Genomic DNA, 56,093 nt, shown 5'->3' with positions numbered 1-56,093 from the left:
CTCCTCGTGGTCGATGCGAGCCAGGGCGTCGAGGCGCAGACGCTGGCCAACGTCTATCACGCGCTCGACGTGAACCACGAAATCGTGCCGGTCCTCAACAAGATCGACCTGCCGGCGGCGGAGCCCGCCAAGACGCGCCAGCAGATCGAGGACGTGATCGGCCTCGACGCATCGGAGGCGGTGGAGATTTCCGCGAAGAGCGGTATCGGCATTCCCGAGGTGCTGGAAGCCATCGTCAACCGTTTACCCCCGCCGAGGGGCGACCTTTCCGCGCCGCTGAAGGCGATGCTGGTCGATAGCTGGTACGACGCTTATCTCGGCGTCGTCGTGCTCGTGCGCATCATCGATGGCGAGCTGAAAAAGGGCCAGCGCATCAAGATGATGGGCACCGGCGGTGTCTACACGATCGACAATGTCGGTATTTTCCGGCCGAAGAAGGAAGCCGTCGCCAGCCTGACGCCGGGCGAGATCGGCTTCTTCACGGCATCGATCAAGGAAGTGGCGGATACGCGCGTCGGCGACACGGTGACGGAAGAAAAGCGCCCCTGCGCCCAGGCGCTGCCGGGCTTCAAGCCGGCGCAGCCGGTCGTCTTCTGCGGGCTGTTCCCTGTCGACGCCGCCGAATTCGAGGATCTGCGTGCCGCGATGGGCAGGCTTCGTCTCAACGATGCGAGTTTCGAATTCGAAATGGAAACCTCGGCGGCGCTTGGCTTCGGCTTCCGCTGCGGTTTTCTCGGGCTGCTCCATCTCGAAATCGTGCGCGAACGGCTGGAACGCGAATTCAACATCGATCTCATAACGACGGCACCCTCCGTCATCTATCAACTGCATATGACCGACGGCTCGATCGTGGAGATGCACAATCCGGCCGACATGCCCGATGTGATGAAGATCGATCATATCGAAGAGCCGTGGATCCGCGCGACGATCCTCGTGCCGGACGAATATCTGGGCGCCGTGCTGAAGCTCTGCGAGGACCGGCGCGGCCACCAGGTCGACCTTACCTATGCAGGCTCGCGCGCAATGCTGGTCTATCGCCTGCCGCTGAACGAAGTCGTGCTCGATTTCTACGACCGGCTGAAATCGGTGAGCCGGGGCTATGCGAGCTTCGACTACCACATCGAGGGCTACGAGACGGGCGATCTGGTCAAGATGACCATCCTCGTCAATGATGAGCTTGTCGATGCGCTTTCGACCATCGTGCACCGGAGCCGTGCGGAGCAGCGCGGGCGCGTGATGTGCGAGAAGCTGAAGGAGCTGATCCCGAAGCACCTTTTCAAGATTCCGATCCAGGCGGCGATCGGCGGGCGCATCGTGGCACGCGAAACGATCTCGGCCATGCGCAAGGACGTGACGGCGAAGTGCTATGGCGGCGACGTGAGCCGCAAGCGCAAGCTGCTGGACAAGCAGAAAGAGGGAAAGAAGAAGATGCGCCAGTTCGGCCGCGTCGAAATCCCCCAGGACGCTTTCATCTCCGCGCTCAAGATGGACGCGAACTAGCAGCTCTCGCTTCTGCCCCGAACAAGAAAAGGCCGCCCGGTGAACCGGGCGGCCTTTTCCTTTGCCGGATGTCCGGTGTTCAGTCGCCGCGGCGCAGCAGGGCAAGAAGCCCCGCCAGCACGATGCCGATCACGCCGAGTACGGCCCATGCCGGATAAGTGAAGACGGTGTTGATCGGCCCGACAAGGCCTTCCGGTGCGCCGGAGCTGACCCAACCGGCGACTGCGTCATAGCTCGATTGGTTCACCAGCGCCCAAAGCTCGGCGAATGAACGCATCGTGACCTCGCTCTTTTCGAGCGAAAGCAGCGCGTCCGAACCCAGCGCCATCAGGGCAGCAATAATGAAAAGAAGTCCAATCAGCCTGAAAACGACCATGGCACACGAGCCCCCCAGCCCTACGCGGTGATTTATAGAAACTAACGTCCGGAACGGTAACCGGATCGGGTGTCCCAAACAAGCACACTCGTGGGAAGAAGTTTGCCGGATCAAAGGCATAAAGGCCGTGATCCCGGTTGATTCAGGGTTTTTGTCGCGTATAGTGCCGCGCGCTATCGCCCCTCAGACGGGCGAGTCCGGAGGGGTGGCCGAGTGGCTGAAGGCGCACGCTTGGAAAGCGTGTATACGGGAAACCGTATCGAGGGTTCGAATCCCTCTCCCTCCGCCAGCCCGAATGTTCCGTAAAATCAGATGTTTAGGCTCGGCCCGGGGATCCTCGTGCGGCGTGACTTCCGCCATCCGCCGCCATCTCCACGGTGGCCCTCAGGAAGAGGCCCACGGACCGGCGCTTCCGCTTGCGGCAGATTTGCTACAGCTCCGGGCGAAACATAGTTAATTGTCCGTCCGGCGGGGAAATCAGTTGGTCCGGGTGACCTGAACGGCGCGGCGCGGCTTCAGATAGGCGATATCGCTGAAGGTTATCGTCTCGGTGATGAGCTCGCTGATCGGCGAGGCATAGGCATAGGTCACTTCGGCCACGATGACGCTGGACCCTGCGGTCGTGAGACCCGCCGGCAGCGTCATGTTCGAACCGGCGGCGCGCGGCGCGATGTTGTGGCCGTCGCTCCAGGCCACTTTCGGCACATTGCTGGAGTTGGCCACCACGCTGGTAATCCGCACCGTGATCGGGGTCGTGCTGAAAGGCGCGAGGATCGCCGAACTTGCATTGAAGATATCGGTGATGTCGGCGTTGCTCACCGAGGCGGCCTGCGCGGTGATGTCGGCGGCCGTGTAGGCGACCGACGTCACGCGGCGGTTGGCCGTAAGCATGTTGGTGATCTCGATCGCGCCGAAATAGAAGGTCAGCATGAGCGGGAAGATGAGGGCGAATTCAACCGCCGCAATTCCCGCTGCTTCGCGCGCGAACCGCTTGAACCATCCGGCGGCCATCGCGCCGTTCAATGCTGGAAATAATCCGCGCATTCCCATCCCTCAACTGGTCGGAACGATGAACGGCTCGTTCCGAAACGCGACGCTGGCAGCGATCAGGCGCCCGCCGCCATCCACATTGGAGAGGCCGATAAGCGAGGGGCTCATGACGCCCCAAGTGTAATAGACGCGAACGAGAACGATGTCGCCGGCGCTGCCGGGCTGGAAAACCGTCGTGTCGACGACGTTGCCGTTCTCGTCGATCAGCGGCGGAAAGCTGACGCTGTTGAAGTTGGTGAAATTCCGCACGTCGACATGAAGATCGGCGCCGCAATTGCTGATAAGCATCATCTCGCCGCAGATATAATCCTTGAACTGGGCCTCCGACATTCCGCCCGTCTGAACCTGGCCGGTTCGCACGAGACGGCCGGCGTCGGCGACGACGCTTTCGAGATTGGACGCCGCGAAATAGACGATGCAGGTCTCGATCATCGCGAAGAGAAGCGCGAAGAAGGGAATAGCGAGCAGGCTGAATTCGACGGCGGCGCTGCCGCTCCTGGCGCGCAGGAACCCGCGCTGCCGGTCGCGTCGGGTATGCTCTCCCTGACGTGCATCTTCCATGGATTGCCCTCGCGCGCTGAAGACCCGTCTCCACGCGATATTCTTGATAGCGCCGCGCCGGTTACCAAAAGGTAAGCGTATTAAATATTGCCTGTTCGATTCATTCCTTCTTAACGCCACCCACCCTAAAACGACCGTGTACGCTTTCCCTGCCACGTCCGCCCCCGTGGAGCGGCGGATGCCGGCGGATTACAGAGGTCGGGCCATCCATGCGGCGTTTTCAAAACCTGTTTCGCAGATTGTGGAATGACCGGAGCGGCAACTTCGCCGCGATTTTGGCGATCTCGATGGTTCCCATCGTCGCCGCGGTGGGCGCGTCCGTCGACATTTCCCGCGCCTATATCGTCGAAAGCCGGCTCAAGGCTGCGCTCGATGCGTCGGCCCTCGCGATCGGCGGCTCCACAGGGCTGAGTGCCGCGCAGATGCAGACAATGGCCCAGAGCTACTTCAGCGCCAACTATCCGGCATCCAAGATCGGCGTTCCCGGCACGCTCAGCGTGACGCAGAACGGCAATGTCGTCTCCCTGTCGGTCAGCGCGGATATGCCGACGAGCCTCATGGGTGTAGTCGGCATCAATACGCTCAAGGTTGCGGCGACCACAGAAGTCACGCGAATGGGCAAGAAGCTTGAAGTGGTGCTTGTTCTGGACAACACGGGTTCGATGAACTCCGACGGTCGCATGACCGTGCTGAAATCCGCAGCCAAGGATCTTATCACGACCGTTTCTTCCGCGGCGGTCTCGGCCGGCGACGTGAGGATTGCAATCGTGCCTTTCACTACCGACGTCAATGTCGGCACCTCGTACAAGAACAGCAACTGGTTGAAGTGGTCGTGGGAACTGCCGACGGAGACCTGCGTCACCACGGGTAGCGGGAAGAACAAGACGACGACCTGTACACAGGACGTACGCACCGTCTCGAAATCGAGCTGGAAAGGCTGCGTGGTGGACCGCGATCAGAACTACGACGTTTCGATCGCCGATCCCGTTACTATCGACAACGCGACGCTTTTCCCGGCGAACGATAACAACCTGTACAACAACAATTGCACCCTGCGTCCGATCGTTCCTTTCTCAACCGACTGGACCATGCTGAAGAACGAGATCGACGCCATGGTTGCCGGCGGGGCCACGAACACCACCATCGGATTCGTCTGGGGCTGGCAAATGCTGATCAACGGCAAGGTCTTGTCGAACGCCGCAGCAAAGGATGCCGAAAAACTCGAAAAGGTGATGGTGTATCTGACCGACGGAGACAACACCTATTATCGCCAAGGTATCGGTTCATGTAATGGCAGCTCCTATTGCGCCGGCGTCGACGTAAGAACGGCGCTCGTCTGCAGCGCAATCAAAGGCGACGGTATAACCGTCTATACGGTTCGACTGATCAACGGCAACGCGACGCTGCTCCGCAACTGTGCCTCCTCTCCGAGCATGTATTATAGCGTCAACACAGCGAGCGAGCTGACCGACGTCTTCAAATCCATTGCTCAGTCGCTTTCGAATTTGCGTATCAGCAAATAGCCGGAAGAGTTTCCCTGAAATGAAAAAGGCTGCGCCTCGAAAGGCGCAGCCTTGGTGCTGAAATCCCCGCGGACAATCCTAATGGAGTCCGCCGCCGGACGAAGTCGAAGCTGCGTTTGCCGCCGCGCTGCCGGTACCGGCAGCGGTTGTGGTCTGCTTCATGAGTTCCTCGAAAGCGTCCGGGCTGTCGCCAACTGTCGGAACCCGTTCGCAGCGCGGCGTGCAATTGTAGGAATACTGGCCTGAGCCGCGCGTCAGCGTAACCGTGGATGCTTCCTGCGATACGACGCTCACATTGATGTCGAGGATCGTCGCCCCATCGCTGCCGAGCGCGACGATGTTGGTACGGCCGAAGCTGCGCCCCATGACGTAGACGAGTTTCGAGCCCTCGACCGTTACATCGGCGATTGCCGGATTGCCGACCATCACGGTAGCGGCCGGTTGTCCGAGATGAAGAGCTTTCGACTTGTTCACCTCGACCTGGAATTCGGCGGCCTGTGCGGCGCCGGCCAGCAGCGCGGCGCAGGCAGCGCCGAGCGCTGCCGCGTAGATGCGGCGGGAGGTGTTTTTGCCAATGCGGGATACGCGCATGTCCTTGCCACTCTCTTTTGAGACCTGTTCCCGCGACACTATCGGCAAGGAGTAAAGGATATGTTGACCGTAACGATCCGTTCGCATCTGCCGCTTTAACGGCGGATTAAAGGAGGAACCCTAGTCTCGCCGGAGTTGAATTGAGGAGAAGGCATGGCTGGCGGCGCGCGGAGTGGTCGAAACAGGGCCAGGGACAATGCTCACACGCTTGCCGGCATCGCCGTTCTCGCAGCATTGCCGCCACGCGAACTCGCGCTCCTCGCGGCCGAATGCGACTGGCGGAAAATATCGAGCAACGAGATTGTGCTGAACCTCGCCCAGGGCGACACGATGGAGGGCGTTATCTTCGTCGTCAGCGGCGGCGTGCGCCTGGCCCGCAACGTGGGAATTGCCGGTCGTATAGCGTATGTCGATGTCGATGCCGGCGGCCAGTTCGGAGAAATGGCCGTTTTCGGAGTTGCGGAAACTGATCTCACGGTCGTGGCGAGAGAAGACGGGATCATCGCCATCATGCCCGAAAACCGCTTTGTGGAGCTTCTGTCGCGCGAGGAATCCGTTTCGCGCGCGCTGCTTTGCCAATATGCGCGACTGCTGCGAGCAGGCGAGGCAGGTACTTTGCCGCACGTTGCCTCGACACGAGACGGTGAAGGTACGGGCGCCCAACGGGTCTATGGCGAACTCCTTGCGCTCGCGGAACCCCACCGAACTGCAGACGGCGAAGACTGCCTTCTCATCGCGCGGTTGCCCCGCCACCGCGAACTGGCGGCGCGGGTCGACACGACGGAGGAGGTCGTGGCCCGGGCCATTGCCGAAATCGTTCGCGCGGGCATTGCAACGCGCGCCTATCCCGGCCTCGTCGTCAGCGACGAAGCGGCACTGCGGGGCCTGTGTGAGCCGCGTTAGCTGATTCTTCGAAACTGGTTTCCGTTGTGGAAACACTCTCGAGGATATGGCGCGACACAGCCACAGTAATAGCAAGAAGACACTCGGCCACCAGCGGGGCTTGAGACCGTGCGTTTCCGGTGCTTGCTTCTGGCTTTAACCGACGATTAACGATGCTCGAAACTGCAATGCCGGAACCGTGTGCCCCATCAACCAATTAGTACTCAGAGAAGTCAAATCAATACAGTAATGGTTGAATATATACCAGTTAAATACTCTGACAGTCGTTAAAACTTACCTGAAATCCCGAATAATCATTAGTAATTGGGTAAGGGGAGGGGGGCTAAGCTTGCCACCAGTCCGAAAGGGCGCCCTGCGGATCGATTACCGCGATGCGCGTGGGCTGGTGCTGTCGACAGTCAAATATGCAAGGAGGCTTGTATGAGCCAGTTTCTGAAGTCTTTCGTGAAGAACGAGTCCGGTGCGACCGCCATCGAGTATGGTCTGATCGCTGCGGGCATTTCGGTCGTGATCATCACCGCGGTGGGTACCGTCGGTGACAACCTCATCGCCAAGTTCGAAGATATCGCCGAGAAGATCGCCGAATAATCGGTCTTGTTGCAGATCGAGGCTTCCGGCTCGTCCGGAGGTTTCGCCGAGAGATCAAACCGCCGGACAGGCACATGTCCGGCGGTTTTCTTTTGCCCCGGCCGGCCGTGGCGCCTGGCAAACAAGGCCGCTGTATCTCCGCCTGCCGCAGCCTCGATTCCGGCTCATTTTGGCCTGCCATTTACTCCAAATTTACGCTCCTCGCCCACTATCGGCTCGTGTGGAGAGGCATGGGGCCCTCTGCGCGGGGCGGTATCGCCCATGAGGAAAAGTCGGGCATCCTTCGTGACGAACATGCTTCTCCTCGCCGTCTTTCCGCTCGCCATGATCTTCGGCGCCCTGTGGGATTTGACGACGATGACCATTCCGAACCTGCTGACCGTCGCGCTCGCCGCGATGTTCGCAGTGCTCGTGCCTTTCACGGGGTTGCCCCTGCCGGAGATCGCGCTCCACGTCGCGGCCGGCGTTGCGATGCTGATCGTCGGGATGGGGATGTTCGCGTTCGGCTGGATCGGCGGTGGCGACGCGAAGTTCGTCGCGGCGACCGCGCTCTGGATCGGCTGGTACGATTTGCTCGGCTACCTGCTTATCGCCTCGATCATCGGCGGTGCATTGACGCTTCTGCTGCTCTGGTTTCGCACGATGCCGCTGCCGCTCTTCATGCAGCGCGAATGGATACTGCGCCTTCATGACCGGAATACCGGCATTCCCTACGGCGTTGCGCTCGCTGCTGCGGGTTTGTTGATGTTTCCGGAGACGGTATGGCTGAAAGTCGCGGCGCATGCTGCGTGATCGAAAGAAATTTGCGGCCTGTTCGGACCGCACCAGGAAAGGATTGAGCAAGTGAACGCCGCACGCATAGGAGTTCTGGTTCTGGCGATCGTCGCCGCGGGCCTCGCGGCTTTTCTCGCTCGCGGTCTCGTGACCAGCAACGACGAGCCCGTCGAGCCGAAACTCGTCGAGGCGCCGACAACGGAAGTGCTTGTCGCGGGCAGCAATCTTCAACTCGGGCAGCGAGTTGCCGGCGGCGACTTGCGCTGGCAGCGCTGGCCGGACACCTCGATGAACGGCGCCTATATCACGCGCAACCAGAATCCGGCCGCGGTCGAGGATTATATGGGCAGCGTCGCCCGCGCGAGCATTCTGAACGGCGAGCCGGTCACGGCCGACAAGCTCGTGACATTGACCGGTGCAGGCTTCATGTCGGCACTCATCGAACCTGGCATGCGCGCGGCGGCTATCAGCATCACGCCGGAGACGAGCGCCGGCGGCTTTATCCTTCCCAATGATCGGGTGGATGTTGTCGACGTGGCGCGTGGCCAAACCATCCTGCGCAATATCCGTGTGCTGGCTATCGATCAGCGCTTCGACGAGCGGGCCGGTGAACAGGTTGCGGTGGGCAAGACGGCGACGCTCGAGCTGACGCCGGTTCAGGTCGAGGTGATATCGGTCGCCCAAGCGGAAGGCAATCTCGGACTTTCGCTCCGCAGTATGGCGGAACAGGATCTCGCCGGAAACGAAACGACAGCGGCTGAAGGCGGATCGGTTGTGAAAATCGTGCGCTACGGCACGGCGCAGAACGTGCGCGTGAAGTAGGCAATGGGGTCGGGCATGAGCAGTATGTGGAACAAGTTGAAAGCGGGCTACGCCGGCGCAGGACTGCGCGCGATGCGGACAGCGGCCGTACTTCTTTGCGCCGCCGCGACGGCCCTGGGCTCCGCGGATGTCGCCATGGCAGGCGATGCTCGATTGGTCAAGATCGATCAAGGCGGCGTCGGTCAGGTATCGCGCAGCATCGTTCTCGGGCTTAACAAGGCAGCGATCGTGGAATTGCCCGTGGCCGCCCGGGATGTTCTCGTCTCGAATCCCGCTATCGTCGACGCGGTGGTGCGGACCAACAGACGCACTTATCTCATCGGTCTCGCCGTCGGTCAGACGAACGCGTTCTTCTTCAACGAATCCGGCCAGCAGATACTGAACCTCGAAATCCGCGTGGCGCGCGACCTGACGGGTCTGCGTGAATCGCTCCGTCAGTATTTCCCCAAAGCGCGCATCGACGTCGAGTCGATCAACGATCACGTCGTTCTCTCCGGCATGGTCGCGAGCGCCTCCGACGCCAGCAAGGCGCAGGACTTCGCGGCCCGCTATATCGGCGGCGACAAGGAACACGTCCTCAACATGCTTGGCATCGAGGGCAAGGAACAGGTGATGCTCAAGGTGACGGTTGCGGAAATGCAGCGCAACGTCATCAAGCAGCTTGGCGTCAATCTTTCGAGCGCATCGAGCTTCGGCGACTTCGCGCTTCAACTTGCGACGAGCAATTCCTTCAGCGTGCAAGGCACCTCGCTCGGCGGGCTGACGGCGCAACCATCATACAATGGCGACGGCCTGCAAGGCGCCATACGCGCTCTCGAACGAGATGGTATCCTTCGTACGCTCGCCGAGCCGAACCTGACCGCGATCTCCGGCGAGTCTGCGAAGTTTCTCGCCGGCGGCGAATTCCCCGTGCCGACGTCGCGCGACCGCGACGGCAACGTGCAGCTTGAGTTCAAACCTTTCGGTGTCGGTCTGAACTTCACCCCGGTGGTACTCAGCGAAGGCCGCATCAGCCTGAAGATTTCGACCGAGGTGAGCGAGCTTTCGTCCGAAGGAGCATACGTTCTCCAGGGCGCGGATGGCGATGGCGTAACCGTACCGGGCCTCAAGGTTCGCCGCGCGGAGACGACGCTCGAACTTCCCAGCGGCGGCTCTCTGGTCATGGCCGGACTGCTCTCCGACACGATGCGCCAGAACATCGACGGCGTGCCCGGTGTGAAAGACGTGCCGGTACTCGGCCAGCTGTTTCGCAGCCAGGACTATCAGAAGAATGAAACGGAACTTGTCGTGATCGTCACACCTTATCTGGTCGATCCGACGTCGCGAAAGAACCTCGCTCTGCCGACGGACGGATTTGCGCCGGCGAGTGACATGGATGCGATCCTGATGGGCCGCCTGAATGCCACCTATGGCGCACGCGGCGCCGCCCCCGGCGACAACTCGTTGCAGGGTCCGGTCGGCTTTGTTGTGGATTGAAGCGCGAAGGATGAATGACATGGCAAAGCTGAACGGAATGCATGCCGCCAGAGGAATTGCAGCCGCGCTCGCTCTGGGCCTCGCCGGTTGCAGCTTCAATGGCGTCGAACAGGCACAATATGGTGTCGCCTATACCCATCCGATTTCGATCGAGACCGATGTCGCGACGCTGAACGTCGATGTGGTTCCGGGCCAGCCGGGCCTGTCGCAGGCGGACCGCAACGCCATTGCGGGCTTCGCCGCCGGTTACCGGCAACGCGGCCACGGCCCCCTGACGATTTCCACGCCGTCCGGCTCTCCGAACGAGGGCGCTGCTGCCGTCGCCCTCAGCGATGTACGCGACGCTCTCGCCGAGCAGGGTGTCGGCGGCGACGCACTGGCCTATACGCCATACCGCGCCTCCGGTGCGGATACCTCCGCGCCGCTTATCCTTTCGTTCAAGCGCTATGTTGCCAAGCCCACTGCTTGCGGAGACTGGTCGCAGAGCTATTCGGCCGATCCCTCGAACGGCCTTCTGCCCAATCATGGCTGTTCGACGCAGAATAATCTGGCGGCGATGATCGCCGACCCGGCAGACCTGATCGGTCCGCGCAACATGACCCCGGCCGATGCGCAGCGCCGCGGCACAGTGCTCGAAAAGTATCGCGCAGGGGAGGCTACGGCCACGGTGCGAGGCGATCAGGACTCCGGCGCCGTGAGTGAGGTACAGTAATGAGCAATTTGGCCCACAAGGATATTCCGGTGGAAGCGCCGCCGATGCCCGAGCGTCAGTCGCCTCCTCACGCCTTTTCCGCCACCGTTCATGAGGCGGACGGGCTTGCCGTGGTGAAGCCCGTACCCCGGATCACGATTCACGCGTTTTGCGAGCAGCCGGCCACCGGCAGCGCCATCCAGCGCGCCGGCGAGGACCGCCGGCTTGCCAAGGCGCATCTTACCGTCCATATGGGCGGCATTCCCGCCGCGATAGCCCAGTACCAGCAGAGCGCAACGCCGAACCTCATCATGGTCGAATCGCGCGCAGCCGGGGACGAGCTCTTCTCGCAGCTCACTTCTCTTGCCGAAGTCTGCGACGCAGGCACCAAGGTTGTCGTCGTCGGCCATATGAACGATGTCTCGCTCTACCGCGAGATGATCCGCCAGGGCGTCAATGAATATCTGGTGGCACCGCTTCATCCGATGGGCGTCATCGAGGCGATCTCAAGGCTTTATGTCGATCCGGACGCGCCGCCGATCGGCCGCACCATTGCCTTTATCGGCGCCAAGGGCGGCACGGGCTCGAGTACCATCGCCCACAATATCGGCTGGTGCATTTCCACCGGCATGAACGAAGATGTCATCATAACCGATCTCGATCTGCCTTTCGGCACCGCGGGTCTCGACTTCAACCAGGATCCCGCGCAAGGCATCGCCGATGCATTGATGGCGCCTGAGCGTCTCGACGACGTACTCCTCGATCGCCTGCTGGTGAAGTGCACCGACCGGTTGAGCCTGTTTGCCGCGCCGGCGATTCTCGATCGCGACTTCGAAATGGATGGCGACAGCTGCGAAACGGTACTCGATATCGTGCGTGAGGGTGTGCCGTGCGTGGTTGTCGATCTGCCGCATGTCTGGGCGCCGTGGACAAAGAAAGTCCTGTTGACGGCTGATGAAATCGTCATCACGGCCACGCCGGATCTCGCGAGCCTTCGTAACGCCAAGAACATTCTGGATCTCGTGCGTCAGGCCCGCCCGAACGACAACGCCGCGCATATCGTACTGAACCAGGTAGGCATGCCGAAACGTCCGGAAATTCCAGTGAAGGATTTCACCGAAGCGGTCGGCGCAGAGGCTACCCTGGTGCTTCCCTTCAATCCGGGCCTCTTTGGTACGGCGGCGAATAATGGCCAGATGATCGAGGAGCTCGATCCGAAGGGAAAGACCACGGAAGGTTTCCGCTTCCTCGCGCAGCAGCTTTGCGGGCGCGACCTGCGCGCTCCGAAGCCCACCAAGTCGTCATTCTTCAGTTTTCTGTCCCGCAAGGGATAAACGGAGGTAGCTCGTCGTGTTTGGAAGGCGGACCGAAGGTCAGGCAGCAGCCCCGCGCAAGTCAGCAGCGGCGCCCGCGCCTGCCGTACCACGGCAGGAAGGGAGCGCCGCCGCTCCTGCGGCTACGGCCGCGGCCGCGCCTCCGAAACCGCTGCCGCCGAAGCAGACGGCGCCGAAGCCTGCCGTTCAGGCACGGGCCGGTGACCATCGCTCGGAAAATTACTACCAGATCAAGACGACGATCTTCAACGCGCTGATCGACACGATCGACCTCACGCAGCTTGCCCAGCTCGACGCGGAAAGCGCGCGCGAGGAAATCCGCGACATCGTCAACGAAATCCTGTCGATAAAAAATGTCGTCATGTCGATCTCCGAGCAGGAAGCTCTCCTGCAGGATATCTGCAACGACGTGCTCGGCTATGGACCGCTCGAACCGCTCCTCGCGCGCGACGACATTGCCGACATCATGGTGAACGGTTGCGAACGCACCTTCATCGAAGTGAATGGCAAGGTCGAGCTGACGAACGTCCGGTTCCGCGACAACAGCCAGCTGATGAATATCTGCCAGCGAATTGTGAGCCAGGTCGGCCGCCGCGTAGATGAATCGAGCCCGATATGCGACGCCCGCCTGCCCGACGGCAGCCGCGTTAACGTGATCGTGCCGCCGCTTGCCATCGACGGGCCCGCGCTGACTATCCGAAAATTCCGCCGCGACAAGCTGATGATGAACGATCTCGTTCAGTACAATTCGATCTCGCAGGAAGGTGCGGAGGTTCTCGGAATTATCGGAAAGGTCCGCTGCAACGTGCTGATCTCGGGCGGTACAGGTTCAGGCAAAACGACGCTTCTGAACTGTCTCACCGGCTTCATTGACACCGACGAGCGCGTCATCACCTGTGAGGACGCCGCCGAATTGCAGCTCCAGCAGCCTCATGTCGTCCGTCTCGAAACCCGCCCGCCGAACCTTGAAGGACAAGGTCAGGTGACGATGACGGAACTCGTCCGCAACTGTCTGCGCATGCGTCCCGAACGCATCATCGTCGGCGAAGTTCGCGGACCGGAAGCCTTCGATCTTCTCCAGGCCATGAACACCGGTCATGACGGCTCCATGGGCACGCTCCATGCGAACAGCCCGCGCGAAGCGCTCTCGCGCCTCGAAAGCATGATTACGATGGGCGGCTATGCGCTGCCCTCGAAGACGATCCGCGAAATGATCTGCGGGTCGATCGACGTCGTCATTCAGGCGGCTCGCCTGCGCGATGGCTCGCGTCGTATTACGCACATCACGGAAGTGCTGGGTACCGAAGGCGACGTCATCATCACGCAAGATCTCTTCGTCTATGAGATCGAGGGCGAGGATGAAACGGGGCGCATCATCGGAAAACACAAATCCACGGGCATCGCACGTCCTTCGTTCTGGGATCGCGCGCGCTACTACAATCAGCACCAGGCCTTGGCCGCCGCGCTCGACCGCGCCCAAGGCTGAGGGGGTTGCGAAAGAAAATATGGATCAGGCAACCCTGATTATATTCGGTATCGCCCTGCTCGCCGCTCTTTGCTTCGGCGCGCTAGGGTTCCTGTTTGTCGGCGGCGAATCTCGGTCGAAGAAACGAGTCGAGCGCGTCACGCGAGCGGGCAACGCGCGGCTTACCTCGGTTGACGGAGAGGTCGACAACAGCGAAAAGCGCCGCAAGCAGATGCAGGAAACGCTCAAAGGCCTCGAGGCGCAGCAGAAAGAGCAGAACAAGAGGATTTCGCTGAGCACGCGCATAGAACGGGCGGGGCTCGATATCGAGCCTCGTACCTTCTACATCGCGAGTATCGTAGCGGGTCTTGTCTGTGCGCTCCTCCTGAAAATCTCCGGTCTTTCGATGGTGATTGCGGCACTTGGGGGGTTCGCCGGCGGGTTCGGCCTGCCGCGATGGGTCCTTGCCTATCTCATCAAACGTCGTCAGAAGGCATTCACTGAAGAATTCGCGAATGCGATCGACGTCATCGTGCGCGGCGTGAAGTCCGGCCTTCCCGTCAATGATTGCCTGAAGCTCATTGCGACGGAATCGCCGGAGCCCATCCGCACGGAGTTCCAAGGCATCGTGGAGGGCCAGCGCGTCGGCGTGACGTTGGAGCAGGGTCTCGCGAAAATCTACGAACGTATGCCTCTCCCGGAGGTGAACTTCTTTCAGATCGTTCTGGCCATTCAACAGAAGACAGGCGGCAATCTTTCCGAAGCGCTTGGCAACCTTTCAAAGGTGCTCCGTGAACGCAAGAAGATGCGCGGAAAGATCCAGGCCATGTCACAGGAGGCGAAAGCTTCCGCCGGCATTATCGGAGCGCTGCCGCCGGGCGTCATGCTGCTCATCTATATCACTTCACCAGGCTATATGGATGTTCTCTTCACGACCACGGCCGGAAACATGATCATCGTCGGCGGTCTCATGTGGATGACTATTGGCGTTCTCATCATGAAAAAGATGATCGACTTCAAGTTTTAGGATCGGGAATGAGCGTGTTCGAGCTTGTGGAAAATATGTTCAACGTGGAAAACGTGGTGATGCTCCTCACTGGCGTGGCCGCCTTCGCGACCATTTTCACGCTGACCGCGCCGCTCATGAACACGGACAAGCTTTCCACACGTATGAAATACGTCTCGACCGAGCGCGAAGCGATGCGCGCTCGCGCTCGCGAGGCGCTCGCGCAGGAGAAGACGCGTCTCCGTCATACACCGAAAGGCTTCATGAAGCAGGTGGTCGAAAAGTTCGCGAGTGGCAATGTGCTTGAAAATGCCGCCGTGAAGGAGAAGTTGCGTCAGGCCGGCTTCCGCGGCCCCGGGCCGATGTACACCTTCGTCTTCTTTCGCTTTGTGATGCCGCCGCTGCTGTTCTTGGTCACATTGCTCTACCTTACGTTCCTCAATAGTTTCGGGCTGCAACCGGTGGGACGTCTTGCCGTCGCCTGCGCAGCCGCCTTTGTCGGCTTCTATCTGCCAAACCTCTTCGTCGAGAATGTGATCAGCCGCCGGCAGGATTCGATCCGCAAGGCCTTTCCGGATGCGCTCGATCTTCTGCTGATCTGTGTCGAGTCCGGCATGTCGATCGAGGCCGCATTCCAGAAAGTCGCTGCCGAAATCGGCGCGCAGTCGGTCGAACTGGCCGAGGAGCTCGGTCTCACCACGGCGGAGCTTTCCTATCTGCAGGAACGCCGCATGGCCTATGAGAACCTCGCCAGACGCACGGGGCTTCCCGGCGTGAAGGCGGTGGCGACGAGCCTTATTCAGGCCGAGCGCTACGGCACGCCGCTGGGTCAGGCGCTTCGCGTCATGGCGCAGGAGAACCGCGATATCCGAATGTCGGAAGCCGAAAAGAAGGCCGCAGGCCTGCCACCGAAGCTCACCGTGCCGATGATCGTATTTTTTCTGCCGGTGCTCTTCGGGGTCATTCTTGGCCCGGCCATCATCAAGACGCTGGCGAATACCTGACGAGGTACATAAAAGCGAGAAGGCGCCTGCCGAAAGTCCGGGAGGCGCCTTTTTGTGTCCGCTGATGAAATAGTAGTTCAGGTCCCGGGGCCGGCACGATTCTAGTAAATGGAAACGCGCGTCTCGGGCGGCAGCGACGACACCTGGTCTTCAGCTTCGGGGAAGGCATGGCTTTCTTTCGCAGCGGCCGGCTTCGCAGCCGGCGGGCTTGCCGGTGCCGTTCCCTCGGGCTGCCGGTCGAGCTCTTCCAGTTGCTTCCAAAGGGCTGGCTGCGACAGCATCGAACGCAGATAGGCCATGTTGCCGTCCGCGACATTGGCCGGCAGGTCGGCCCGTGCCAGCCGCTCGGCCTCGTCGAAATTGCCTTTAAGACCGAGAACGATGGCGAGGTTCTGCCGCGCGTAAGCATCGGCGCGGGTGTCCGCTACAGCCTTGCGGAGCGTCCGCTCGGCCATATCGAGATCGCCCGTCAAGGCGTAGGACAGGCCCAGATTGGTGAGCACGGAGGGGTTGTCGGGCGACAGCGCGAGGGATTCGTTGTAACGGCCCTTGGCTTCGTCGTAGCGCCCCATCTGGTCGAGAGCCACGCCGAGAGCGGACCGGATGCTCCAGTCCTTCGGTGATTGCAGTGCCGCGGCTTCAAGCATTGCGACGCCCTGGTCCGGCCGGCCACTTGCGGTCAACGCCTTTCCTGCTTCGGCAAGCACCTCCGCGTTCTCGGGGAATTTAATCCGGGCGCGCTGCATCACCGTGAGCGACTGCTCGATCGAGCCGATCTGCCGGAGCGCCTTCGAATAGTGGACAGCTGTGGTGGCGTCGCCCGGTGTGCGCTCGTAAAGCGCGCCCCAATAAGCCGCCGCCGCCACATAGTCCTGTGTCTTGGTGCTTTCGATGGCCGCATTGCGAAGCGCCGGCTCGTCGATCCGGGCTTGCGCCGCCTCTTTGGACGCTTGGGCGACGGGGGTTGTGCCGGTCGACGCGCAACCGGAAAGCGCGATGACGGAGCAGAGCGTAGCCAATGCAAGCCAGCCGCTGCGTGGAGCGCGAAGGGCGGATCGCTGGGTCTGATCTGCGAAAAGCTTCATGACGGTCGGTCCCGGCACATGGAATCGGGATGGCCCCGTGCGAACAGGACCATGTTCTGAAGCGATATTGAGACACAGCGGTCAAGAAAGGATTAATTATAGGAACCGAGAGGATTCGAGGATCATACAACCCGGGTCGCGCCGATCCGTTTGCTGCGTCTGGATAGTTCTTATGAAGCCGAAGCAATTTTGGGACACGGCCCTGCGATTGTACGAACCGGTAAAGGTGGCCGCTTCCCGCATCTCCGCGCGCGCCGCCATAACGGTTTTGGGTGCCGCAGCCGTCCTTGTGGCGGGGGTTCTTTTCTACCTCCGTCCACCGGCTAGCCTGGAGGAACCGCCGGAAGCGGTCATCTTCTTTCAGATCGGCACCGGCAGCGCGGGGGACGATTATTTCGCCGTCGGTGAGAGGCTGGCCGCTGCAATCAGCCGCCCGCCGGGAACGCCGCGGTGCGAGCGGGGCATGCCCTGCGGTGTTGCCGGGCTCGTTGCAGTCGCAAGGTCTTCCGCAGGACCGGTTGCCAATGTTCGGGCCGTGAGCGCGGGTCTTTTCGATTCCGCTCTCGTCGCCGCTCCCGTTCTCGAATTAGCAGCACAGGCCGAGACGCCATTCAAAGGCGAGAAGCCGATCCGGAACCTTCGCGCTATCGCCGGGGTTTATCGGGAGGCGCTTTATCTCGTCGCCAGCCGCAATGCCAACATCGGCTCCGTCGCAGACCTGAGGGATATGCGCGTCTCCGTCGGGCCCGCGGGGTCCGGCACACGGGAGGCGGCGCTCCCCGTTCTCGCCGTCCACAGCCTTGGTCGCCGTACGGTGCAGCTTTCGGAGTACGATACGGCGACCGCCATCGATCTGACGCTACGCGGTCAACTGGACGCTTTCTTTCTCGTCGACGCCTTGCCATCGGCGGAAATTGCCAGTCTCGCCGATCGCGGCTCCATCAACATCGTGCCTATCGATGGGGAAGAGGTTCAGCAGCTCACTCATCCCGGCGAGAGCTTTCAGCCCCTGGAAATCCCGGATGATCTCTACCGCTTTGTTCCCGCAACGCGGACCCTCGGTGTATCGATGGTATGGGTGGTGAATGAGCAGGCGGATCCCGATATCGTCTACAAAATCACCGAGGCGCTCTTTTTTCCGGGGAACCGGGTCCTGCTTTCAGGACCGGCCTTGCCGGGCCTCCTGCCGGGAGATGAGAAAGAGAGAGAGAAATTCGCTATCTCGTCCATTCCCGTCCCGCTCCACGAAGGAGCGGAGCGGTACTACAGGCAACAAGGGCTGATTGCCGACGGCGCGCCCTAGGCCGTCGCAGCCGCTTTTTCCTTCTCTTCCGCTTCAGCCCCGGCGATCCAGTCCCGCATGGAGGGTAGCGTCAATATGGCGTCCATATAGGCGCGTACCATGCCGTCATCGCCCAAGGCGCCGAGGTTGACGCCATAGGTTTCGAACCGTGTGACCACCGGTGCAAACATGGCGTCCGCCACGGTGAAATGGCCGAAAAGAAAACCTTGATCCTCGGTCGCCTGCCGGCCAAAGCGGCCGCGCAGCGCACGCCACAGCTCGATTACACGACGCGCGCTGGCGAGGGCTTCTTCTGTATGCCCTTCGCCATTATGACGCTCCAGAACCGCCATCGGCATGTCGCGGCGAATGGCCTGGAAACCCGAATGCATTTCGGAGCAGGCGCTGCGGGCGAGGGCGCGGGCGAGCGCGTCTTTAGGCCAGAGCTTCTTGCCCGGAAAGAGGTCGGCGATCGTTTCGCAAATCGCCAGCGAGTCGCCGATCACGACCCCGCGCCACTTCAGGGCAGGCACGAAGCCGGTCGGTGAATGAACGAGAATCTGCGATTTTGTATCCGGGCTGCGCAGGCGGATGGAGGTTTCCTGAAACGGAATGCCTGCCTGCCGCATCAAGAGCCAGGGGCGCAGGCTCCAACTCGACCAGTTCTTGTCGCCGATCACAAGCTCGAACTCGGGCGCCGCCATTCTGTCCCCCGGTGATAAAGTGTGGCCGTTGCGGGGCCACCGGCCTCTCTATAAGGTTTCGGACCGGCGAAATCACGTAAATCCTGACCCCGGAAGGCCCGCGTGCTCGACATCTTTATCACCAGAAAAGACGTGGCGGCGACGCCCGTCTGGCAAATTCGCTCCGGCGAGACTGAAACCTGGTGTGCAACACATGCCGGCCCCGGCGCCGCCTGGGTCGCCACGTCGGGCTTCAAGGGCGAGGCCGGCAAGGTGCTGTTGCTTCCCGACGGCTCCGGCGGCCTTGCCGGCGTACTCCTCGGGCTGGGCGATGGAGCCGATCCATTCGTTGCCGGCGCACTGGCCACCGCGTTGCCGATGGGCGACTACAGGTTTGCCGGCGAAAGGCATGGGGACGCCGCAAAAGCCGCACTCGGCTACGCGCTCGGCACCTACCGGTTCACGCGTTACGCCGGCGGACCGCGCGAGTGGCCGCGCCTCGTGCTTCCGGAAGGAGTGGACGGGGAAGAGGTGAGCCGCATCGCCGGGGCTATCTTCCTTGTCCGCGATCTTATAAATACCCCGGCCGCAGACATGAGCCCGGCCGATCTCGCCGCCGCCGCCGAAGAGGTTGCGCGCGGCCACGGTGCAACTTGCGAGGTGACGGAGGGCGAGGCGTTGCTTGCCGCGAACTACCCGATGATCCATGCCGTCGGTCGCGCAGCCGCCGTCGCGCCCCGCCTGATCGACATACGATGGGGCCGCGCGGGCGCACCGAAGGTGACGCTGGTCGGCAAGGGAGTGACCTTCGATACCGGTGGCCTCGATCTCAAACCCTCCAGCGCCATGCTTCTGATGAAAAAGGACATGGGCGGTGCGGCTTGCGTGCTGGCGCTCGCGCAGCTCATCATGAGTTCCAAGCTCGATGTGCAGTTGCGTGTACTGATCCCGGCGGTGGAAAACAGCGTCTCGGGCAATGCATTCCGGCCTGGCGACGTCCTGCGGAGCCGCAAGGGACTGACAGTCGAAATAGGCAATACGGACGCGGAAGGCCGCCTCGTCCTTGCCGACGCATTGGCGGAGGCCGACAGCGAGGCGCCTGACCTCGTCATCGATATGGCGACGCTTACCGGTGCGGCGCGCACGGCGCTTGGCCCCGATCTGCCGCCCTTCTACACGGACGATGAAGCGCTCGCGGGTGAGATTGCCGTCTCCGCTGAAGCCATGTCGGACCCGCTCTGGCGGATGCCGCTCTGGAAACCCTATGACGCATGGCTCGAAAGCAAGATCGCGGACGTGAACCACGTGTCGGACGGCCCCTTCGCCGGTTCGATCACGGCTGCGCTCTTTCTCCGCCGTTTCGTCGAGAAGGCAAGGGCCCATGTCCACTTCGACATTTATGGCTGGGCCCCCAAGCCGAGGCCTGGCCGTCCTGTCGGTGGCGAAGCGCAGGGCATTCGGGCCCTCTATCACCTTCTGCAGCGTCGCTACGGAGCCTGACACTTGCCCCGTTCCGGAGTCCCGCTAGACTGATCCGGGCCCGGAACGGAAAACCTCCGGGTGGGGGATTGGCAGCGTTGGGGGACGTCGATGCCGGAACTATCTCTGACAGGTGCCGTGGAGCTGAAGCCTGTGCAGGCTCTGTCTCTCTGGCACGATGTGGTGCTTCAGTCCGTCCGCCGCGACGGACCGGACCTTTCATCGAGGCAGCTGGCGATCATGTTCATCGTTTATCTCGATCCGCCGCCACACACCGTTCGCGGCCTCGCCGCCTCGCTCGACGTCTCGAAGCCCGCCATCACCCGCGCCTTGGACACGCTCGGCAGCCTTGATTTGCTGAAGCGGACGCGCGATGAAGCGGACCGGCGCAATGTGCTGGTGCAAAGGACCGTGAAGGGTTCGGCCTTCATGCATGAGTTTGCCGATCTCATCGTCAGTTCTTCCCGGAGCCTGCAGGCATGAGCCGTGCGCGTGGCCCGGATCATCGCCTCAATCCCTACCGCGATGACCTTGCGGCGGCGCATCTGCGCGGCGAGGTCAAGGCGTCTCGCTTCGTCGATGGCGTAGACCGCCAGGTGGGGGCATCTTCGGTGCCACTCCTGCGTCGGCCCGAGGCTGCCGCACCCATGGATACGCAGCTTCTCTATGGCGAGGTTTTCCGGGTCTACGAAGAAAAGAACGGCTGGGCCTGGGGGCAGTCGGCGAGTGATGATTATGTCGGCTATGTCGAGGCGAAGGATCTTGTCTCCCGCCCCGCCAAGCCGACGCATACGGTGGCGGCTCTTCGCACCTTCATCTATCCGAAGCCCGATCTGAAGACGCGCCCCGCGCTTCCCATATCGATGAACGCGAAGCTGCGCGTCGTCGGCGCGCGCGGCAATTTCAGCGAGATCGAGAGTGGCGGCTGGGTCTTTACCGCTCATCTCGCTACCGTCGGCGCCTATGTCCGCGACTTCGTGACCGTTGCCGAGGAATTCATCGGTGTGCCTTATCTCTGGGGCGGCCGGGACAGCCTCGGTGTCGATTGCTCCGGCCTCATCCAGATGGCCCTTGAGCGAGCAGGCATTTCCTCGCTGCGCGATACGGATATGCAAGAGGCGACGCTCGGCGAAGCGCTACCAGAACCGATCGACTTCACGGCGCTCCAGCGCGGCGACCTCGTCTTCTGGAAGGGACATGTCGGCATCATGGTCGACGCGGAGCGCATGATCCATGCAAACGGCTTTCACATGCGTGTGGCGGTGGAGAGGCTCGATATCGCGATGTCGCGCATCGCCCGCTCGGATGCCGGCCACGTCACCACGATCAGGAGACTGCCGAAGCGTTAGCGCTACTCCGACACGACGCCTGCCGGTGCGACCGTCAGATCGAAAGCTGCCGCCATCAGTGCTTTCGTATAGTCGGTTTTTGGCCGATCGAAGACTTCGTCGCTTGTGCCGGCCTCAACGATCTTGCCGCCGCGCATCACGATGATGTCATCCGCGAGCGCACGTACCACCTTCAGGTCGTGGCTGATGAACAGATAGGCGAGGTTGTTGCGCCGCTGCAATTCGCGCAGAAGATCGACAATCTGCGCTTGTACAGACATGTCGAGCGCGCTCGTCGGCTCGTCCAGCATCACGAAACGCGGTTTCAGCGCCATGGCGCGGGCGATGGCGATGCGCTGCCGCTGCCCGCCGGAAAATTCATGCGGATAGCGGTCCTGCATCTCCGGGTCGAGTCCGACCTCGTTCAGTGCCTCGGATACGTGCGCGCGACGTTCCACCGCCGGCAGGCCTGGTTGCTGGATACGCAAGCCCTCGCTCACGATATCGGAAACCGACATGCGCGGACTGAGGGAGCCGAACGGGTCCTGGAATACGATCTGCATATCCCGGCGGCGGGGCCTGAGCTCTTTCGACTTCAATCCCTGAATGGAAGTGCCGTTGAACCGGATTTCGCCTTCGCTCGAAAGCAGCCGCATCAGTGCGAGGCCGAGCGTGGTTTTGCCTGATCCCGATTCACCGACGACACCGAGCGTCCGTCCCTCGCGAAGCGTGAGCGAAACATCGTCGACCGCCTTGATGTAGCCGACCGTGCGGCGGAGCAACCCGCGCTTGACAGGAAACCAGACCTTGAGATTGTCGGCTTCCATGACGACGGGTCCGTCTTTCGGAGCTCCGAGCGAACGCCCCTTTGGCTCAGACGCCAGAAGATGCTGCGTATAGGGGTGTGTCGGAGCGGTGAAAACCCGTTCGGTTTCCCCCCGTTCCACGATCTCGCCTTTGGTCATGACGAAGACGCGGTCCGCCATCTTCCGCACGATACCGAGATCGTGTGTGATGAGGAGCAGCGCCATTCCCATCTCACGCTTCAGATCCTTCAGCAGTTCGAGTATCTGCGCCTGTACCGTTACGTCGAGCGCGGTCGTCGGTTCGTCTGCGATCAGCAGGTCCGGTTCATTCGCGAGCGCCATCGCGATGATGACACGCTGGCGCTGTCCCCCCGAAAGCTGGTGCGGATAGGCGTCTAGTCGCTCTTCCGCATTCGGAATGCCTACCTTTCGCAGCAGGTCGAGCACCCGCGCCCGCACCGCCGGCCCGCGCATTCCCTTGTGCTCGATCAAAACCTCGCCCACCTGCCGCTCGATCGTGTGCAGCGGATTGAGCGATGTCAGCGGTTCCTGAAAGACCATGGTTATCTTGTTGCCGCGAATGCGCCGCATGGTCTTCTCGTCTGCACCGATCAGATTTTGTCCCGCGAACAGAATCTTCCCCGACGGATGAAAGGCTTGCGGGTAAGAGAGAAGCTGCATGATCGACAGCGCCGAGACGGATTTTCCCGATCCGGATTCGCCCACAAGTGCCACCGTCTCGCCCGCCCTGATGTCGAAGGAAATGCGATCGACGGCAATCGTCTCCTGTCCGTCCATACGGAAGCCAACGGAGAGGTCTTTCACGTCCACAAGAGGCGCGCTCATTGGAGCACCTTTCTGGGATCGAATGCATCGCGCACCGCTTCGCCGACAAAGATCAGCAGGCTCAACATGACGGCGATGGAGAAAAAGCCCGTGAGCCCGAGCCACGGCGCCTGCAGGTTAGATTTCCCTTGCGCCAGCAATTCGCCGAGCGACGGCGATCCGGGCGGCAGGCCGAAGCCGAGAAAGTCGAGCGAGGTAAGCGTCGTGATTGAAGAATTGAGGATGAATGGCATGAATGTAAGGGTCGCGACCATAGCGTTGGGCAACAGGTGCCGGAACATGATTTTGGTATTGGAAAGCCCCATCGCACGCGCCGCATTTACATATTCGAAATTACGCGCCCGCAGGAACTCCGCTCTGACGACACCGACAAGCGATACCCAGGAGAAGAGCAGCATGATGCCGAGCAGAATCCAGAAGTTCGGCTCGATCACGGCGGCAATGATGATGAGGAGATAAAGTGTCGGAATGCTCGTCCATATCTCGATGAAACGCTGGAACAGAAGATCGGTCCAGCCACCGAAATAGCCCTGCATCGCGCCGGCTGCGACGCCGATGACGGAAGAAAGTACTGTGAGAACAAGTCCGAAAAGAACGGAGATACGGAAACCGTAAATGAGGCGCGCCGTCACGTCGCGCCCCTGATCGTCGGTGCCAAGCCAGTTTTCGGCGGAGGGCGGGGCGGGGGCGGGTACCGGCAGGTTCAGATTGATCGTGCGGTAGGAATATTCAACGAGCGGCCAGATCATCGTGCCGCCCTCGTCGCGGATGAGATCTCGCACGAAGGGATCTCGGTAGTCCGCCTCGGTCTCGAAATCGCCGCCGAACGCCGTCTCCGGATAGGAAACGAGAACCGGAAAATAGATGCCGCCCTTGTAGGTGACGACAAGCGGCTTGTCGTTCGCGATGAATTCCGCGAACAGCGAAAGAACGAAGAGGATACCGAAAATCCATAGGCTCCAGTAACCACGCCTGTTCGCCTTGAAATTGCGCCAGCGACGCTGATTGATCGGGCTGAGCGGTCGCCGGCGCATGGCAATGAAGGGGAAGGAGAAGCGCCCCATGACTCAGACCTCCCTCGTCTCGAAATCGATGCGCGGGTCGACCCAGGTATAGGTGAGATCGCTTATGAGCGTCATTGCGAGGCCGAGAAGTCCGAATATATAGAGAGTCGCGAAGACGACCGGGTAATCGCGATTGACGATGGACTCGAACGAAAGCAATCCCAATCCGTCGAGCGAGAATATCTGCTCGATGAGCAGTGAACCGGTAAAGAACGCACCGACAAACGCGCCGGGGAAGCCCGCGATAATGATGAGCATCGCGTTGCGGAACACATGCCCGTATAGCACCTGTCGTTCGGACAGGCCCTTCGCGCGCGCCGTCATTACATACTGCTTCTTGATTTCGTCGAGGAAGGAATTCTTGGTAAGCAGTGTCGTTGTCGCGAAGGACCCGATCACCAACGCCGTCACGGGCAAAATGATGTGCCAGAGATAATCGAGAACCTTGCCGGCAATGCTCAGGCTCTCCCAATTGTCGGAAGTGAGACCGCGCAGGGGAAAGATCGACCAGTAAGAGCCGCCCGAGAAGAGAACGATCAGGAACACGGCGAACAGGAACCCCGGCACCGCATAGCCGACAATGATGACGCCGCTCGTCCACGTATCGAAGCGGCTACCATCCTGGATTGCCTTGCGGATTCCGAGGGGAATCGAGATGAGATAAGTGAGCAGCGTCGTCCAGAGCCCGAGCGAGATCGAAACCGGCATCTTTTCGACAACGAGACTGAGAACGCTCACGTCGCGGAAATAACTCTGCCCGAAATCGAACCGCGCATAATCCCAGATCATCTTGGCGAAGCGCTCATGCGCCGGCTTGTCGAAACCGAACTGCACTTCAAGCGATTTGATGAATTCCGGATCGAGTCCCTGCGCGCCGCGATACTTGCTGTTGATTGCGCTGTCCGCGCCGGACATCTGCCCCTGCGCCCCGAAATCGCCGCCGCCGGAACCGCCGATGCGCGCAGTCGCGGAGACGTCCGTTCCCTGCAACTGCGCAATGATCCGCTCGATAGGACCGCCCGGCGCGAACTGTACCAGTATGAAGCTGACGAGCATGATGCCGAGAATGGTCGGGATCATGAGAAGAAGGCGACGGAGAATATAAGCCGACATGGCGTATCAGTCCTTGCTGCCGGAGTGATCGGCATTTTCCACGTTGGCCCACCATGTGGCCTCTACGCCGCGATCATATTCGGGTTTTGTTTCGGGCCACGAGAAAACATCCCAGAAAGCGAGATGGTGCAGGTTCTTGTGCCACTGCGGAATCCAGTAGTGGCCGGCCCGCAATACGCGATCGAGCGCGCGCGCCGCAATTATCTGTTCCTCGCGGCTGTCTGCGGCGATGATCGTCTCGATCAGGGCATCGACGGCGGGGCTTGAAATACCGGAGAGGTTGCGGCCTCCCGGCACGTCGGCGAACTCGGAACTCCAGTAACTGCGAATCTCGATGCCAGGCGTGAGGCCAAGAGAAAAGCGGCGAATGGACACGTCGAAATCGTAGTTGTTCATCCGGTCCTGGAATTGCGCCGTATCGATTTGCCGTATGCGCGCATCGATACCGAGCAATTTGAGGTTCTTGACGAGCGGAGCGACGATGCGCTCGAACATCGGTTGATCATCGAGAAATTCAACCGAAAGAACATCCCCCTTTTCATTCCGCCGCGCGCCGTCGGACATCCGCCACCCGGCCTCGTCGAACAGCTCCGCGGCGCGACGCAGCAAGCGCCGGTCCTGCCCCGACCCGTCGCTCTCGGGCGGCACCGTCACGGGCCCGAAAACCTTTGCGGGCAATTCGTCGCGCCACGGCTCCAGCAGCGCAAGCTCTGCATGGTCCGGCTCACCCTCTGCCTTCATCGGCGAATTTTCAAAATAACTCTCGGTGCGCTTATAGAGCCCGTAGAACAGATTTTTGTTCGTCCATTCGAAATCGAAGGCGAGACCAAGGGCCTCGCGCACGCGCCGATCCTTGAATTTTTCGCGTCGCGTATTGAGAAACCAACCCTGCGCGCCGGATGGCGTATTGTCCGGCAGGGTCGCAAGCCGCACGCGGCCATCCTTCACGGCGGGAAAGTTATATTCCGTCGCCCATGTCTTCGACGTGAATTCCTCGCGGAAGAGATAATTTCCCGCCTTGAAAGCTTCGAACTGCGCCGTCCGGTCACGGAAATATTCGTAACGCAGGCGGTCGAAATTCCACTGTCCGACATTCACAGGCAGGTCTGCGCCCCAGTATTCTTCTACACGTTCATAGGTAATGAACCGAGCCGCGCGAAAGTCGCCGATCCGGTAGGGGCCGCTGCCGAGCGGTGCTTTCAGCGAAGCGGCCGAGAAGTCGTTTTCGGAGTAGAACGCTTTCGAGAACACCGGCAATTCACCGGCGATGAAGAGGGGCAGGTCGCGCGTCTGATTGCCGGTGAAACGAATGTCGAGCGTCAGTGCATCGCGTGCCTCCGCCGCCGTCATTTCCTTCAGGTTCTGTGCAATGAGAGGATGCCCCTTCTCTTTCAGCAACATAAAGGAGAAAGCGGCGTCTTCTGCCGTAAGTGACGTGCCATCGTGGAACCTGGCGCCGTCGCGGAGATAAAACGTGAAGACATTGCCATCCGCCGATGCCTCTGCGCTTTCGGCGAGCAGTCCGTAAACTGCGTCCGGCTCATCGAAGGCCCGCATCATCAACGTATCAAAAATATGGTTGAGCCCTTGAGGGGCATTACCTTTGAGGATGTAGCCATTCAAGGTATCGAATGTGTGGAACGAGGCGTTGTAGGCAGTCTTCGGCCCGATCTGCGAAAAGGCGCCACCCTTGGGAGCGTCCGGATTCACATAGTTGAAATGTTTGAAGTCCGGCCCGTATTTGAGCTCGCCGAATATCGACATGCCGTGCTGCCGCTTCGTTGTCGCTGCGCGCGCCGCGGAAAACGGCAACCATGCGGCTGCCGCCGCACCGCCGGCCAGCGCGAGCATCTGCCGCCGCGAGACAAAGGGTAGCCCCTTCATTGCGGTTCGTCCGCCTTCGGTTGTGGCGCGGGGGCGGAGCTGTCGATCCACCAGATAGTTGGAAACCCGATTGAATAGGGCGGCATGCGTTCGGGATGCTTCAACCGCGACCAATAGGCGACGCGCGTATTCGCCGAATACCATTGCGGCACTACATAGTGTCCGGCGAGAAGCACCCGGTCGAGAGCCCTCGATGCCGCAACGAGTTCTTCGCGGCTCGCCGCGTAAATCACGCGGTCGATCAGCTTTTCGACGATCGGATCGCAAATGCCGATGGCGTTACGGCTGCCTGGCGCCTCCGCCGCCTCGCAGCCCCAGAATTCGCGCTGTTCGTTGCCCGGAGAGAGCGATTGGGGAAATGATTCCACGATGATGTCGAAGTCGCGATTGTCGGTACGGTTCTGGTATTGCGACGTATCGACGGTGCGGATGCTCGATTGAATGCCGAGCTTGTGGAGCGCCTGCCGGTAGGGTGCGACCACGCGTTCGAAGGTTGGGTCGTCGAGCAGGAATTCGACATTCATCGGCAGCCCCGCTGCGTCGGCTAGCTTGCCGTCCTGCACGCTCCAGCCCGCCTCCGCCAGCAAGGCTGCCGCTCGGCGCAGGTTGGCGCGATTGTTGCCGCTGCCGTCAGTCGCCGGGTTGCGATAGGGAGCGGTAAAAATTTCCGGCGGAAGATCGGCCTCGAACTTCCGGAGCATATCGAGCTCCTGCCCCTCGGGCAGACCTCTTGCCGCGAGTTCGGAATTTGCGAAGTAGCTATTCGTCCGCGTGTACTGGCCATAGAACAGATTCTTGTTCATCCATTCGAAATCGAACGCCCAGTTAAAGGCTTCACGCACCCGCGGATCCTTGAACTTGTCGCGGCGGATGTTGAAGATGAAGGCCTGCATGCCTTGGGGGTTGAGCGAAGGCACCTGTTCTTTTTTCAGGTTGCCGCGCCGCACGGGCGGAATGTCGTATTCGGTGGCCCAGTTCTTGGCACTGTTCTCGACCCGGAAATCGACACGGTCGCCCTTCAGCGCTTCCAGTGCCACCGTGCCGTCGCGATAATATTCGTAGCGCATGGAGCCAAAATTATTGGCGCCTACATTCACCGGCAAGTTCCGGCCCCAGTAGTCCGCCACGCGTTCATAGGTGATGGAGCGCCCGGGTGAAACATTGGCGATCCTGTAGGGCCCGCTACCGAGCGGTGGTTCGAGTGTCGTTTCGGAGAAATTGCGGTTCGTCCCCTTCGCATTCTTGCCTGTCCAGTAGTGCTTCGGCAGCACCGGCAATTGCCCGACGATCTGCGGTAGCTCCCGGTTGCCGGTCTGGTTGAACGTGAAGGTAACCTCATGCTCGGCGGTCTTCTCCGCCTTCACCACATTGGCGTAATAGGCATTAAAAAATGGATGGTTCTTCTTCAGTTGTTCGAACGTCCAGATTACATCATCGGGGGTGATCTTCTCCCCGTCGTGCCAGCGTGCTTGCGGCCGCAGCTTGTAGGTGACGGAGGAATAGTCCTTCGGGTGACGCACACTTTCCGCGATGAGGCCATATTCGGAGGCCGGTTCATCCATGCTGGAAACCATGAGCGTATCGTAGATCATCCCGAGGCCGGCTGCCGTCTTCCCCTTCACGATGAAGCCGTTAAGGCTGTCGAAGCTGCCGAATGCGCCGTAGCGCACCAGTCCGCCTGTCGGCGCGTCCGGGTTCACATAGTCGAAGTGCTTGAAGTCCGGCCCATATTTCAGATCGCCGAAGAGCGAAGAGCCATGGCGTGGAATTTCGGGGTTGAAGTCGTCGGCCGCCGCCGCAGGAGCAACAACCTCGTTCGGGCGGCTCGAAAGGTCCGCCGCTGCGCTGCCGCCGCGCGCAGAGCCAGGGTCAGCCGGCGAAGATGTCGTGGCCGGTGACGCGTCGGTCCTCGCGGCACCTTCCGGCTCCCCATTCGTGGTGGAAAAATAAATCGCCGCCACCACCAGGATAGCGATGGCCGCCCCGGCCAGGACCGGCTTGGTCATGAACCCACGCACACTCTCTCTCCCTCTTGCCCGGCGCGGGACGCCGGACATATCGGGCCGCCGTGCCGCGCCCCCTCATTTCCTCTTACTTTGATCCTTTTTAGCCGGATATGCCCGTTAAAACAAAGTCATCCGGCATGTCTTCCGCGCAAATGAAAACGCGCCCGGTTTTCACCGGGCGCGTTCGAAGCTGGTTCAGAGGGCTGTTTTAGTTGTGCTCGGGCGTCGAGGTTTCTTCGACGGGCGTCGCGTCTTCTTCGACAGGGGCTTCCTCAGCCGGCGTAGCGCCGTTTTGGCCGTTCTCGGTCGCGGCTTCGGGAGCCGGGGCTTCGGGAAGCGGCAGGTCGGAACCCAGCGAGTTCAGGTAAACGAGGAGATCGGCGCGCTCCTGCGGCTTTTTGATGCCGGCGAAGCTCATCGCCGTGCCGGGCAGATAGCCGCGCGGGTCCGCGATGAAGTGATCGAGTTCCTCAAAGCTCCAGGTCTCGCCGCTTTTGGCCTGCATGGCTGCGGAATAGGCGAATCCGGGCATATGGGCATGCGGTCCGCCCACCACATGATAAAGGTTCGGACCGATGCGTGCGGGCCCGCCTTCCTCGAATGTGTGGCAGGCCGTGCACTTTTTGCTGGCCTTCTCGCCGCGACCGATATCGGCGTTGGCGAGAAGGGTCGCGAGCGGGACCTCCTCTGCGGCAGCCGTCGTCTGGCCGCTGCCTTCGCCTTCTTCCAGCGCCGCAACGGCGTAAGCCTGAGGATTCGCCTCCTTCGGCTCATAAAGCGTATCGCTGAGGATGGACACGCCAAGAATGAAAAGGACGGAGGCAAGCACCGCACCTGCAAACTTGTTGAATTCGAAAGAGTCCATCGGCTCCTGCTCCGCCCGGTTCGGTTGCGAGATCGGCGGGGGTGCGAATTGAAAGCACCGCACGAATGTGCGTTCCGCCTTCGACAAGGCCCCCTGTGAATTGGCGCGGAGATTAGCCGCTTCCGCCGCCGTGCCGCAAGCCGTATAAGTGCGCCAAATCCGCGTGTATCAAGGAAAATGCCCCGCGCGGACGAAGCGTTGCGTAATGCACGTCTAGGCCCCGCATGGGAAGAATCGGGTTGCGGCGATCCGCCGCACCGGCCTCTGCCGTCGCCGGAGCCGGGTTGGGACATGTGGAGAGAGGCTCGATGGCAAATTTAACCCGCCCTGCGGCCAAGGATCTCGCCGGACACCCGTTGGTGGTGATTCCCGCCCGCATGGCGTCCACCCGCCTGCCGGGAAAACCGCTTGCCGATATTTGCGGCGAGCCGATGATCGTGCAGGTCTGGCGCCGTGCGATGGAGGCGGAACTCGGGCGGGTCGTCGTTGCCGCCGCCGAGGCCGAAGTTGCCGACGCCGTCCGTGCGGCAGGTGGGGAGGCCGTTTTGACGGACCCCGATCTTCCTTCCGGTTCCGACCGTGTCTGGCAAGCCGTCTGCGAGCTTGACCCTGAAGGTCATCACAAGGTCATCCTGAATGTGCAGGGTGACCTTCCGACTCTCGATCCGGCACTCATCCGCACCGCCTACGATGCACTCATTCGTCCGGGTGCCGACATTTCAACGCTTGCCGCCGAAATCGTCATCGAGGAAGAGCGCGCCAACCCCAACGTCGTGAAGGCCGTCGTCTCTTTTGGTGAAACGCGGCTTGCCCGCGCGCTCTATTTTACCCGCGCGACTGCGCCCTGGGGGGCCGGGCCGCTTTATCATCACATCGGCCTCTACGGCTATCGTCGTGAGGCGCTGGCCCGGTTCGTCGCGCTGCCGCCGTCGCCGCTGGAAATGCGCGAGAAGCTCGAACAGCTGCGAGCGCTGGAAGCGGGTATGGTGATTGAGGTGGCGCTCGTTGACACCGTTCCGCTCGGTGTCGATACTCCCGCCGACCTCGAAAAAGCCCGAGCGGCGCTGTCCCGGAGATCCGTCTGATGACGAAAGACGCCGCCCCCGAAGCCCTTGCCGAGAACACCATTGCCTTTCAGGGCGAGCCAGGCGCGAATTCGCATATCGCGGTGCATGAAGCCTGCCCGGACATGGTCAGCCTTCCTTGCGACACGTTCGAGGATGTCTTCGCCGCGGTGAATGAAGGCCGCGCGCGGCTCGGCATGATTGCGGTGGAAAACTCGCTCGCGGGTCGCGTCGCCGACGTGCATCACCTCATTCCCGGCGCGGGACTTTATATTGTCGGCGAGCATTTTCTGCGCGTGCGTCATCAGCTTCTGGGCCTCAAGGGTGCGAAGCTCGAAGACCTGAAATCAGTCCACAGCCATGTCCATGCGCTCGGCCAGTGCCGCCGCGTGATCCGTGATCTGGGCCTGAAGGCCGTCGTCGCCGCGGATACCGCAGGCGCCGCCCGCCAGATCGCCGATGCGGGCGATCCTACGCGCGCCGCGCTCGCCTCCTCGCTTGCCGCCGAGATTTATGGGCTCGATGTGCTGCGCGCCAATGTCGAGGACGCCGAGCACAACACGACGCGCTTCCTCATCATGGCGAAGGAGCCGAACGACGCCGAACCGGAAGACGAGCCTGTCATCACGAGCTTCATCTTCCGTGTACGGAACGTACCCGCCGCGCTCTACAAGGCGCTGGGCGGCTTCGCCACCAATGGCGTCAACATGACGAAACTCGAAAGCTATCAGCTTGAAGGTACCTTCAACGCAAGCCAGTTCTATGCCGACATCGAAGGCCACCCGGCCTCCCGCCATGTCCGCCTTGCGCTGGAAGAGCTTGAATTCTTCACGAGCGAACTGCGTATCCTCGGCGTCTACAAGGCGCATCCCTACCGCGCGGCCATCGCGCCAGGGGAGTGATTTTCCATCATTTTCAAGTTCGTCGTGGCGCGGACAAGCCGGGCGGTAACGACGAAGGAAATGGAATTCCCCTAAACCTTCCCTTCCGCGAACGCCTTGATGAGCTGATGCGCGATCGCGAAGGGCGGAGGGAACCACGCCGTACCGTCGCCCTTCCCGGCGAGGATCGCCTGCGCTTCGGCCCGCGTGAACCAGCGCCCTTCCGAAAGCTCGATGCCGTCGATGGTGAAATCTTCCGAATCGGCAACGGCGTGGCAGCCGATCATCAGGGATGAGGGATAAGGCCAGGGCTGCGTCGAGTGATAGCTGACGGCGCCGACGCTCAGGCCTGCTTCTTCGTGAAGCTCGCGCGCGACGGCTTCCTCGATCGATTCGCCCGGCTCGACAAACCCGGCCAGCGCCGAATGCATGCCTTTGGGCCAGATCTTCTGACGGCCGAGGAAACATTTGTCGTTGTAGGTGGCGAGCATGATGACCACAGGGTCGGTGCGCGGGAAATGCTCTGCCTTGCAGGAGGGGCACTGGCGCTTGTAGCCGGCTTCCGCCATCTCGCTCTTCGTGCCGCAGACCGAGCAGAAGCCGTGGCGGCTGTGCCAGTCGATCATCGACTTCGCCTGCGCCATGATCGCGAGTTCGGTCGGCGTGATTTCGCCGGCCATGGCGAGGCCACGCAAATCTTCGAAGGAACCGATGCCTTTCAGCGCCGGGTGATTCTCCGCGTCTTTCAGCCCGCTCACATCCGCCGCGAAGAGCGCCTTGCCGCGTTTGTTGATGCCGAGGAAGACGACGATGCCCTCGCCCGCGAGCTGGGGCATCAGCGACCCGGGCAGCCAGCCGATATCCTTGCCTTCGGAAGGAGCGGCCTCCGGCAGCACGAACGGCTCCCAATCGCGCTTCGGCTGACGCCGGAACGGTACGAAAAGGCTTGTCGGCGCCGCGAGCTGCTCTGCAAGCCATGCCTGGTCGGTGCGGCGGTAGCTTGCGCGGTCGAGCGGATTGTTGGCGAAAATATTGGGATTTTCGGGCAGGGGCATCGGTGTGTCCGGCTTATGTTATTGAATATCGGGGTGGCGCAGACTGGCACAGCGCGGGAGCCCGCTCAATCTCCGTTAGAAGGTGGCCGAATCGGCGCTCCAAGCCTTGCATCGGCCGCCCTTTCCCCTGATATAGTCCTCCTCGGGAGGCTGGCGGCGGACGAGTCCCTCGCCAACCCGGTCAGATCCGGAAGGAAGCAGCCGTAACGAGTTTCGCTCGGGTCGTTGTCCGGTCTCCCACCCTTTTCCCGCCTGCAAGCCACAGAAGGAGCGCGCGATTTCCATGAATGACAGCGTGGAAAATCTCGCCACCGAAGAGGATGCGCCCCACCGACCGGATCCCGCGACGGAACCCGGTTTCAATCTCGGCGACGTACCGCCTGCGCCCACCCGCGCGGTATCCTCCGGCTATCAGGTTCTCGCCCGCAAATACCGCCCCACCGTCTTCGCGGATCTGGTCGGCCAGGAAGCGATGGTGCGAACGCTTTCGAACGCGTTCGACGCGGACCGCGTCGCTCATGCCTTCATGCTCACCGGCGTGCGCGGCGTCGGCAAGACGACGACGGCCCGCATCCTTGCCCGCGCGTTGAATTACGAGAAGCCCGGCGCCACCAAGGGCGACGGTAGCGGCCCCACCATCCACATGGACGGTCTCGGCGTTCATTGCGAAGCGATCATGGAATCGCGCCATGTCGACGTAATGGAGATGGACGCAGCCTCGCGCACCGGTATCGACGACATCCGCGAAATCATCGACAGCGTGCGCTACCTGCCGGTCTCGGCGCGCTACAAGGTCTACATCATTGACGAAGTGCACATGCTCTCGAAGCAGGCCTTCAACGGCCTGCTGAAGACGCTTGAAGAGCCGCCCGCACACGTGAAGTTTATATTCGCGACCACCGAAATCCGGAAAGTGCCGGTAACGGTTCTCTCGCGCTGCCAACGCTTCGATCTCCGACGCCTGTCGGTGGACGAGTTGACGGGTCTGCTCGGCAGCGTCGCGACGAAGGAACATGTCGAGGCGGAAGATGCGGCGTTGCGGCTGGTCGCCCGCGCGGCCGATGGCTCGGCGCGCGACGCCCTGTCGCTTCTCGACCGCGCCATTTCGCATGGCGAGAACGGCGTCCTCGAAAGCGATGTCCGCGACATGCTCGGCCTCGCCGACCGCGCGCGGGTGTTCGACCTCTTCGATCTTCTGATGAAGGGCGATATCGGCGGCGCGTTGACGGAACTTCGCGCGCAATACGATGTCGGTGCCGACCCCGCAGTCGTCCTCTCCGATCTCGCCGAACTGACGCACTGGCTGACGCGCCTGAAGCTTGTCGAGGGGGCGAGCGACGACGTCGCCATGTCGGAAACCGAGCGCACACGCGGCCGCGACATGGCGGAACGGCTTCCCATCCGCGTTCTTTCGCGGGTCTGGCAGATGCTTTTGAAGGGGCTGACCGAGGTGCAGGGCGCCGCGCGGCCTATCGCGGCGGCGGAAATGGTGCTGGTACGCCTCGCTTATGTCGCGGACGGTCCGGGCCCCGAAGAACTCCTCGAACAGTTGAAGGGCGGCGGTGCTGCCCCCGCACGCTCAACCGCGCAGTCCGCGGCGCCTTCCTCCGACGGGCCCCGCGCGCAATTGCGCTCGGTCTCCACGATCGCCACGGACTTCCGTCCGGCCGAAAGCACGCCTGCCGCCGCGGTGGCGACGGCGGCCATCGTCAGGAACTTCGAAGACGTCGTTGCACTCGTCTCGAAACAACGTGATATCCGCCTGAAGCATGCGCTGGAGGCGGGCGTACGTCTCGTGAGCTTCGAGCCGGGCCGCATCGAAATCAGCCTTCTCGAAGGCACGCAGAGCACGATCGTCAGCGAACTCTCCGACACGCTCTCGAAGGCCACAGGCACGCGCTGGTTCGTTTCGATCGCTCGCGGGCCGGCACCTGCAACGCCCACCTTGCGTGAGCAAGCGCAAACGCGAGAAGAGGCGGCGAAGGAAAATGCCCGCGCCGATCCGCTGGTAAAGGCAGCGCTCGCCGCTTTTCCCGGCGCGGAGATCGTCGATGTGCGCGAACCGGGGCTCGTCCTGCCGGAAGGCGAAGGCCTGCTTCCGCCCGATCCCGAGGCCGCATTCGAAAACATGGAGTCCGACGAGTGAAGAACATGCTCGACATCATGAAGCAGGCGCAGAAGTTGCAGTCGCGCATGGCCGATATGCAGGCCGAGCTTGAAGCGGCGGAGGTCGAGGGCCGTGCAGGGGGCGGTCTCGTTACCGTTGCGATGTCCGGTAAGGGCGAGGTGAAGAAGGTCACCATCGACCCGTCGCTGATGAAGGCGGAGGAGCGCGAAATCCTCGAAGACCTCATCGTCGCCGCTGCCGCCGACGCCAAGACGAAAGCGGAATCCATTGCCGCGGAGAAGATGAAGTCCGTCACGGGTGGTCTTCCGCTGCCTCCGGGCCTCGGGCTCTGAGCCAATGGCCGTCACCGGTCCGGAGATCGAGCGACTGATAGCGCTGCTGTCGAAGCTGCCGGGGCTTGGGCCCCGCTCCGCCCGCCGCGCCGTCCTGCAGCTCATCAAGAAGAAGGAAACGCTGCTCGGCCCTCTCGCCGCCGCCATGACCGAGGCAATGGCGAAGGCGCGTGTCTGTTCCGTCTGTGGCAATGTCGATACGCAAGACCCGTGCGCCATCTGCACGGACGAGTTGCGCGACCCGCATGTCCTCTGCATCGTGGAGGAGGTCGGCGATCTCTGGGCGCTCGAACGTGCGGGCGCGCATAAAGGCCGCTATCACGTGCTTGGCGGTGTGCTCTCTGCCCTTGACGGTGTCGGCCCCGACGATCTCAATATCGGCCGGCTGGTCGAGCGCCTGACCGGCGGTGAAGTGCGCGAGGTCGTCCTGGCCATGAATGCGACAGTCGACGGCCAGACCACGGCGCATTACATCACCGACCGGATTTCAGGTCTCGGCATCGCCGTTTCGCGCCTCGCACACGGCGTGCCGGTCGGCGGTGAACTCGACTATCTCGACGACGGAACGCTGGCCGCCGCGATGAAGTCGCGACGGCCTTTCTGACGGTTCCTAGCTCTTCGCCCAGTAGTTGCGTGTCATTGCGAAGACCGCGGGCGCCAGGATGAAGAGCGCGATCAGGTTCGGCAGAGCCATCATCGCGTTGAGAGCGTCCGCCATGTTCCAGACGAGATCGAGGCTGGTTGCGGCGCCGAACGGGATCGCCAGCACCCAGACGATGCGATAGGGCCAGATTGCCTTGATACCGAAAAGGAATTCCACCGCCCGCTCGCCGTAATAGCTCCAGCCAAGCAGCGTTGTGAAGGCAAAGAGGGCAAGCGATGCCGCGACGATGGCCGCACCCCAGGGAAGCGCCGAGCCGAAAGCCGCACTTGTCAGCGCCGCGCCGTTGAGGCCGCCCGCCCACAGGCCGGATGTGATGATGACGAGGCCCGTCAGCGTGCAGACGACCAGCGTGTCGATGAAGACGCCGACCATGCCGACAAGACCCTGCTGGATCGGATCGTCCGTCTTCGCAGCCGCATGGGCGATGGCGGCGCTGCCGAGGCCTGCCTCGTTCGAGAAGATGCCGCGTGCAAAGCCCCAGCGGATCGCGAGCATGACGCTTGCACCGATGGCGCCGCCTTCGACCGCGCCCGGCGTGAAGGCATACTGGAAGACAAGCGCGAAGGCCGCCGGAATGGCCGCGTAGTTGATCGCGAGGATGACGACGGCCGTACCCACATAGAGAACGATCATTGTCGGTACGAGCGCGCTTGCAACTTCGCCGATGCGGCGGATGCCGCCGACCAGCACAAGTCCCACCAGCACCATCATCGCAAGGCCGGAGACGAGCACAGGCACGCCGAAACTTTCATTCAGCGCATGCGCGACCGAGTTGGCCTGCACGCCATTGCCGATGCCGAAACCGGCAAGCGCGGTGAAGATGGCAAAGGCCGGCGCGAGAATGAGCGCGAGCGTCGGAAACTTCGCACCGACACCGTTCTTGATGTAATACATCGGCCCGCCGACATGATTGCCGAGTTCGTCCACCTCGCGGTAGGCGACGGCGAGCACTGCCTCGGTATATTTGGTCGCCATGCCGACAAGGGCGATCACCCACATGTAGAACAAGGCGCCGGGGCCGCCGAAATAGATCGCGGTAGCGACGCCGGCGATGTTGCCGGTGCCGACCGTGGCGGCCAGCGCCGTCATCAGCGCCTGGAAAGGCGAGATATCGCCGGCGCCCTTTGAGGGACGGACGGAGAGGGCGAGGGCTTCCGGCAGCTTCCGCCAGGGAACGAAGCGCAGCCCGATGGTGAGGAAAACACCTGTCGCCGCCAATGCGATCAGCATCGGCCATCCCCACAGGATGTTGTTCAACGCATTGATGAAATCGTTGGTGGCCTGCATCGCGTTCCCCTTGCCCTTGAGCCGCCCCCCGGGGCGCAGTGTCGGTTCCGCCCGGAGCCTAGCAAAGAAACGCCCGCCCGCACCTCAAAAATCTTGGCACGGCAACTGGCAAAATAGTCCGGATTGAGGGTGTCAATTCGAAAGCAGGTCGGCGGTGGCGGTGCTCGGTGGCAATGGCATCGCGGCGTCTTCCTCGCCCAGTTCGACTTCCTGAATTTTCTCGCCCCGACGTGTGATCGAGTCGGTCGACTTCCTGATGTCGCCGATGTCCTTCTCGGCCTGCTCGAAATGCCGCTGCAGATTGCCGACACGCCCGTCGAGCCTCGTGACGTCCTGCATCAGCAGACCGACATATTTCTGAATAACACCTGCCTGCTTGCGCATCTCGACATCCTTCAGCACCGCCCGCACGGTATTGAGCGTTGCCATCAATGTCGTCGGCGAGACGATCCACACGCGCGCCTGATAGGAGCGGTTCACGACATCGCCGAAATTCGCATGCAGTTCGGCATAGACGGCTTCTGACGGCAGGAACATCAGGGCTGACTCCGCCGTCTCGCCCGGCACGATATATTTTTCGGCAATCGCATTCACATGTTTCGTCAGGTCGGCGCGGAACTGGCGCTGCGCGACGGTGCGCTCCGTGTCGTCCTTGGCGTTCCGCAGCATGTGATAGGCATCGAGCGGAAATTTCGCGTCGATGGCGATGGAGCCCGGCGGGTTCGGCAGGTGGATGACGCAGTCCGCCCGTGTGCCGTTGGAAAGCGTGGTCTGGAAACCATAGGCCGATGGCGGCAGCGCGTTGCAGACGATGTCATTCAACTGCACCTCGCCGAAGGCACCGCGCGCCTGCCTGTTCGCGAGAATGTCCTGAAGCCCGACCACCTGTGTTGAGAGATCGGTGATGTTCTTCTGCGCCTCGTCGATCACGCTCAGCCGCGTCGTCAGCGTGCCCAGCGTCTCCGCCGTCTTCTGCGCGGTCGCCTCGAGGCTCTGCCCCATACGCAGACTTACCTGCTCCAGCCGCTCGTTCAGCGTTGTGGTGAGCTCGACCCGGGTTTGTGCCTGCGTCTCGGCCATGGCCGCAATCCGGCCGACCAGTTCGGTCTGCTGCCGGACGAGGGCGGCCACGGCATCGTCCGCATCCTTTGCCCGCCCGCGCATGAGCAGGACGATAGCGGCGCCGAGACCGGCGGCCACCAGGGCGACGAGCACAATAACCAGGGTTTCTGTCATTTTTTCCACCTCTGGAGGAACTATAGCCGATTCCCCGCCTCGTCCGCGCCGACGCTCTCCGGCTTGACCCCGCCGTCCCCCGGGCTTATTTCAACCCCATGGCGATACGCGAAATCATCACCGCGCCGGACCCCCGGCTGAAAGAGGTCTCGAAGCCCGTCGACAGGGTCGATGACGGCCTGCGCGCGCTCATGGACGATATGCTGGAGACCATGTATGCCGCTCCCGGCATCGGTCTCGCCGCCATCCAGATCGGGGTGCCGAAACAGGTCATCGTCATGGACCTCGCCCGCGAGGGCGAGGAGCCGCAGCCGCGCTATTTCGTCAATCCGGATATCCTCTGGACCTCGGAAGACACGGCCGTTTACGAAGAAGGCTGCCTGTCGGTGCCGGAGTTTTATGAGGACGTCGAGCGCCCGGCCCGCTGCCGCGTGCGCTATCTCGACTATCAGGGCGAAATCCGCGAGGAGGACTGCGACGATCTTCTCGCCACCTGTCTCCAGCACGAGATGGACCACCTGAAGGGTATCCTCTTCATCGACCATCTCTCGCGCACCAAGCGCTCCATGCTGCTGAAGAAGCTGACGAAGCAGAAGAAGCTTCAGAAGGAACCGGCTTGAAGCTCGTCTTCATGGGAACGCCGGATTTTTCGGTTCCCGTTCTCGCGGAAATCGTCGCCGCCGGCCATGAAGTCGTTGCGGTCTATTCGCAACCGCCGCGCAAGGCGGGCAGGGGCATGGCCGAGCAGCCCTCGCCCGTGCATCGCTTCGCGGAAGAGCACGGCATCCCCGTCTTCACACCGGTCTCGTTGAAGGGGGAGGCCGAGCAGCAGGCCTTCGCGTCGCTCGATCTCGATGTTGCGGTCGTCGTCGCCTACGGTCTCATCCTGCCGAAGCCGGTGCTCGAAGCGCCGCGCCTCGGTTGCCTCAATCTCCATGCCTCGCTGCTGCCGCGCTGGCGCGGCGCCGCGCCCATCCAGCGCGCCATCATGGCGGGCGACGCCGAAACCGGCGTCATGGTGATGCAGATGGAGGAAGGCCTCGACACCGGCCCGGTGCTCCTGGCGGAGCGTGTGAGGATCGCGGCGGACGAGACGGCGGGCAGCCTCCACGACAGGCTCTCCCATATCGGTGCGTCGCTGATGGTGCGGGCGCTTGCCGCTCTCTCCCGTGGCGGTCTCGAAGCGACCCCGCAGGCGGAGGATGGCGTCACTTACGCGCGGAAGATCGAGAAGGCCGAAGCCCGCATTGACTGGCGCCGCCCGGCGAGCGAGCTCGATTGCCATATCCGGGGGCTCACGCCCTCTCCCGGCGCCTTCTTCGAGATTGCCCGCGGCAAGGAAGCCGTTCGCGTGAAAATCCTCCGGGCGAAGCCCGTCGCGAAATCCGGCAAGCCCGGAATGGTGCTCGATGCCGGAGACAGCATCGTCGTCGCCTGCGGGGAAGGCGCGCTCGAAATCGCCGACCTCCAGCGCGCCGGCAAATCGCCGGTCGGCGCACGCGAATTTCTGCGCGGCTTTCCCCTCTCCGCCGGCGAGAGTGTCGCCTGATGCCGCGCTACAAACTCACCATCGAATATGACGGCTCGCCCTTTGTCGGTTGGCAGGCCCAGACCAACGGCCGTTCCGTGCAGCAAGTGCTGGAAGAAGGCATCAAGGGCTTTTGCGGCCGGGAATTGAAAGTCCATGCCGCTGGCCGCACGGATGCGGGCGTTCATGCGCTGGGACAGGTTGCCCATGTCGACTTCGAAAACCCTGTCGCGGTGGACACGCTGCGCGATGCCGTGAACGCCCATATGCGCCCGCATCCCGTCGCCATCGTCGAAGCCGAAGAAGTGCCGGACACATTCGAGGCCCGCTTCTCCGCCGTGAAGCGCCACTACATGTACCGCATCGTCAACCGCCGCGCGCCTTTGACGCTCGATCGGGGCCAGGCATGGCTCGTCCACAAGCCGCTCGATGCCGATGCGATGCACGATGCGGCGCAGGCACTGGTCGGCTACCACGACTTCACGACTTTCCGCTCGGTCCAGTGCCAGGCGAAATCGCCGGTGAAGACCGTCGACGAGATTTCGGTATCGCGCTATGCGGACGAAATCGAAATCGTCTGCCGCGCCCGCAGTTTCCTCCACAATCAAGTGCGCTCATTCGTCGGCACTCTGAAAATGGTCGGCGATGGAAGCTGGACGCGGCGCAAGGTGGAAAAGGCACTGGCGGCAAAGGACCGCGCCGCCTGTGGCCCGGTCGCGCCGCCGGATGGATTGTATTTGCTGCAGGTCGACTACGAGTAGGCCGGCTCAGCTTGGCCTTATATCCACCAGCTCCACATCCTTCGCGCGGATGATTTCGCCGAAGAAAATGCCGCCCACCCGCGCGAAACGCTCCGTGCTGTCGGTCGCGAGAAAGCGTGTCTTTCCCTTGCCGCGTCGCTTCGCCCCCAGGCCCCGGTCGGCCAGCGCCGCCTGCACCGCTTTTGCGGTCGTTGCGGCGCTGTCGACCAGCTTCACGTCCTTGCCCACCACCTTCTTGATGGTTCGCGCCAGCACCGGAAAATGCGTGCAGCCGAGCACCAGCGTATCGGGCGCATTCTTGCCCCTGAAAAGCGGCGCCAGATAGCGCTTGGCCGCCGCCTCCGCGACATCGCCGCTGACCCAGCCTTCCTCGGCCAGCGTCACGAACAGCCCGCAGGGCGCCTGGCTCACAAAGGCGTCCGGCTTGAGCGCATGGATTGCGCGAGCGTATGCGCCTCCCTTTACCGTAGCTTCCGTGGCGATGACGCCGATATGGCCGCTTCTGGTGGCGCCGACGCCTGCTTTTGCGCCCGGCTCAATCACCCCAATGACCGGCAGCGGCTTCAACGCTTCCGTCAGCGGGCCGATGGCGACGGCGGATGCCGTATTGCAGGCAATGACGATCATCTTCACGCCATGCTCCATCAGGTGTTTCGTCGCCTGCGTCGCATAGGCCGTCACGGTTTCGGGGCTCTTCGTGCCGTAGGGGAGACGCGCGGTGTCGCCCAGATAGACGAGGTCCTCATGCGGGAGTGCCGCTCGCAGCGCCTTCAACACCGTAATGCCGCCGATACCGCTGTCGAAAACGCCGATGGGGCGATTGTCGCTCATCCGCTGAAGCCTCCCGCGCCCGGCAGCAAGATCATGCCCACCACCTGGTCGACCGAAAGGCTGAGCACAAAGTCGAAAACCAGTATCGCCGCCGCGGCGCCCTTGTCCGCGCCGAGGACTTCTCGCGCGATTTGCCACCGGTACCAGGCGAGCAGCATCAGCGCCGGCAGCGCCAGCACGACAGCCATCTGCGCCGAGTAGATACCGAGCGAGTAGGGAATGAGGGGGAGCGCGAAGGCGACGGTCGTGAACAGCACACCCCAATTATAGGTGATGAGCCATGCGATATAATGAGGCCGCAGTTTCAGCGCTTGCGCGATCCGCATCATGGCCGCAAGGAACAATCCCCAATAGATGAATGTGCTGAGCATTTCGGCGGTAATGAAGAGGCCGAACGACAGGTCGCGGGCCAGATCGAATTCCGACTGTGCAATGCGCCACGAGGCGGTGATGCTGAAAAAGAGCACGGGCACAGAGAGCAACAGGGCCGAGAAAGAGCGTGCCGCCCCTGCCGTCGACAGATCGAAACAATGCTTGGCACGTTCGTCCCGCGTGACGATGCGCCAGGCGCCGATCAGGCCGTTGGTGACCTCCGCCGCGCTCAAGATGCCCGCCCGGCGAAGTAGCCGCGCAATACCGTCTCGTAAATATCGGCAAGCTGTCTTATTTCGCTGACGCCTGTGTTCTCGTCCGCTTTATGCATCGTCGCATTCGGCAGCCCGAATTCAACCACCGGCGCATAGGCGCGAATGAACCGCGCATCGGATGTGCCGCCGGTTGTCGAAAGCTCAGGCACGATCCCCGTCACGTCCTGCGCCGCTTCCGCGATCAGCGCGGAGAACGGCCCGGGCTGGGTGATGAAAGCCTCGCCCGAAATGCTCGTCTTGAAGGAGTAGCTGCCGCCCATCTCTGCCGTCACCGCGTCGAGCAAGCCGCGCATCCACTTGTCGAGCGAGGCTCCCGTATGAAGGTCGTTGAAGCGGATATTGAGGGTCGCCTGCGCCGACCCCGGAATGACATTCGTTGCCGTGTTGCCGACATCGACGGTTGTCACTTCAAGATTCGACGGCTGGAAATGATCCGTGCCTTCGTCGAGCACATGCGCGTCGAGCCGCCTCAGCATTTCGAGAAGCCGCGGAACGGGATTGTCGGCAAGGTGCGGATAGGCGACATGGCCCTGTGTGCCGTGAACGGTCAGCCAGCCATTTATGCTGCCGCGCCGTCCCACCTTGATCATGTCGCCGAGCTTTTCGACGCAGGTCGGTTCGCCGACGATGCAATGGTCGATCGTCTCGTTCCGCGCGGCGAGGGCTTCGAGCATCTTCCTGGTGCCGTTGATGCCCGGCCCTTCCTCGTCGCCGGTGATGAGCAGGCTGATCGAGCCTTGGAAGCCTTCCCGCGAGATGCGTTCGGCCGCCGCGACGAAGCTCGCCACGGCGCTCTTCATATCGGCGGCGCCGCGCCCATAGAGCCGCCCGTCCTTGATGTCTGCCGCGAAGGGATCGACGCTCCACGCATCGGTCTGGCCTACCGGCACGACATCCGTGTGCCCGGCGAAGCAGAAATGAGGATGGCCCGAACCGAGCCTCGCATAGAGATTGTCGACATCGGGCGTCCCCTCCGCCGAAAAGCGCATCCGCTCGCATTTGAAACCGAGCGGCGTCAGCCACTTTTCAAGGACGCCGAGCGCGCCTCCATCATTGGGTGTCACGCTTGGACAGCGGATCAGCTCCACCGCGATGTCGAGTGGATCGTAGGGGGAGGCGGGGGATGAAGCGGGCGCGGTCATGGGTCCACTTGGTACCCCGCGCCCCGCAACTCGTCAAATGAGCGTCAGTCGCGCAGCAACTCGTTGATGGCGGTTTTGGCGCGGGTCTGCGCATCCACCGTCTTCACGATCACACAGCAATAAAGGCTGGGTGCGGGTGACCCGTCCGGGTTCGGCTTTCCGGGAAGGGATCCGGGGACGACCACGGAATAAGGCGGCACCTTGCCGATATGGACCTCGCCGGTCGCCCGGTCGATGATCTTGGTCGAGGCCGAGATGAAGACACCCATGGAAAGCACCGCGCCTTCGCCGACGATCACGCCTTCCACGACTTCCGAGCGCGCGCCGATGAAGCAATTGTCCTCGATGACGACCGGGTTTGCCTGCAGCGGCTCCAGCACGCCGCCGATACCGACGCCACCCGAGAGATGGCAGTTCTTGCCGATCTGCGCACAGGAGCCGACGGTGACCCAGGTGTCGACCATCGTCCCCTCGTCCACATGGGCACCGAGATTGACGAAGGAGGGCATCAGCACGACGTTCGGCGCGATATAGGCCGAGCGGCGGACAATGGCGCCCGGCACGGCCCGGAAGCCCGCCTTGCGGAATTCGGTCTCGCCCCAGCCCTCGAACTTCGACGGCACCTTGTCCCACCAGCTGGTGTTCTCGCCGGGGCCGCCCGCGATCGCCGACATGTCGTTCAGGCGGAACGAGAGCAGCACGGCCATCTTCAGCCACTGATGCACGACCCATTCGTTCTGGAATTTTTCGGCGACCCGCGCCTTGCCGCTGTCGAGGGCGTTCAGCGCCTCGTTTACGGCATCCCGCACCTCGCCTTTGGTCTGGGCGTTGATCTGGTCGCGATTCTCGAACGCGTGCTCGATGATCGGCTTGAGGTCGGCGAGGCTCATGGGATTGCTCTTTCGGAATGACAGGGCAAGGCTGGGGCAAGATACCCCGGCGCCACCCCCTGTCAACCGAGGGGCGAATATGGAGCCGCAAGCGCGTCAGATGGGAGAAAACTAGTCGGCAGCTATCGAAATTTCGGTCCGGGTGGGCTCGTCCTTCAATACGCTTTCGCGCACGGGGCGTGGCTCGCCGAAGAGGAAGCCCTGACCGAGCTCGACATCGAGGTCGAGCACGTCCACGACTTCGCGCTCCGTCTCCACCTTGTCGACGATGAGCTGGATGCCATTCCGGCGCAGCAGTTCTTTCAGGTCCGCCGCATGGATGTCCCCGGCGGTATGACGGCCTTCCAGCATTGTCGCCGCCGACACTTTCACATAGCGGAAGTTGCGGTCGTGCAGTGCTGCCACGTCGAAGCGCAGATTGGTCACCTGATCCATCGAGAAGCGGAAGCCAAGCGCGGCCAGCGCTTCGAGGCTCGCCCGTTCGACGGGGCCCGCGCCGTTCACCGTCATCTGGCTGAATTCGAAGATGAGGTGCTGCGCGAGATCGGTATTGTGCTGCATGTAGTCGATGAACTGCGGGAAGAAATCCTCGTCCAGCAGCGAGAAGGCGGAGATGTTGCAGAAGACGCCCGCCTTGCTGTTGCGCTGGGCGAGCTTGCGCACCACCTGGATGCAGCGGAAGAGCAGGATATTGTCGACCGTCGGCATCATGCCGGCGGGCTCCGCCACGCGCATGTAGTCGCGCGGCATGATGAGTTCGCCCTTGTCGGTGCGAAGCCGCGACAAGCCTTCGTAATAAAGCACCTTGCGCTGCGGCAGGCTCACCACCGGCTGCAGGTAGAGATCGACGCGGTTGGTCTCGAGCGAGCGGCGGATCGTCTCCAGCAATTCGGAATCGTTCATGTCCTCCAGCCGCTTTTCCGGCTTCGGCGGCGGAACGTCGCTGTCCGGCGCGGGAGAGGCGAGCTCAAGAGCGGGCCTGGAGGCTTCGATGGTGGCCGGCTGCGCGGCGGCAACGACGGCGCCGGAGAATTCACGCGTTTCGGCAAGCCGCTTCACGAGGCTTTCGACCACCCGGATTTCGGAGAAGATGCGTTCCATGCGCTCGGCGGTCTCGCGCTCGAAGCGTTCTTCCAGTTCGACGATCTTGTCCGCCGCATCGTCGAGATCGCGCGACAATCCGGCCGCGAGGCTCGTCAGTTCCTGCAATTCCTTGCGGACGGCCTTGCGTTCGATCCCGCGAGAGATGGCGGCATGGGCTTCGGCCCCCAACAGGCAGGCGATGAGCCCGCCCAGCGCCGCGAGCTTCGGATCGACGGCGAAAAACACGATGGCGCCATAGGCAAGCGCCACCGAAGGCAGCGCGTAAAGCAAGGTGGCGGCGAGATGTTTGATCGGCAACGGCATGTCCGAACGTCCCCGTGGCTCGGGCCCCCCAGGACCCACCGGTAAATTCACGTCTTCTTCACCCTATGCCCGAGCCCTTGCAAAACCGTTAACCAGTTTGGGCCCTGTCGCGGCTTTCACCGCATCCTTGCCTGCCTCGCTAGGCTCCCCCAATGCGCCGTCATCGGGCCGGAGGGCCTGAACGCCGGGTTTTCGGGGATGGCGCGCACCCGCTCAAGCCACTGCTCTTCGGCAGCGTCCGCCTCGCGCCATAGCTCCCGCGACAGCGCCCCGGCCTCCGCAGGCCCGCCGCCCCGCGCAAGCAACGCCTCCACCCGTGCCGCGAAAGAAGCCTCCAGCCGGTCGCGCTCTTGCCTGTAGGCCGCAAGCCGCTCGGGATAGTTCCGCAGCACCGCCCGGTGTAGCCGCTCATGGCGCCACCACCGCGTCTTCGCATCGAACACATCCGTCGGCGCCGGCCCGAAATCCGGCAGGGCGGCACCCTCGTAGCCGGGCCCGAAAAACACCGGCTTGAAGATGCCCGTATCGGGCGCCGCCGTGGCCGTCAGCCAATGGACGGCGCGCCCCTGGCCGAGCTCCGCCACCCAGGATGCCGTCGTCTGGCCGAACCGCCTGACCGGCCCGTAGGTCGCATGCGCCGACACCGCCCCGCCGAGAATGCCGTCCGGCCGCCACTGCTCGTTGCGCGCCGCCTGCGCGCCGTGGTCCCGGAGGAACGCCATCATGTCGGCCTGTGTCAGTCCACCTGTCCGCGCATTCAGCAGTGCGCTCGTCCGGCACCAGCGCTGATGGCCGCTGGCGAGCGCCGAGCGCTTGCGGTTCGCGAAGGCATCGGCGAAGTGAAAGGCTTGGCCCTCTTTCAGAAATCCCCGTTCCGCGGCCAGCGCAGCCGCGCCCTGGCTGGCGCGCTCGATCCCGCTGCCGATCGTGTAGCTGTTCGAAATGCTGCGCTTCGTGGCGACACGCTCCACCGCCCATTCGCGCCCGACCGTTTCGAGCACAAAGGCATCGCCCGCCGCATCGGCGACGATGAAGGAGTTGTGATACTCGAAGCGGCCTTTATGGGCGCAATTGCCGCCTTGCCCATGTGTCGCCAGAAGTGTCGTGATGACGTCGATGGCTTCCGCCGCGTTGGCGCCGCGCTCAAGACCGAGCCGCAACAGGTCCATGCCGATCAGTGCGGGCGTCGCACCGGGCGCGATCTTCGCATGCACCGCCTCGTTGCCGATAACGACGCCGTGCTCGTTCGCGCCCATCTCCGCGCCCCACATCCAGAAGGGTCGAGACAGCAGCACGGCATGGGTTTTGAGGGCCTGCGGGATTTCGATATAGGTGCAGCGGAGGGTGGCGTCCTTCGGATGCGATGCGGCGGGCACGAACATCGGATATTGCGCCTCGTTCGCCTCCCGGTCGGAATTCTTGGCAAAGAGCAACGCTCCCGTCGCCGTCGCTCCCGGCCGCGCCACTAGCGTATCGCACATGTTTTTCGTCTCCTTCGCCGCTTTTCGGGGCCATGCTATAATGCGCGCCGATAAAAAGGCGAGGAGACATCTCATGTCGGCTTGGGCTTTCGAATTCCGCACCATCAGGGGCGAAGCGCTGCCGCTGTCGCGCTTCGAGGGCAAGCCTGTCCTCATCGTCAACACGGCGAGCCGTTGCGGCTTCACGCCGCAATACCGCGAGCTTGAAGGTCTCTGGGAGAAATATCGCGCGCGCGGGCTCACAATCATCGGCGTGCCGTCCAACGATTTCGGCGCGCAGGAGCCCGGCACCGAGGAAGAGATCGCAAGCTTCTGCGAGGTGAATTATTCGGTCACCTTTCCCCTCACCGCGAAGCAGCAGGTCGTGGGCACCGAAGCCCATCCCTTCTATCTCTGGGTGAGCGAAGTCGCGGGTGAGGATGCGCGCCCGCGCTGGAACTTCCACAAATATCTCGTCGGGCCGGACGGCACGCTTGTGGGCGTCTATCCGAGCAAGGTGAGCCCGCTCGACACCTCGCTGGTGGACGAAATCGAAAGACTGCTCGGGTGAGCGGCTACGCGCCCATCGCCGTCGAGCTTTCGCGCTACAACCAGTGGCAGAACGAAAAGCTCTATGGCATCGTCGCGCAATTGCCGCCCGGCGAAGCCTCGCGCGAGCGTGGCATGTTCTTCGGCGACATCGTCGCGACGCTCGATCACATCCTCATGGTCGACACGCATCTCTTCGGCTACATCCAGGGCGTCGCGCCGCCGCCCTTCGATCCGAAGCGCCGCATCGAAACCGAATTCGACAATCTCCGGGCGGCCCGCGTCGGCCTCGATGCCCGCCTCCGTCTCGTCTGCGAAAGCGCCGTGGCCGTCTGGTTCGACGAGCCGATCGTAATGCCAAACGGCCGCCGCCTGCCGCGTTCCTTCTGGTGGGCGCAACTCTTCAACCACGCCACGCATCACCGCTCGCAGGTGACGTCGGAACTCAGTCATATGGGCATCGACTACGGCAACACCGACATGCCGTACAATCCGCTCACGCAATTTCCGGCACCCTGAAACAAAAAAGGCCCGGCATCGCTGCCGGGCCCTCTTCATCCATATATGCGCTGTAATCAGCTCGTCGTCAGCGGCGACAAGCGGATTTCCACGCGGCGGTTCTGTTCGCGTCCCTGCGGCGTGTCGTTCGTCGCGATCGGCTGGCTCTCGCCCGCACCGACGATGTAGAAGCGGCGGCTGTCCACGCTCTGGCCGATCAGATAGGCGGCAACGCTTTGCGCGCGCTTCTGCGACAGTTCGAGATTGTACTGGTCGGAGCCCGTCGAATCGGTGTGGCCCGTCACGTCGATCAGCGTCTTGTCGTATTCCTTCAGCACGATCGCGACCGAGTTCAGCACGTCGTAGAACTTCGCGTTGATGTCGGAGGAGTTGGTGGCGAAGGTGACGTTGCCCGGCATGTTGAGGATGATGTCGTTGCCGACGCGCGTGACGCTGACACCGGACGCCCGCAGGCGCTGCGTCAGCTCGGCTTCCTGCTTGTCCATGTAATAGCCGACGCCGCCGCCCGCCAGCGCGCCGATGCCCGCGCCGATCATGGCGCGCTGTCGCCGGTCGGTCGAATCGCCGCCGCCGATAAGGGCACCGCCGAGCGCGCCGATGACGGCGCCGCCAAGCGCCCCGTAGGTTGCCTTGCTCGTCTTCTGTTCGCCGGTATAGGGGTCCTGGGTCTGGCAGGCTGCGAGGCCGAAACTCGCGACGAGCGCGACGACGGCGAATTTTTTCATCAGCATTGATAGCTCCGATCGGTTGGTCCGGGCGCCGGATGGCGACCCGCCTGTTGTCCCGGATAGGAGAAACCGGCCGGGATCGAGAGAGTTCCCGCCTGTGGTTTCGCCACCCGATAGTGTACTAAAGTCCCATACCCCGCTGGTAAGGCAGAGCCTATCAAACGCCGCGTCCGGCGAGAACCCAATTCGATTACGGAAAACCACAATAAAATTAAGGGAGGCGACACATGAACCTGTTCGACCTGAGCGGAAAGGTGGCCATCGTCACCGGTTCCACCAAAGGCATCGGCGAAGCCATCGTCCATCGCATGGCCGAGCATGGCGCGAAGGTCGTCGTATCGAGCCGTAAGGCCGACGCCTGCGAGAAGGTCGCGGGCGAGATCAACGCGAAATACAAGGACGCCGCCATCGCCGTCCCCTGCAACATTTCCGAAAAGGCCGACCTGCAGCGTCTTGTGGACACGACCATGAAAAAGTGGGGCCGGGTCGACATCCTCGTCTGCAACGCCGCCGTGAACCCCTATTTCGGCCCCTCGAAGGACCTGCCGGACGACGCCTTCGACAAGATCATGTCGGCCAACATCAAGTCGAACCACTGGCTCGCCCACATGGTTCTGCCGCAAATGGTCGAGCGGAAGGACGGATCCATCGTCATCGTCTCGTCCATCGGCGGCCTGCGCGGTTCGCCCATCCTCGGCGCCTATTGCGTCTCCAAGGCTGCCGACATGCAGCTCGCGCGCAACCTTGCGGTCGAATACGGCCCCTCGAACATCCGCGTGAATTGCATCGCGCCGGGCCTCATCAAGACCTATTTCGCCAAGGCGTTGTGGGACAATCCGGAGATCCTCGAACGCTCCACCGCCGGCGCGCCGCTGAAGCGCATCGGCATGCCCGACGAGATTGCGGGCGCGGCCGTCTTCCTCGCCAGCCCGGCCGGCGCCTTCATGACCGGCCAGACCATGGTCGTCGATGGCGGCGCGACGGCTTCGTGACATGACGAAGTCCGTCCACATCCGTCCCTTCGCCGCCTTCGACCGCGGCGCATGGGACGCGATGTGGGCGGACTATCTCGCCTTCTACAAGACGGGCCTGCCGCCGGAAGTCAGCGCCGACACATGGGCCCGCTTTCTCGCGCCCGCGCCGAACCATATCGGCCTCATCGCGGAAGGGGAGGGCGCAACGCTCGGCTTCGCCCATGCGATCCTCCATCCCGGCACCTGGAGCCCGAAGCCGGTCTGCTATCTCGAGGATCTCTTCGTGAACGAAGGCGCGAGGGGGCACGGCGCCGGCCGCGCGCTCATAGAGGCGCTTGCCGAAAGAGGCCGTGCCGAAGGCTGGCTCCGCCTCTACTGGCAGACGGCCTCGGATAACGCGACGGCGCAGGCCCTCTACGATAAGCTCGCCCGTCGCGGGGATTGGGTCAGATACGACCTTGATCTTTGAATGAACATGACCATCTGATCGTTTTCGGTCATTGGGGGAACAAGCCATGAAATCCATCGTCGTCACCGGCGTATCGACCGGCATCGGTCATGCGGCTGCCACCGTTCTCGCGAAAGCGGGCTTCCACGTCTTCGGCTCCGTCCGCAAGGAGGCCGACGCCGCCCGCCTGAAAAAGGAACTGGGTGACCGCTTCACGCCGCTTCTTTTCGACGTGACGGACGAAGCTGCCGTGAAACAGGGCGCGGCAACCGTCCGCGCCGCCTTGAAGGGCGAGACTTTGGCCGGCCTCGTCAACAATGCGGGCATCGCCGTCTCGGGGCCCCTCCTCGAAGTCGACCCGGACGATTTCCGCAAGCAGATGGATGTGAACGTCACCGGCCCCTTCCTCGTCACGCAGGCCTTCGCGCCATTGCTCGGTGCGGACAAGTCGCTGAAGGGCAATCCCGGCCGCATCGTCAACATCTCGTCGGTCGGCGGCATCCGTGCCATGCCCTTCATCGGCCCCTATGCGGCGTCGAAATTCGCGCTTGAAGGCTTCTCCGAGGCGCTCCGCCGCGAACTCATGCTCTTTGGCATCGACGTCATCGTGATCGGCCCCGGCCCGGTCAAGACGGCGATCTGGGACAAGGCCGAAGAGATCGACATTTCGCGCTACGGCAATTCGCCGTACCTGCCGATCCTCGAAAAATTCCAGAAGGTCTTCATCGGCCAGGGCCGCGAGGGCCTCCCTGCCGAAAAACTCGGCAAGCTGATCCTGAAGGCGCTGACCACGCCGAACCCCAAGGTCCGCTACGCGGCCGTAAAAGGCCGCCTCGCCGAAAAGGCGCTGATGGCCTTCGCCCCGAAACGCACGCTCGACAAGGTCATCGCAAACATGCTCGGCCTCAATCCGAAGTGATTTGGCCCCCTTCCTTCCGTGAGAGGGAGGGGGAGCCCTCAAATTCCGTGTCGCGGAATTCTCTCCATATATTGTAGACAATCGGCCGGCCTTTTCCGACCTTGCGCGCCAAATCGCACGCTCGTGCATAATGGACGAAAAGGGAGCTCCCCATGGCCGATCTTCTCGCGCTTTCCGCGCGCTACATCGACAACGACATCTATGAAGGCGCCGGCCTCGTCAACCGTCCGACGACGGAGCTTTCCGAGGTTGCCCCCGGCATCGCTCTCATAGAAGCCTTCTCGCATGTGGTCGCCTTCCGCACCGGCGACGGCCTCGTCCTTTTCGACACCAGCCTCGAAGCCTTTGCGGGCGGCGTGATGAAATCGTTGCGCGGCTGGACGGACGAGCCCGTCTCCCATGTCTGCTACACGCATGGCCATGCCGATCATGTCGGCGGCACCGGCGCCGTTCTCTGCGAGGCCTGCGACCGCAACCGTCCGCGCCCGCAAGTGATCGGCCACGAAAACGTCTCGCCCCGCTTCCGCCGCTACGAACTGACCAACGGCTACAACTTCACCATCAATGCGCGCCAGTTCGCGCCCGCCACCGAACTCCGCATGGGCGGCGGCGAACCCGGCGGCAAGCCAGCTGCCCGCCGCTTCGGTCCCGACCCCTGGGTCCAGCCCGACACGACTTTCCGCGACCGCATGGAATTTCGTGCCGGCGATACGCGCTTCGAATTGCGCCATGCCATCGGTGAGACCGACGATCATCTCTGGGCGTGGGTGCCGGAGCACAAGGCGATCTGCTCGGGCGATTTCGTCACCTGGGTCTTCCCCAATGCGGGCAATCCGCAAAAGGTCCAGCGCTTCCCGCTGGAATGGGCGCGCGCGCTTCGCGAAATGGCGGCGATGGAGCCGGAGCTTCTGCTTCCCGCCCACGGCCTTCCCATTGCAGGCAAGGCGCGCATTGCGGGCGTGCTGGACACGATAGCGTCCGCGCTTGAATTCCTCGTCTCCCGTTCGCTCGACATGATGAACGCAGGCGCGCGCCTCGACGATCTCATCCATGGCGTCAAGCTGCCGTCCCATTTCATGGACAAGCCCTATTTGAAGCCCGTCTATGACGAGCCGGAATTCATCATCCACAATATCTGGCGGCTCTATGGCGGCTGGTACGACGGCAATCCTTCGCGCCTGAAGCCCGCCCCCGACGCCGCCGTCGCCGCCGAGATCGCGGCTCTTGCGGGCGGCGTTGCGAAGCTTGTCGCGCGCGCGGAAACCCTCGCCGCCACCGGCCGCGAGGAAGATATGCGCCTTGCCTGTCACCTCGCCGAAGCCGCGACGCTTGCCGAGCCCGAGAACCGCGAGGCTCACGCCGCTCGCGCTGCCGTCTATGGCGCAAGGCGCAAGGCAGAACTTTCCCTCATGTCCAAAGGCATCTTCGGCTGGGCCGAACGCGAAAGCGCGCAAAAGGCGGGAAAGAACGACGTTTAGGAGGCGGCTTCTCGACGGCCGATGGCTCAGGGGGCCGCTGCCGCGCAGCGGGGCTCCTCCATGCCGAACGCGGGCCACGCCGCCGTCCATCCCTCGCGATGCCCGGCGCCTGCCACGATGACACGAGACGCGCAGCCGCCGGGCGCGAGCGCCGCCATGTAGGCGTCGTTGACGGGGGCGGGAACCACCTCGTCCTCCGCGCCGCTGTAATGCACCTGCGGCACGCGGGAAAGCGTCGCTGCCGCGTCTATCGGGTTGAGCGATTCGGCAAGCGGCGACACTGCGTGATGACGGGTGAAGGCCGCGATGTCGAGCGGCGATGCCACCGTCTTGAGCCAGGCCACGTCGCCGCGCCGTGCCGCGATCAGGCTCGCCACCGTGCCGCCGCCGGAAAACCCGACAAGCGCCACCTCGTGCGCGCCCGCCTCGCGCATAAGCCGGTCCACCGCCTCGTCCATCGCCGCCACGACTTCCTCGCCATAGCGCGCCGAGGTCCAGAGGGTCGTCCGGCAGTTGCGTCCGGCGCTCCCGTCGCCGCGGCCGGTGTACTGGCAGGGCCGCGCGAGATAGGCGACGGCGTCGTGCTTGTCGAGCAGCGCGAGCTTCAATGCCACGGGGTCGACCGGCGTCGGATCGGCCGACGCGGTCGTACGGTTCGTCCACGCAAGCCCGTCTCCCTCGATATAGACGACGAGCAGCGGTGCGGAGGTTCCCCGCGTCCTGGCATAGAGATCGAAATCGGAGGTCTCGATGACGAGTGCTTCGCCGCCGCCGAATTCGGCCGCCAGTGCTTCCGCTTCCAGCTTCCGCTCGGCCGGCGAGGGCGCCGCGCAGGCGGCGAGGCAGAAGGAAAGGGCAAGCAGAAGCGGTGCGAAACCTCGCGGCCCATGCGCACAGGAACTCCATCGAGGGAAGATCGTCGGCCCCGCATAGCGCATGAACATGCCCCCCGGCGCATCGCCGCGCCGCCGCCATGCTAGCCGCAGGACATCATCCGCGAAAGACGCGCCCGCCATATCCTGGCGGGCCCGCGTCTCGAATGGGCCGGCAAGAATTCCGCACAAAAAAAGCCCTCCCCGCTTTCGCGGGGAGGGCAAAGAGATAACTCATGGGCCCTGTCTTGGGGGAGGGAGGGAGAGGGCCCGAGCCATCAGAGGGAACAATAAAGAGATAGGAACGGCCCCCGCGCCTCGCAAGAAGGCGCCCCTGCGACGGACGGTCGCGTCCGGCGGTTCTCGTTTTTCCTTTTTGTAACAGAGGCTTAGAAGCTCGGCGGCGTGCAGGCTGAGACGACGACGCAGTCGATCGTGCCGGGATTATGGAAGCGGTGGGGAAGGCGGCTGTCGAAATAATAGGCGTCGCCCGGAACCAGACGGCGAACCTCTCCGCCCACCGTCAGTTCGAGCACGCCGGAAATGACGACGCCGCATTCCTCCCCCGCATGGGACAGCATCTCGTCGCCCGTGTCGGCATCGGGTGCATAGCGCTCATGCATCATCTGGATCGCGCGGCCGCGCATGTCGCGGCCGACGAGACGCAGCGACACCGCGCCGCCGGCAATCTCGCGCAGCTCCTTCGCCTGGTAGAAGACTTTCGAGCGCGGCTTCATGTCGAGCGTCAGGAAGTCGGCGATGGAAATCGGAAATCCGTCCAGCACCTTCTTCAGCGACCCGACGGAAGGGCTGATCCTGTTCTGTTCGATGAGCGAAATCGTGCCGTTGGTGACGCCCGCGCGTTTCGCAAGTTCGCGTTGCGAGAAGCCGTGCATCTTCCGCAGCTCCCGCAACCGGGCGCCGATGTCCGGCCCTTTTTCTTCGCCCTCGGCGATCTCCGCCGCGGGAGCGGAACGGTGCGCGCGTCGTACATCCCCAGCCATTCGTTTAAGATACTAAACGGATTTGGAAGAGTCACGCGCCGAGCCGCTTGCTTTCGCACGCGCGCCGACTTTCAATCGCGGAAAGTTTTTCCAAGGAGCCTTTGAATGAGTGCCGACGCCACGCCGAACGATCTCGAATCCTTCTGGCTGCCCTTTACGCCGAACAGGCAGTTCAAGCGCGAGCCGCGCATCGTGTCGCGAGCGAAGGACATGCATTATTTCAAGCCGGACGGGACGCCGGTTCTGGATGCGACGGCGGGCCTCTGGTGCTCGAATGCCGGGCATTGCCGGGCGCCGATCGTGAAGGCGATCCAGGAGCAGGCGGCGGAACTCGACTTCGCGCCCTCCTTCCAGTTCGCCCATCCCAAGGTCTTCGAACTGGCGAGCCGCGTCGCCGCGATGGCGCCCGCCGATCTCGATCATGTCTTCTTCTGCAACTCGGGTTCGGAAGCCGCCGACACCGCGCTCAAGATGGCGATCGCCTATCACCGCGCGAACGGCGAGGGCACGCGCACAAGGCTGATCGGCCGCGAGCGCGGCTACCACGGCGTCGGCTTCGGCGGCATCTCGGTCGGCGGCATGGTCGCGAACCGCAAGTTCTACGGCCCCCTTCTCGCCGGCACCGATCATCTTCCGCACACGTATAATCGCGCCGAACAGGCCTTCACCATCGGCGAACCCGAATGGGGCGCGCATCTGGCGGACGAACTGCAGCGCATGGTCGAATTGCACGACGCATCGACCATCGCCGCCGTCATCGTCGAGCCCATGGCGGGCTCGACCGGCGTGCTGCCGCCGCCCAAGGGCTACCTGAAGCGGCTGCGCGAATTGTGCGATAAACACGGCGTCCTTTTGATTTTCGACGAGGTCATCACCGCCTTCGGACGGCTCGGCCATGCGACGGCGTCGGAACGCTTCGGCGTCACGCCGGACATCATGACGTTTGCGAAAGGCATCACGTCGGGCACCGTGCCGATGGGCGGCTGCGTCGTCAGGAAGCATGTCTACGACGCCTTCCAGACGGGCCCCGATCATGTGATCGATCTCTTTCACGGCTACACATATTCGGGACATCCGCTTGCTGCGGCGGCAGCGCTCGCGACGCTCGATCTCTATCGCGACGAGGGATTGTTCGAACGCTCGCGCAAGCTCGAACCCTACATCGCGCAAGCCGCGATGAGCCT

At 62.6% G+C, this 56,093-nt stretch carries 55 protein-coding genes, 1 tRNA gene and 1 other RNA gene (1 of these 57 running past the window's edge); 33 read left to right on the top strand and 24 right to left on the bottom strand.

The features are described 5' to 3' along the window. A protein-coding gene (gene lepA / locus Q8S60_RS02520; RefSeq protein WP_305668295.1) for a translation elongation factor 4 crosses the window boundary here: on the top strand, positions 1–1,500 show its 3' portion. It extends 303 nt beyond the left edge of the window; only the last 1,500 of its 1,803 coding nucleotides appear in the window; its start codon lies beyond the left edge, outside the window; it ends in the stop codon at positions 1,498–1,500. 79 nt (positions 1,501–1,579) lie between these two features. Here lepA and Q8S60_RS02515 read toward each other — a convergent pair whose 3' ends face one another. Beyond that, a complete protein-coding gene (locus Q8S60_RS02515; RefSeq protein WP_305275705.1) occupies positions 1,580–1,876 on the bottom strand; it encodes a hypothetical protein in 297 nt (98 codons plus the stop codon). A gap of 199 nt (positions 1,877–2,075) precedes the next feature. Here Q8S60_RS02515 and Q8S60_RS02510 point away from each other — a divergent pair. Continuing rightward, positions 2,076–2,165, top strand: a tRNA-Ser gene (locus Q8S60_RS02510). A gap of 188 nt (positions 2,166–2,353) precedes the next feature. Here Q8S60_RS02510 and Q8S60_RS02505 read toward each other — a convergent pair. Both Q8S60_RS02505 and Q8S60_RS02500 read right to left on the bottom strand, forming a co-directional pair. Beyond that, positions 2,354–2,920: a TadE/TadG family type IV pilus assembly protein gene (locus tag Q8S60_RS02505; RefSeq protein ID WP_305275706.1), complete on the bottom strand. Its 567-nt coding sequence runs from the start codon at positions 2,918–2,920 to the stop codon at positions 2,354–2,356. A gap of 9 nt (positions 2,921–2,929) precedes the next feature. Further along, complete coding sequence (locus tag Q8S60_RS02500; RefSeq protein WP_305275707.1) at positions 2,930–3,487, bottom strand: TadE/TadG family type IV pilus assembly protein; 558 nt, start codon at positions 3,485–3,487, stop codon at positions 2,930–2,932. 209 nt (positions 3,488–3,696) lie between these two features. On the opposite strand from Q8S60_RS02500, the gene Q8S60_RS02495 reads away from it, so the two are divergent. Then, positions 3,697–5,010 carry a TadE/TadG family type IV pilus assembly protein gene (locus Q8S60_RS02495; protein WP_305275708.1) on the top strand — a complete coding sequence of 438 codons (1,314 nt, stop codon included), beginning with the start codon at positions 3,697–3,699 and terminating at the stop codon, positions 5,008–5,010. Positions 5,011–5,088: 78 nt separating this feature from the next. Here Q8S60_RS02495 and Q8S60_RS02490 read toward each other — a convergent pair whose 3' ends face one another. Then, the gene (locus tag Q8S60_RS02490) at positions 5,089–5,601 is read right to left on the bottom strand and encodes a pilus assembly protein N-terminal domain-containing protein (RefSeq protein ID WP_305275709.1); all 513 of its coding nucleotides are present in this window, start codon (positions 5,599–5,601) and stop codon (positions 5,089–5,091) included. A gap of 153 nt (positions 5,602–5,754) precedes the next feature. Here Q8S60_RS02490 and Q8S60_RS02485 point away from each other — a divergent pair, with 153 nt between their 5' ends. From Q8S60_RS02485 to Q8S60_RS02440, 10 genes are all read left to right on the top strand, one after another. After that, on the top strand, positions 5,755–6,504 hold the full coding sequence (locus Q8S60_RS02485; protein WP_305275710.1) for a Crp/Fnr family transcriptional regulator: 750 nt from the start codon (positions 5,755–5,757) through the stop codon (positions 6,502–6,504). A gap of 420 nt (positions 6,505–6,924) precedes the next feature. Further along, complete coding sequence (locus Q8S60_RS02480; RefSeq protein WP_305275711.1) at positions 6,925–7,092, top strand: Flp family type IVb pilin; 168 nt, start codon at positions 6,925–6,927, stop codon at positions 7,090–7,092. 294 nt (positions 7,093–7,386) lie between these two features. After that, positions 7,387–7,884, top strand: coding sequence for a prepilin peptidase (locus Q8S60_RS02475; RefSeq protein WP_305276404.1), 498 nt, complete (start codon positions 7,387–7,389; stop codon positions 7,882–7,884). A 51-nt stretch (positions 7,885–7,935) separates the two neighbouring features. Next, on the top strand, positions 7,936–8,688 hold the full coding sequence (gene cpaB, locus Q8S60_RS02470) for a Flp pilus assembly protein CpaB (RefSeq protein WP_305275712.1): 753 nt from the start codon (positions 7,936–7,938) through the stop codon (positions 8,686–8,688). A 15-nt stretch (positions 8,689–8,703) separates the two neighbouring features. Next, positions 8,704–10,164 (top strand): type II and III secretion system protein family protein, encoded by a 1,461-nt coding sequence (locus Q8S60_RS02465; protein WP_305275713.1) that lies wholly within the window; start codon positions 8,704–8,706, stop codon positions 10,162–10,164. 19 nt (positions 10,165–10,183) lie between these two features. Then, positions 10,184–10,876: a CpaD family pilus assembly protein gene (locus Q8S60_RS02460; RefSeq protein WP_305275714.1), complete on the top strand. Its 693-nt coding sequence runs from the start codon at positions 10,184–10,186 to the stop codon at positions 10,874–10,876. Continuing rightward, entirely contained in the window at positions 10,876–12,189 is a 1,314-nt protein-coding gene (locus tag Q8S60_RS02455) for an AAA family ATPase (RefSeq protein ID WP_305275715.1), read from the top strand. The genes Q8S60_RS02460 and Q8S60_RS02455 overlap by 1 nt, the downstream gene beginning before the upstream one ends. A 16-nt stretch (positions 12,190–12,205) precedes the next feature. Further along, complete coding sequence (locus Q8S60_RS02450; protein ID WP_305275716.1) at positions 12,206–13,675, top strand: CpaF family protein; 1,470 nt, start codon at positions 12,206–12,208, stop codon at positions 13,673–13,675. A gap of 19 nt (positions 13,676–13,694) precedes the next feature. Then, positions 13,695–14,681, top strand: coding sequence for a type II secretion system F family protein (locus Q8S60_RS02445; RefSeq protein ID WP_305276405.1), 987 nt, complete (start codon positions 13,695–13,697; stop codon positions 14,679–14,681). An 8-nt stretch (positions 14,682–14,689) separates the two neighbouring features. Next, the gene (locus Q8S60_RS02440) at positions 14,690–15,664 is read left to right on the top strand and encodes a type II secretion system F family protein (RefSeq protein ID WP_305275717.1); all 975 of its coding nucleotides are present in this window, start codon (positions 14,690–14,692) and stop codon (positions 15,662–15,664) included. Between the two features lie 101 nt (positions 15,665–15,765). Here Q8S60_RS02440 and Q8S60_RS02435 read toward each other — a convergent pair whose 3' ends face one another. After that, entirely contained in the window at positions 15,766–16,749 is a 984-nt protein-coding gene (locus tag Q8S60_RS02435; RefSeq protein ID WP_305668294.1) for a tetratricopeptide repeat protein, read from the bottom strand. Between the two features lie 208 nt (positions 16,750–16,957). Here Q8S60_RS02435 and Q8S60_RS02430 point away from each other — a divergent pair, with 208 nt between their 5' ends. Beyond that, positions 16,958–18,052 carry a TAXI family TRAP transporter solute-binding subunit gene (locus Q8S60_RS02430; protein WP_305668293.1) on the top strand — a complete coding sequence of 365 codons (1,095 nt, stop codon included), beginning with the start codon at positions 16,958–16,960 and terminating at the stop codon, positions 18,050–18,052. On the opposite strand, the gene Q8S60_RS02425 is transcribed toward Q8S60_RS02430, so the two are convergent. Then, positions 18,049–18,735, bottom strand: coding sequence for a glutathione S-transferase family protein (locus Q8S60_RS02425; RefSeq protein WP_305275720.1), 687 nt, complete (start codon positions 18,733–18,735; stop codon positions 18,049–18,051). The two genes, Q8S60_RS02430 and Q8S60_RS02425, sit on opposite strands and share 4 nt — an antisense overlap. A 102-nt stretch (positions 18,736–18,837) precedes the next feature. Between Q8S60_RS02425 and Q8S60_RS02420 the strand changes: the two genes are divergently transcribed. The 3 genes from Q8S60_RS02420 (at position 18,838) to Q8S60_RS02410 (ending at position 21,542) form a co-directional block, all read left to right on the top strand. Beyond that, on the top strand, positions 18,838–20,214 hold the full coding sequence (locus Q8S60_RS02420) for a M17 family metallopeptidase (RefSeq protein WP_305275721.1): 1,377 nt from the start codon (positions 18,838–18,840) through the stop codon (positions 20,212–20,214). A 90-nt stretch (positions 20,215–20,304) separates the two neighbouring features. Then, positions 20,305–20,676 carry a MarR family winged helix-turn-helix transcriptional regulator gene (locus tag Q8S60_RS02415; protein WP_305275722.1) on the top strand — a complete coding sequence of 124 codons (372 nt, stop codon included), beginning with the start codon at positions 20,305–20,307 and terminating at the stop codon, positions 20,674–20,676. Continuing rightward, positions 20,673–21,542 (top strand): C40 family peptidase, encoded by an 870-nt coding sequence (locus Q8S60_RS02410; RefSeq protein WP_305275723.1) that lies wholly within the window; start codon positions 20,673–20,675, stop codon positions 21,540–21,542. The genes Q8S60_RS02415 and Q8S60_RS02410 overlap by 4 nt, the downstream gene beginning before the upstream one ends. A 2-nt stretch (positions 21,543–21,544) precedes the next feature. Here Q8S60_RS02410 and Q8S60_RS02405 read toward each other — a convergent pair whose 3' ends face one another. From Q8S60_RS02405 to Q8S60_RS02380, 6 genes are all read right to left on the bottom strand, one after another. Next, positions 21,545–23,173: an ABC transporter ATP-binding protein gene (locus Q8S60_RS02405; protein WP_305275724.1), complete on the bottom strand. Its 1,629-nt coding sequence runs from the start codon at positions 23,171–23,173 to the stop codon at positions 21,545–21,547. After that, positions 23,170–24,237, bottom strand: a complete 1,068-nt coding sequence (locus Q8S60_RS02400; protein WP_305275725.1) for an ABC transporter permease — start codon at positions 24,235–24,237, stop codon at positions 23,170–23,172. Before Q8S60_RS02400 ends, Q8S60_RS02405 begins: the two co-directional genes overlap by 4 nt. 3 nt (positions 24,238–24,240) lie before the next feature. Then, positions 24,241–25,350, bottom strand: a complete 1,110-nt coding sequence (locus Q8S60_RS02395; protein WP_305275726.1) for a microcin C ABC transporter permease YejB — start codon at positions 25,348–25,350, stop codon at positions 24,241–24,243. 6 nt (positions 25,351–25,356) lie between these two features. Beyond that, complete coding sequence (locus Q8S60_RS02390) at positions 25,357–27,201, bottom strand: extracellular solute-binding protein (RefSeq protein ID WP_305325917.1); 1,845 nt, start codon at positions 27,199–27,201, stop codon at positions 25,357–25,359. Positions 27,202–27,230: 29 nt separating this feature from the next. After that, positions 27,231–29,240 (bottom strand): extracellular solute-binding protein, encoded by a 2,010-nt coding sequence (locus Q8S60_RS02385; RefSeq protein ID WP_305275727.1) that lies wholly within the window; start codon positions 29,238–29,240, stop codon positions 27,231–27,233. Positions 29,241–29,448: 208 nt separating this feature from the next. Then, positions 29,449–30,105, bottom strand: coding sequence for a cytochrome c family protein (locus tag Q8S60_RS02380; protein WP_305668292.1), 657 nt, complete (start codon positions 30,103–30,105; stop codon positions 29,449–29,451). A gap of 308 nt (positions 30,106–30,413) precedes the next feature. Between Q8S60_RS02380 and Q8S60_RS02375 the strand changes: the two genes are divergently transcribed. Both Q8S60_RS02375 and Q8S60_RS02370 read left to right on the top strand, forming a co-directional pair. Continuing rightward, the gene (locus Q8S60_RS02375) at positions 30,414–31,190 is read left to right on the top strand and encodes a 3-deoxy-manno-octulosonate cytidylyltransferase (RefSeq protein WP_305275729.1); all 777 of its coding nucleotides are present in this window, start codon (positions 30,414–30,416) and stop codon (positions 31,188–31,190) included. Continuing rightward, the gene (locus tag Q8S60_RS02370; RefSeq protein WP_305275730.1) at positions 31,190–32,071 is read left to right on the top strand and encodes a prephenate dehydratase; all 882 of its coding nucleotides are present in this window, start codon (positions 31,190–31,192) and stop codon (positions 32,069–32,071) included. Before Q8S60_RS02375 ends, Q8S60_RS02370 begins: the two co-directional genes overlap by 1 nt. Positions 32,072–32,142: 71 nt before the next feature. Here Q8S60_RS02370 and nudC read toward each other — a convergent pair whose 3' ends face one another. Further along, complete coding sequence (nudC, locus tag Q8S60_RS02365) at positions 32,143–33,105, bottom strand: NAD(+) diphosphatase (protein ID WP_305275731.1); 963 nt, start codon at positions 33,103–33,105, stop codon at positions 32,143–32,145. A gap of 145 nt (positions 33,106–33,250) precedes the next feature. On the opposite strand from nudC, the gene ffs reads away from it, so the two are divergent. From ffs to recR, 4 genes are all read left to right on the top strand, one after another. After that, positions 33,251–33,346: signal recognition particle sRNA small type (ffs, locus tag Q8S60_RS02360), an RNA gene on the top strand. Between the two features lie 42 nt (positions 33,347–33,388). After that, positions 33,389–35,251: a DNA polymerase III subunit gamma/tau gene (locus Q8S60_RS02355; protein WP_305275732.1), complete on the top strand. Its 1,863-nt coding sequence runs from the start codon at positions 33,389–33,391 to the stop codon at positions 35,249–35,251. A gap of 5 nt (positions 35,252–35,256) precedes the next feature. Next, positions 35,257–35,565 carry a YbaB/EbfC family nucleoid-associated protein gene (locus Q8S60_RS02350; protein WP_370867263.1) on the top strand — a complete coding sequence of 103 codons (309 nt, stop codon included), beginning with the start codon at positions 35,257–35,259 and terminating at the stop codon, positions 35,563–35,565. A gap of 4 nt (positions 35,566–35,569) precedes the next feature. Beyond that, complete coding sequence (gene recR, locus Q8S60_RS02345; protein ID WP_305275734.1) at positions 35,570–36,169, top strand: recombination mediator RecR; 600 nt, start codon at positions 35,570–35,572, stop codon at positions 36,167–36,169. Between the two features lie 6 nt (positions 36,170–36,175). On the opposite strand, the gene Q8S60_RS02340 is transcribed toward recR, so the two are convergent. Together Q8S60_RS02340 and Q8S60_RS02335 are read right to left on the bottom strand one after the other, a co-directional pair. Continuing rightward, the gene (locus Q8S60_RS02340; RefSeq protein ID WP_305275735.1) at positions 36,176–37,516 is read right to left on the bottom strand and encodes a sodium:alanine symporter family protein; all 1,341 of its coding nucleotides are present in this window, start codon (positions 37,514–37,516) and stop codon (positions 36,176–36,178) included. A 132-nt stretch (positions 37,517–37,648) separates the two neighbouring features. After that, on the bottom strand, positions 37,649–38,752 hold the full coding sequence (locus Q8S60_RS02335; RefSeq protein ID WP_305275736.1) for a DNA recombination protein RmuC: 1,104 nt from the start codon (positions 38,750–38,752) through the stop codon (positions 37,649–37,651). Between the two features lie 98 nt (positions 38,753–38,850). On the opposite strand from Q8S60_RS02335, the gene def reads away from it, so the two are divergent. From def to truA, 3 genes are read left to right on the top strand one after another with little or no spacing between them, the layout of a single operon-like run. Further along, the gene (def, locus tag Q8S60_RS02330) at positions 38,851–39,372 is read left to right on the top strand and encodes a peptide deformylase (protein ID WP_305275737.1); all 522 of its coding nucleotides are present in this window, start codon (positions 38,851–38,853) and stop codon (positions 39,370–39,372) included. Continuing rightward, a complete protein-coding gene (fmt, locus tag Q8S60_RS02325) occupies positions 39,369–40,301 on the top strand; it encodes a methionyl-tRNA formyltransferase (RefSeq protein WP_305275738.1) in 933 nt (310 codons plus the stop codon). Before def ends, fmt begins: the two co-directional genes overlap by 4 nt. Continuing rightward, entirely contained in the window at positions 40,301–41,041 is a 741-nt protein-coding gene (truA, locus tag Q8S60_RS02320) for a tRNA pseudouridine(38-40) synthase TruA (protein WP_305275739.1), read from the top strand. The genes fmt and truA overlap by 1 nt, the downstream gene beginning before the upstream one ends. A gap of 6 nt (positions 41,042–41,047) precedes the next feature. On the opposite strand, the gene murI is transcribed toward truA, so the two are convergent. From murI to Q8S60_RS02290, 6 genes are all read right to left on the bottom strand, one after another. Continuing rightward, positions 41,048–41,872 carry a glutamate racemase gene (murI, locus tag Q8S60_RS02315; RefSeq protein WP_305275740.1) on the bottom strand — a complete coding sequence of 275 codons (825 nt, stop codon included), beginning with the start codon at positions 41,870–41,872 and terminating at the stop codon, positions 41,048–41,050. Then, positions 41,869–42,477: a hypothetical protein gene (locus Q8S60_RS02310; RefSeq protein WP_305275741.1), complete on the bottom strand. Its 609-nt coding sequence runs from the start codon at positions 42,475–42,477 to the stop codon at positions 41,869–41,871. Before Q8S60_RS02310 ends, murI begins: the two co-directional genes overlap by 4 nt. After that, the gene (dapE, locus tag Q8S60_RS02305) at positions 42,474–43,661 is read right to left on the bottom strand and encodes a succinyl-diaminopimelate desuccinylase (protein ID WP_305275742.1); all 1,188 of its coding nucleotides are present in this window, start codon (positions 43,659–43,661) and stop codon (positions 42,474–42,476) included. The genes Q8S60_RS02310 and dapE overlap by 4 nt, the downstream gene beginning before the upstream one ends. 44 nt (positions 43,662–43,705) lie before the next feature. After that, a complete protein-coding gene (gene dapD / locus Q8S60_RS02300) occupies positions 43,706–44,551 on the bottom strand; it encodes a 2,3,4,5-tetrahydropyridine-2,6-dicarboxylate N-succinyltransferase (protein ID WP_305275743.1) in 846 nt (281 codons plus the stop codon). A gap of 111 nt (positions 44,552–44,662) precedes the next feature. Further along, positions 44,663–45,958, bottom strand: coding sequence for an EAL domain-containing protein (locus Q8S60_RS02295; RefSeq protein ID WP_305275744.1), 1,296 nt, complete (start codon positions 45,956–45,958; stop codon positions 44,663–44,665). A gap of 116 nt (positions 45,959–46,074) precedes the next feature. Beyond that, positions 46,075–47,439: a hypothetical protein gene (locus Q8S60_RS02290; RefSeq protein WP_305275745.1), complete on the bottom strand. Its 1,365-nt coding sequence runs from the start codon at positions 47,437–47,439 to the stop codon at positions 46,075–46,077. A gap of 73 nt (positions 47,440–47,512) precedes the next feature. On the opposite strand from Q8S60_RS02290, the gene Q8S60_RS02285 reads away from it, so the two are divergent. Next, positions 47,513–47,989: a glutathione peroxidase gene (locus Q8S60_RS02285; RefSeq protein WP_305275746.1), complete on the top strand. Its 477-nt coding sequence runs from the start codon at positions 47,513–47,515 to the stop codon at positions 47,987–47,989. Next, positions 47,986–48,486 carry a DinB family protein gene (locus Q8S60_RS02280; RefSeq protein WP_305275747.1) on the top strand — a complete coding sequence of 167 codons (501 nt, stop codon included), beginning with the start codon at positions 47,986–47,988 and terminating at the stop codon, positions 48,484–48,486. Before Q8S60_RS02285 ends, Q8S60_RS02280 begins: the two co-directional genes overlap by 4 nt. A gap of 56 nt (positions 48,487–48,542) precedes the next feature. On the opposite strand, the gene Q8S60_RS02275 is transcribed toward Q8S60_RS02280, so the two are convergent. Then, a complete protein-coding gene (locus tag Q8S60_RS02275; protein WP_305276407.1) occupies positions 48,543–49,214 on the bottom strand; it encodes an OmpA family protein in 672 nt (223 codons plus the stop codon). Between the two features lie 227 nt (positions 49,215–49,441). On the opposite strand from Q8S60_RS02275, the gene Q8S60_RS02270 reads away from it, so the two are divergent. The 4 genes from Q8S60_RS02270 (at position 49,442) to Q8S60_RS02255 (ending at position 53,033) form a co-directional block, all read left to right on the top strand. Then, a complete protein-coding gene (locus Q8S60_RS02270) occupies positions 49,442–50,206 on the top strand; it encodes an SDR family oxidoreductase (RefSeq protein ID WP_305275748.1) in 765 nt (254 codons plus the stop codon). A 1-nt stretch (position 50,207) separates the two neighbouring features. Continuing rightward, positions 50,208–50,657 carry a GNAT family N-acetyltransferase gene (locus tag Q8S60_RS02265; protein ID WP_305275749.1) on the top strand — a complete coding sequence of 150 codons (450 nt, stop codon included), beginning with the start codon at positions 50,208–50,210 and terminating at the stop codon, positions 50,655–50,657. A gap of 46 nt (positions 50,658–50,703) precedes the next feature. Then, entirely contained in the window at positions 50,704–51,555 is an 852-nt protein-coding gene (locus Q8S60_RS02260; protein WP_305275750.1) for an SDR family oxidoreductase, read from the top strand. 152 nt (positions 51,556–51,707) lie between these two features. Beyond that, complete coding sequence (locus tag Q8S60_RS02255) at positions 51,708–53,033, top strand: alkyl sulfatase dimerization domain-containing protein (RefSeq protein ID WP_305275751.1); 1,326 nt, start codon at positions 51,708–51,710, stop codon at positions 53,031–53,033. A 26-nt stretch (positions 53,034–53,059) separates the two neighbouring features. Here the strand turns inward: Q8S60_RS02255 and Q8S60_RS02250 are convergent, their stop codons facing one another. Both Q8S60_RS02250 and Q8S60_RS02245 read right to left on the bottom strand, forming a co-directional pair. Further along, positions 53,060–54,097 carry an alpha/beta fold hydrolase gene (locus tag Q8S60_RS02250; RefSeq protein WP_305325913.1) on the bottom strand — a complete coding sequence of 346 codons (1,038 nt, stop codon included), beginning with the start codon at positions 54,095–54,097 and terminating at the stop codon, positions 53,060–53,062. A 197-nt stretch (positions 54,098–54,294) separates the two neighbouring features. After that, complete coding sequence (locus Q8S60_RS02245) at positions 54,295–54,909, bottom strand: cupin domain-containing protein (RefSeq protein ID WP_305275753.1); 615 nt, start codon at positions 54,907–54,909, stop codon at positions 54,295–54,297. A 105-nt stretch (positions 54,910–55,014) separates the two neighbouring features. Here Q8S60_RS02245 and Q8S60_RS02240 point away from each other — a divergent pair. Next, the coding region (locus tag Q8S60_RS02240; RefSeq protein WP_305668291.1) for an aminotransferase class III-fold pyridoxal phosphate-dependent enzyme at positions 55,015–56,093 on the top strand (1,079 nt) is incomplete at its 3' end.

This window comes from Parvibaculum sp., assembly GCF_030694575.1.
Taxonomy (GTDB): domain Bacteria; phylum Pseudomonadota; class Alphaproteobacteria; order Parvibaculales; family Parvibaculaceae; genus Parvibaculum.
The sequence above is the reverse complement of the archived record's forward strand: the minus strand, read 5'-3'. Positions and strand labels throughout refer to the sequence as shown.

Coding starts and splice junctions, on each gene's coding strand:
- Q8S60_RS02515 (WP_305275705.1), bottom strand. CDS start 1,876: ATGGTCGTTTTCAGGCTGATTGGACTTCTTTTCATTATTGCTGCCCTG.
- Q8S60_RS02505 (WP_305275706.1), bottom strand. CDS start 2,920: ATGCGCGGATTATTTCCAGCATTGAACGGCGCGATGGCCGCCGGATGG.
- Q8S60_RS02500 (WP_305275707.1), bottom strand. CDS start 3,487: ATGGAAGATGCACGTCAGGGAGAGCATACCCGACGCGACCGGCAGCGC.
- Q8S60_RS02495 (WP_305275708.1), top strand. CDS start 3,697: ATGCGGCGTTTTCAAAACCTGTTTCGCAGATTGTGGAATGACCGGAGC.
- Q8S60_RS02490 (WP_305275709.1), bottom strand. CDS start 5,601: ATGCGCGTATCCCGCATTGGCAAAAACACCTCCCGCCGCATCTACGCG.
- Q8S60_RS02485 (WP_305275710.1), top strand. CDS start 5,755: ATGGCTGGCGGCGCGCGGAGTGGTCGAAACAGGGCCAGGGACAATGCT.
- Q8S60_RS02480 (WP_305275711.1), top strand. CDS start 6,925: ATGAGCCAGTTTCTGAAGTCTTTCGTGAAGAACGAGTCCGGTGCGACC.
- Q8S60_RS02475 (WP_305276404.1), top strand. CDS start 7,387: ATGCTTCTCCTCGCCGTCTTTCCGCTCGCCATGATCTTCGGCGCCCTG.
- Q8S60_RS02465 (WP_305275713.1), top strand. CDS start 8,704: ATGAGCAGTATGTGGAACAAGTTGAAAGCGGGCTACGCCGGCGCAGGA.
- Q8S60_RS02460 (WP_305275714.1), top strand. CDS start 10,184: ATGGCAAAGCTGAACGGAATGCATGCCGCCAGAGGAATTGCAGCCGCG.
- Q8S60_RS02455 (WP_305275715.1), top strand. CDS start 10,876: ATGAGCAATTTGGCCCACAAGGATATTCCGGTGGAAGCGCCGCCGATG.
- Q8S60_RS02445 (WP_305276405.1), top strand. CDS start 13,695: ATGGATCAGGCAACCCTGATTATATTCGGTATCGCCCTGCTCGCCGCT.
- Q8S60_RS02440 (WP_305275717.1), top strand. CDS start 14,690: ATGAGCGTGTTCGAGCTTGTGGAAAATATGTTCAACGTGGAAAACGTG.
- Q8S60_RS02435 (WP_305668294.1), bottom strand. CDS start 16,749: ATGAAGCTTTTCGCAGATCAGACCCAGCGATCCGCCCTTCGCGCTCCA.
- Q8S60_RS02425 (WP_305275720.1), bottom strand. CDS start 18,735: ATGGCGGCGCCCGAGTTCGAGCTTGTGATCGGCGACAAGAACTGGTCG.
- Q8S60_RS02415 (WP_305275722.1), top strand. CDS start 20,305: ATGCCGGAACTATCTCTGACAGGTGCCGTGGAGCTGAAGCCTGTGCAG.
- Q8S60_RS02410 (WP_305275723.1), top strand. CDS start 20,673: ATGAGCCGTGCGCGTGGCCCGGATCATCGCCTCAATCCCTACCGCGAT.
- Q8S60_RS02405 (WP_305275724.1), bottom strand. CDS start 23,173: ATGAGCGCGCCTCTTGTGGACGTGAAAGACCTCTCCGTTGGCTTCCGT.
- Q8S60_RS02400 (WP_305275725.1), bottom strand. CDS start 24,237: ATGGGGCGCTTCTCCTTCCCCTTCATTGCCATGCGCCGGCGACCGCTC.
- Q8S60_RS02395 (WP_305275726.1), bottom strand. CDS start 25,350: ATGTCGGCTTATATTCTCCGTCGCCTTCTTCTCATGATCCCGACCATT.
- Q8S60_RS02390 (WP_305325917.1), bottom strand. CDS start 27,201: ATGCTCGCGCTGGCCGGCGGTGCGGCGGCAGCCGCATGGTTGCCGTTT.
- Q8S60_RS02385 (WP_305275727.1), bottom strand. CDS start 29,240: ATGACCAAGCCGGTCCTGGCCGGGGCGGCCATCGCTATCCTGGTGGTG.
- Q8S60_RS02380 (WP_305668292.1), bottom strand. CDS start 30,105: ATGGACTCTTTCGAATTCAACAAGTTTGCAGGTGCGGTGCTTGCCTCC.
- Q8S60_RS02375 (WP_305275729.1), top strand. CDS start 30,414: ATGGCAAATTTAACCCGCCCTGCGGCCAAGGATCTCGCCGGACACCCG.
- Q8S60_RS02370 (WP_305275730.1), top strand. CDS start 31,190: ATGACGAAAGACGCCGCCCCCGAAGCCCTTGCCGAGAACACCATTGCC.
- nudC (WP_305275731.1), bottom strand. CDS start 33,105: ATGCCCCTGCCCGAAAATCCCAATATTTTCGCCAACAATCCGCTCGAC.
- Q8S60_RS02355 (WP_305275732.1), top strand. CDS start 33,389: ATGAATGACAGCGTGGAAAATCTCGCCACCGAAGAGGATGCGCCCCAC.
- Q8S60_RS02350 (WP_370867263.1), top strand. CDS start 35,257: ATGCTCGACATCATGAAGCAGGCGCAGAAGTTGCAGTCGCGCATGGCC.
- recR (WP_305275734.1), top strand. CDS start 35,570: ATGGCCGTCACCGGTCCGGAGATCGAGCGACTGATAGCGCTGCTGTCG.
- Q8S60_RS02340 (WP_305275735.1), bottom strand. CDS start 37,516: ATGCAGGCCACCAACGATTTCATCAATGCGTTGAACAACATCCTGTGG.
- Q8S60_RS02335 (WP_305275736.1), bottom strand. CDS start 38,752: ATGACAGAAACCCTGGTTATTGTGCTCGTCGCCCTGGTGGCCGCCGGT.
- def (WP_305275737.1), top strand. CDS start 38,851: ATGGCGATACGCGAAATCATCACCGCGCCGGACCCCCGGCTGAAAGAG.
- truA (WP_305275739.1), top strand. CDS start 40,301: ATGCCGCGCTACAAACTCACCATCGAATATGACGGCTCGCCCTTTGTC.
- murI (WP_305275740.1), bottom strand. CDS start 41,872: ATGAGCGACAATCGCCCCATCGGCGTTTTCGACAGCGGTATCGGCGGC.
- dapE (WP_305275742.1), bottom strand. CDS start 43,661: ATGACCGCGCCCGCTTCATCCCCCGCCTCCCCCTACGATCCACTCGAC.
- dapD (WP_305275743.1), bottom strand. CDS start 44,551: ATGAGCCTCGCCGACCTCAAGCCGATCATCGAGCACGCGTTCGAGAAT.
- Q8S60_RS02295 (WP_305275744.1), bottom strand. CDS start 45,958: ATGCCGTTGCCGATCAAACATCTCGCCGCCACCTTGCTTTACGCGCTG.
- Q8S60_RS02290 (WP_305275745.1), bottom strand. CDS start 47,439: ATGTGCGATACGCTAGTGGCGCGGCCGGGAGCGACGGCGACGGGAGCG.
- Q8S60_RS02285 (WP_305275746.1), top strand. CDS start 47,513: ATGTCGGCTTGGGCTTTCGAATTCCGCACCATCAGGGGCGAAGCGCTG.
- Q8S60_RS02270 (WP_305275748.1), top strand. CDS start 49,442: ATGAACCTGTTCGACCTGAGCGGAAAGGTGGCCATCGTCACCGGTTCC.
- Q8S60_RS02265 (WP_305275749.1), top strand. CDS start 50,208: ATGACGAAGTCCGTCCACATCCGTCCCTTCGCCGCCTTCGACCGCGGC.
- Q8S60_RS02260 (WP_305275750.1), top strand. CDS start 50,704: ATGAAATCCATCGTCGTCACCGGCGTATCGACCGGCATCGGTCATGCG.
- Q8S60_RS02255 (WP_305275751.1), top strand. CDS start 51,708: ATGGCCGATCTTCTCGCGCTTTCCGCGCGCTACATCGACAACGACATC.
- Q8S60_RS02245 (WP_305275753.1), bottom strand. CDS start 54,909: ATGGCTGGGGATGTACGACGCGCGCACCGTTCCGCTCCCGCGGCGGAG.